This window comes from Amycolatopsis sp. ATCC 39116 (genome assembly GCF_000231075.2).
Lineage (GTDB): Bacteria > Actinomycetota > Actinomycetes > Mycobacteriales > Pseudonocardiaceae > Amycolatopsis_E > Amycolatopsis_E tucumanensis.
Genome location: NZ_AFWY03000042.1, coordinates 1 through 56,025, shown reverse-complemented (window position 1 = coordinate 56,025; position 56,025 = coordinate 1). Strand labels below are relative to the sequence as shown.

The window sequence follows — 56,025 nt, the reverse complement described above, 5'->3', positions numbered from 1 at the left end:
GGATCGCTGCGTGATCGGCCGCTCACGCGACCGGCAATTGGGTCGCGAATTGTTCTATAGGGTTTTCGCATGGTGACGGCGAAGGAGCTGGCCGACGCGGTGCGGGCCGGAACGGTGGACCCGGTGCGGGAGACCGAACGGGTGATCGCGGGCATCGAGGCCGCGGACCGGGTGGTGGGCGCGTTCCGCCGGGTGCGGGCGGACGAGGCGGTGGCGGAGGCCGGAGCGCTGCGCTCGCGCCCGGACCTGGCGGAGCTGCCGCTGGCCGGGGTGCCGGTCGCGGTCAAGGACGTCGCCGGGATCGCGGGCGAGACCGTGACGCGCGGGACCGCCACGGCCCGGCCGGCTGGTTCGGACCACTTGGTGGTGCGGCGGCTGCGGGAGGCCGGCGCGGTGGTCGTCGGGATCACGCGCGTGCCGGAGCTGTGCATCTGGCCGATGACCGACTCGCCCGAGGCCGTGACGCGCAACCCGTGGGCGCCGGAGTACACGGCGGGCGGTTCGTCGGGCGGCAGCGCGGCGGCGGTGGCGGCGGGACTGGTGCCGGTCGCGCACGGCACCGACGGGCTCGGCTCGATCCGGCTGCCCGCGGCGATGTGCGGGCTGGTGGGCATCAAGCCGGGGGCGGACGTGCTGGCCGAGGAGGGCTGGTTCGGGATGTCCGCGCATGGCAGCCTGGCGACGACGGTGGCGGACGCGGCGTTGCTGTTGTCGGTGCTGGCGGGCCGGCCGGAGTTCGCCGAGGTGCGCGAGCCGGGTCGGCTGCGGATCGCGGTGTCGACCGAGGTGCCGCTGACGCGCGCGCCGGTGCCGCGCCCGCTGACGGCGGCGGTCGAGCGGGTGGCGGACCTGCTGGCGGGGTCCGGGCATCGCGTGTCTCGCGCGCGGCCGCGGTACGGGGTGGAGCCGGTGGCCGGGATCCTGGAGCGGTGGTTCGCCGGCCCGGCCGAGCAGGCGTCCGAGGTGGACTTCGACGCGCTGCAGCCGCGGACGCAGCGGCACGTGCGGATCGGCCGCGCCGCGCGGCGGCTGGTGACACCTGGTACGGCCCGCCGCTGGACGGCGCGGGCGGCGGAGTTCTTCGCCGGGCAGGACGTGCTGATCACCCCGACGCTCGCGACGATGCCCCCGAAGGCGGCGGCCTGGCATGGGCGGTCGTGCCTGGCGAACGCGCTGCCGTCGGTGGCCCTGGCGGGCTTCACGGGCCTGTGGAACCTGGCCGGCTACCCGGCGATCTCCGTACCGGCGGGCCGCACGCCGAAGGGCCTGCCGATCGGGGTGCAGCTGGTGACCAGCCCCGGCGGCGAGGCGAGGCTGCTGGCGCTGGCCGCGCAGCTGGAGGAGCTGAACCCCTGGCCCCGGTTGCCCTAGCCGGGTGTTGATCGACCGGCTCCTGCGGCGGCGCCCGTCGATCAACTGGAGTGGTGGGCGCGAGCCGATGACGGAACCGGCGGTCCGTGGAGCCGCCGCCCTGCCCGGTCAGCCGAGGTGCGGCGCCGCCTCCGGTGGGCTGGGGTGCGCGGGGCGGCTTCCCACGGGGGCTGGGACCGCCGCCGGCGGCTTTACTTCGTAGTGGGCTGGGGTCGCCTACTTCTTAGTGGACTGCGGCCGCTTGGCGAGCGGCTTCGGCGGCTGCTGCCCCTCCGCCATGGCGGCCGGGCCGGCGAGAGCCGCGGGCGGCTTGCCCGTCACCGGGCGGGCACCGCCACCGGGCTTCGCGGCCGGTGCTGCCTTCGGCGGGTTGGGCTTGCCGCCTGCCGGAGCTTCACTGGCCGGGCCGCCCTGGCTGTTGGTGTTCGAACCGCCCTGACCGCCCGCGGCCGATCCCGCTGCCGGGCGTCCGGCCGCTGCGCCGCCGGGACCCGGCTTCGCCGCGCTCGCGGCTGCGCCACCAGCGCTCGGTCCACCAGCACTGGACCCACCGGCACTCGCTCCACCGGCGCCGGGGCCACCCGGCGTCGACGCGCCCGCGGCTGCGCCACCGGCAGCCGGCCCACCGGCACTGGATCCACCAGCACTCGCGCCACCGGCACTGGATCCACCAGCACTCGCGCCACCGGCACCCGGCCCACCGGCACTGGACCCGCCAGCACCGGGCCCACCAGCACTCGCGCCACCGGCACTCGCGCCACCGGCACCCGGCCCACCGGCACCCGGCCCACCAGCATTGGACCCGCCAGCACCGGCCCACCAGCACTCGCGCCACCGGCACCCGGGCCACCGGCACTGGACCCACCAGCACCCGGCCCGCCAACCGGCTTTACCACCGCCGTCTGCACTGCCGCGGAGTTCACCGCCGGCTTCACCGTCGGCGGCTTCACCGCCGGCACCGTCTTCATGCCGTCGGCCGCATCATCCACCGGGCGGCTCATGTCCACCACGGACTCCTCCCGCAGCGGCTCCAGCGTCGACTGGCTGCGGGCCAGCACCTCGTCGGTCTTGCGGAGCCGCCCTGCGACCTCCGTGCTGATCCGCGTCAGGCGCTCCACCAGCTGCCGCGCCTCGCGTTCGCGCTTTTCCGCCCTTGCGGTCGCGTCCTCGACCATCGCGCGGGCCCTCGCGCTGGCCTCGTCGACCAGGCGCTTCGCCTCGGCGGTCGCCTCTGCGATGCGCCGCTCGGCCTGCTGCTTGCTCGCCGTCTGCTGGTCGGCGATGTGCTTCTCCAGCGCGGCCCGCTGCGACGCCATCGACTGCTCGAAGTCGTGCTGCACGGTGCGCCGCTTGCGCTCGGCCTCGATGTCCAGCTGCGTCCGCCGCCGCGTCGCCTCCGACGTCAGGCGCTCGACCTCCGCCTTCGTCGCCTCCAGCGCCCGCTTGTGCTCGGCCTGCAGCGCCTGCCCGTGCGTGTCCAGCTCCGCCAGCAGCTTCTGGTACCGCTCACGCAGCTTCCCGGACAGCTCGGTCGTCGCGCTCCAGTGCTCCTCCGCCGCGACCTGCGCGCGCGACGTGATCTCCTCGGCGCGCATCTCCGCCAGCTCCACGGTGCGCTGCATGCGCTCGTCGAGGTCCTCGACCCGCTCCGGCGGCCGCTTCAGCTCCTCGACCCGGTTGCGCAGCCGCGCGATCTCCCCGCGCGCGCCCTCCAGCTCGCGCGACAGGTTGGACACCTTGGCCATCGCGTTGTCGCGATCAGCCATCACCCGGCGCAGGTTCGCCTCGACGTGATCCAGGTACTGCAGCACCTGGCCGCGGTCGAAGCCGTGCCACACCTGGTTGTACTCACGCCGCAACGGGAGCAGGCTGTCGCGCTCAGAGACCATGCGAAAACCGTACCCGCGCACAGCGTGTTAACACGGTCAGGCCACGCCCGGTGTGTCACTCACCAGTGGAAACCCCTGGTCAGCTTGACGAGGGCGTTCGCCGCGCGGGACAGGTGCCGCTCGCCCTTCCCGATCCGCAGCTCACCGCTGCCGCCCGCGGCCGTCGAGTCGGGGAAGACGCGGTAACCCTCGTACGCGATGGCGTCGACCAGCCCCGGCAGCAGCGTGTACGCCGCTTGGATCAGGTACCCCTCCGGGGTGCCGATGTGCTTGGGCCGGTTCTTCAGCGCGCGCACCACCATGTCCGCGGCCTGGTCCGGCGACTTCGTCGGGAACGCGTCGTAGATCTTCGTCGGCCGGATCATCGGCGTGCGGACCAGGGGCATGTGGATGGTGGTGAACGTGATGCCGTCACCGTGGGTCTCGGTCGCCGCGATCTTGCTGAAGTAGTCCAGCGCCGCCTTCGACGCGACGTACGCGGAGAACCGCGGCGCGATGCCCTGCACGCCGATCGACGACACGTTGACCACATGCCCGAACTTCCGCTCGGCCATGTGCGGCAGCACCGCGAGGATCAGCCGCACCGCGCCGAAGTAGTTGATCGCCATCGCGCGCTCGTAGTCGTGGAAGCGGTCGTAGGACAGCTTGATCGACCGGCGGATCGACCGGCCCGCGTTGTTGACCAGCATGTCGATGCGCCCGTGCTCGGCCAGCATCTGGTCGACGATCTTGCGCACGGCCTCCTCGTCGGTCAGGTCGGCCGGGTAGATCGAGGCGTAGCCGCCCGCCGCGACGATCTCGTCGCGCACCTCCGCCAGCTCCGGCTCCCGCCGCGCGACCAGCAGTGGCACCCCGCCCTCGGCCGCCACCTTCAACGCGGTCGCCCGTCCGATGCCCGACGACGCGCCGGTGATGATGACGCGGCGGCCGTCCAGCTCGCCTCGCGGCCCGTGCTTGCGGGCGCGGAACGGGTCGAGGTGCTCGCGCCAGTACCGCCACAGCGCGGGCGCGTAGTCCTCGATCCGGGGCACGTCGACGCCGCTGGCCGCGAGCTCCTTGCGGGTCGCGGCGGAGGAGAAGACCGACGGGAACGACAGCGTGTCCAGCAGCACGGCCGGGATGCCGAGGCGCTCCAGGAACGCGTCACGGGTGATCGTCACACCCGGCACGTGCTCGCTCAGCCGGGCCAGTTTCAGCAGGCCCCGGGACAGCCGCCGGTCCAGCTCGACGTTGATCGTCGGCGCCCCGGCCGCGCGGGCGAAGGCGTTGTAGACGCAGATCACCGACTGCGGCTCCGGACTGACCAGGTGGAACGCCCGCCCGTCCAGTCCCGGCTTGACCACCAGTTCCAGCAGTGCCCTGGCCACGTAGTCGACGGGGACGACGTTCGTGTCGCCCAGGTCCGGGCCGGCGAGCGGCAGGTTCGGCAGCGCGGCGAGCCTGCTGATCGCGGGGAAGAGGTAGTACGGGCCGTCGATCTTGTCCATCTCGCCGGTCTGCGAGTGGCCCACCACGACCGCGGGCCGGTACACCCGCCACGGCACCTCGGACTGCTGCCGCACCAGCCGCTCGGCCTCGAACTTCGTCCGGTGGTACGGCGTGGGCAGGCGCTGGCCGGTGTCGAACATGTCCTCGGTGAAGACGCCCTCGTGGTCGCCGGCCACGGCCACCGACGACACGTGGTGCAGGCAGCAGGCCTGGATGTCGGCGGCCAGTTCCAGCACGTTGCGGGTGCCCTCGACGTTGGCCTTGACGCTCGTCGCGTCGTCGGCGGTCAGGTCGTACAGCGCGGCCAGGTGGACCAGACCGTCGACCCGGCCCCGCAGCCCGGCGCGCACGTCCTCCGCGACGCCGAGGTCCTCGCGGCCGATGTCGCCGTCGACCAGCGTCACCTTCTCCGGGTGCGGCCAGCCGTTGACCAGGTCCGTCAGCCGCTCCCGCGACTTCTCGCGGACCAGCAGGAACACCTGGTCGACCTCCGCCCTGGCCAGCAGCAGCGGGGTGAAGTGGCGCCCGATCAGCCCGGTCGCCCCGGTCACCAGATACCCGGTCATGTGCCTGCCCTCCGCCGTCGTCGCCCGGCTGCATTGTCCGCCGCCGCGGCCGTCGTGACCACAGTCATAGTGCACGGGGTCCCCGGAACGATCACCGGACGCGAGTAAAGTCGCCTTTACTTGAACGGGAACCGGCAGGGCGCTGCCGACGTTGAACCTGATGCAGGTGCCAGTAGATCCAGGAGGATCAGGTGCGTTCCACAAGCAACCCAGCGTTCCGCAACCTGCCCACCGGCAGCGCGGGATACGGCTCTTACGGGCCGAACGTAGGCTTCAACCAGCCCCAGGGCATGCCCGGTTACGGCATGCCGTCGGGGTACGGCGCGCAGCAGGCGCCGGCGACCGAACGCCCCATGACGGTCGACGACGTCGTCATCAAGACCGGGATGAGCCTCGGCGTCGCCCTGATCACCGGTGTCCTCGCCGCGATCTGGGCGCAGAGCCAGGCTGACGCCAACGCGCTCGGCCCGGTGCTCGGGCTGATGCTCGGCGGCATGATCGTCGGCCTGGTGCTGTCGCTGATCATGATCTTCCGGCAGAAGCCGAGCGGCCCGATGACGCTGCTGTACTCGGCGGCCGAGGGTGTGTTCCTCGGTGCGATCACCGGGCTCTTCGAGATGCTCTACCCCGGCATCGCCCTGCAGGCGATCCTGGGCACCGCGGGTGTGTTCATCGGCATGCTGGTCGTCTACAAGACCGGCGCGGTGAAGGTGACGCCGAAGCTGACCAAGTGGGTGATGGGCGCCCTGGCGGGTGTCGTGATCCTGATGCTGGCCAACCTCGTGCTCGGCCTCTTCGGCGTGAACATGGGCCTGCGGGACGGTGGCGCGCTCGCCATCATCTTCAGCCTCGTGGTCATCGGCGTCGCGGCGTTCTGCCTGCTGCTCGACTTCGACGCGGCCGACCAGATGATCCGGGCGGGCATGCCGGCCAAGTGGGCGTGGTTCGCCGCGTTCGGCCTGATGACCACCCTGGTCTGGCTCTACCTGGAGATCCTGCGCCTGCTGTCGTACCTGCAGAACGACTAGCGACTCGGTCTGACAACAGAAGGACACTCGGTTACCAACCGGGTGTCCTTTTGTTATGTGCTCACCCTTTCGGTGGCCCGGTGATCGTCTCCTTGACTACGCAGTGTTGGATACGAGGACTCCTGTCCAGTTCACACTTGTGAGGTTCGCGTGAGCGTCCCCCCACCGCCGGCTGCGCCTGGAGGGCAGCCGACGCCCTTCGGCAACCAGCCGCCCGCCGGTAACCAGGGCGCTCCCGGCGCGTTCGGCCAGCCGGGCCAGCCCGGGCAGCCGGGCCAGTCCGGTCAGTTCGGCCAGCCGGGCCAGCCGGGTCAGCCCGGCCAGTTCGGGCAGCCCGCGGGCGCCCCGCCCGCCTTCCCGCCGCCGGGACAGCCCGGTCAGCCCGGCGCGTTCGGCCCCCCGCCGGGGCAGCCGTTCGGCCCGCCGCCCGGCCAGCCCGCCAAGAAGAGCAAGCTCACCTGGCTGCGGATCGTCCTGCCGATCGTCGTGGTGGTCGGCGTCGGCATCGTCGCGATCATCAACTTCGTCGGGTCCCCTGCCTCGGCCGCGGTCGGTGACTGCCTGCAGATCACCGAGTTCAAGACCAACGGCGACGAGCCGACGAAGAAGGACTGCGGCGACCAGAACGCGAACGTCAAGATCGCGGTCAAGCTGGACAACGCGTCCGACAGCTGCCCGACCGGCGACTACGACGAGTACAGCGTCAGCGGCCGCGGCGACTACAAGCTCTGCCTGATGATCAACGCGCACGACGGCGACTGCTTCGCCAACGTGACGTCCTCGACCGACGGCTACAAGCGGGTCCCCTGCACCGACCCGACGGCCGAGATCGAGTTCCTCAAGGTCGTCACCGGCCAGGCCGACGAGGCCGCCTGCGAGGGCCTGGAGATCGACGGCGCGGTCACCTACTCCGAGCCCGCCACCACCATGTGCGCGGTCGCGAAGAACGGCGCCAGCGCCTGATCCACGCACAACGAAGAAGGGGCCCGGCACGCAGCCAGGCCCCTTTTCGCGTGCGGGGTCAGCTCAGCCGCTCGATGACCATCGCCATGCCCTGGCCGCCGCCGACGCACATCGTCTCCAGGCCCCACTGCTTGTCGTGGTGCTGCAGCGAGTTGATCAGCGTCGAGGTGATACGGGCGCCGGTCATGCCGAACGGGTGGCCGACGGCGATCGCGCCGCCGTTGACGTTCAGCCGCTCGATGTCGATGCCCAGGTCCTTGTAGGACGGGATGACCTGCGCGGCGAACGCCTCGTTGATCTCCACCAGGTCGATGTCGCCGATGGACATCCCGGCGCGGGCCAGCGCGCGCTGCGACGCCTCGACCGGGCCGTAGCCCATGATCTCCGGCGACAGGCCGGACACGCCGGTCGACACGACCCGCGCCAGCGGCGTGATGCCGAGCTGCTTCGCCTTGGTGTCGGACATGATCACCAGCGCGGCGGCGCCGTCGTTGAGCGGGCAGCAGTTGCCCGCGGTGACCCGGCCGTCGGGGCGGAACACCGGCTTCAGGCCGGACACGCCCTCGATCGTCACACCGGCGCGCGGGCCGTCGTCCTTCGACACGACCGTGCCGTCGGGCAGGGTCACCGGCGTGATGTCCTTGGCCCAGAACCCGTCGGCGATGGCCTTCTCCGCCAAGTTCTGCGACCGCACGCCGAACTCGTCCATCTCCTCGCGGGAGACGTTCTTCAGGCGCGCGAGGTTCTCCGCGGTCTGGCCCATCGCGATGTAGACGTCGGGCAGCTGCCCGTTCTCGCGCGGGTCGACCCAGGTGTCGCTGCCCTCGGCCGCGGTCTTCGCGGTGCGGGCCTCGGCGTCGGCGAACAGCGGGTTGTGCGTGTCGGGCCAGGAGTCCGAGCTGCCCTTCGCGAACCGCGACACCGTCTCCACGCCGGCGGAGATGAACACGTCACCCTCGCCCGCCTTGATCGCGTGCAGGGCCATCCGGGTGGTCTGCAGGCTGGAGGAGCAGTAGCGGGTGATGGTGCACCCGGGCAGGTGGTCGTAACCGAGCTGGACCGCGACGGCGCGGCCCATGTTGAAGCCCGACTCGCCGCCGGGCAGGCCGCAGCCGAGCATGAGGTCGTCGATGTCCTTCGGGTCCAGCTGCGGCACCTTGTCCAGCGCGGCGCGGACCATCTGCGCGGCCAGGTCGTCCGGCCGCATGCTCACGAGCGAGCCCTTCCCGGCGCGGCCGATCGGCGAACGCGCCGCGGAGACGATGACGGCTTCAGGCATGGCTTGACACTCCTTCGGGTCGGACTAAGCGCGTGCTTACCCACATCCTGCACCCTGGGAGCGTGCGGTCAAACCCCTACGCGACCAGTACCACGTCTAGGGTGGGGCCGTGGACTACGTCGAGCACATCGTCGACCTCGTGGGCAACACCCCGCTGGTCAAGCTGAACTCCCTCACCGAGGGCCTGGCGCCGCTCGTGCTGGCGAAGGTGGAGTACTTCAACCCGGGCGGCAGCGTGAAGGACCGCATCGCGCTGCGCATGGTCGAAGCCGCCGAGGCCTCCGGCGAGCTCAAGCCCGGCGGCACCATCGTGGAGCCGACCTCCGGCAACACCGGCGTCGGCCTGGCGATGGTCGCCCAGCGCAAGGGCTACCAGTGCGTCTTCGTCTGCCCGGACAAGGTGAGCGAGGACAAGCGCAACGTGCTGAAGGCCTACGGCGCCCGCGTCGTCGTGTGCCCGACCGCCGTCCCGCCCGAGCACCCGGACTCCTACTACTCCGTCTCCGACCGGCTGGTGCGGGAGATCGAGGGCGCCTGGAAGCCCAACCAGTACGCCAACCAGCAGAACCCGGAGAGCCACTACCACTCGACCGGCCCCGAGATCTGGCAGCAGACCGACGGGAAGATCACCCACTTCGTCGCGGGTGTGGGCACCGGCGGCACGATCTCCGGCACCGGCCGCTACCTGAAGGAAGCCTCCCAGGGCCGCGTCAAGGTCGTCGGCGCCGACCCGGAGGGCTCGGTCTACTCCGGCGGCACCGGGCGCCCCTACCTGGTCGAAGGCGTCGGCGAGGACTTCTGGCCGGACACCTACGACCGCGGCATCGCCGACGAGATCATCGCCATCTCCGACGCCGAGTCCTTCGCCGTCACCCGCCGCCTCGCGCTCGAGGAGGGCCTGCTGGTCGGCGGCTCGTGCGGGATGGCCGTCGCGGCCGCGCTCAAGCTCGCCGAGCGGCTCGGCCCGGACGACGTCATCGTGGTGCTCCTGCCCGACGGCGGCCGCGGCTACCTGGGCAAGGTCTTCAACGACCAGTGGATGGCCGGCTACGGCTTCCTGCCCCCGGACTCCTCGGGCGCCACGGTCGGCGACGTCCTGCGCGCCAAGACCGGATCGCTGCCCGACCTGGTCCACACCCACCCGAACGAGACGGTCGCCGAGGCCGTCGCGATCCTGTCCGAGTTCGACGTCAGCCAGATGCCGGTGGTCAGCGCCGAGCCGCCGGTGATGGCCGCCGAGGTGGTCGGCGCCGTCAACGAGCGGGAGCTGCTGGAGGCCCTGTTCACCGGGAAGGCCCAGCTCGCCGACCGGCTGGACAAGCACATGTCGCCGCCGCTGCCGACCATCGGCGCCAGCGAGGGCGTCGGCGCGGCGATGAAGGCCCTGTCCAACGCGGACGGCGCGCTGGTGCTGGTCGACGGCAAGCCGGCCGGCGTGCTCACCAGGCACGACCTGCTGGGGTACCTCGCCGGACGGTGAACCAGACTTCATCGCGCGGAACCGTCGGGGCGTTACGAGCGTCTATGACCGGTATCCGATAGCGTGTGCCCACCCGGATCAACGTGAATACGCACTGTCAGTCCTCTCGAGGGGGTTCAAGACCCACATGAGCGCTCCGCAGCCGCCCAACCAGCCTTGGGGTGGCGGTCAGCCGCCTCAGGGCCCGCCGAGCGGTCCCCAGCAGCAGCAAGACAACCCGTTCGGCTCGTCGGAGCCGACCCAGGTCGTGCAGCCCGGCCAGTCGCAGCAGCCGTCCGAGGGCGGCTCGTTCGGCGAGACCGCGGAGCCGACCCAGGTGGTCCAGCCGGGTGGGGACCCGAACGCCACGCAGAAGGTCAACCCGGGTGACCAGCCGGGCGCGGAATCCACGCAGCTGGTGCCCCCGGGCTCCCAGCCGCCGGCCATCCCGTACTCGCCGCCGCCGAGCGCCGCGGACAACCCCAGTGCAGTGAACCCCCAGCAGGGCTTCGGGCAGCAGGGCTTCGGGCAGCAGCAGCAGCCCGGTTTCGGGCAGCAGCAGCCGGGCCCGTACGGCCAGCCGCCGCAGGGCTACGGCCCGCCGTCGGGTGGCTTCGGCCAGCCGCAGGGCTTCGGCGCGCCGGGTTACCCCCAGCAGGGCGGGGGCGCCGGTGCGGGCAACAACCAGCTCTTCGGCTACATCGCCGGCGGTGTCGCGGCGCTCCTGGGTCTGCTCTCGGCCATCTTCGTCCTGGTCGACTTCGGTGACGCGAGTGACTACTCGGACGCGTACGACGGGATCCGCGAGCAGGCCGAGCAGTTCGGTCTGCCGAGCCCGGGCCTGGTCTGGTTCTACCTGATCATGATCCTGGTCGGTGGCCTCGCGGCCCTGGCCGGTGGCGTGCTGATCGCGCTCGCCGGGCGCCTCAGCGCCTCGCTGAAGAAGATCGCGCCGATCGTCACCGCGGTCGGCGGGTTCCTCCTCCTGCTGTTCGCGATCCTGTTCATGACCGCGTTCCCGAGCGAGGTGGACACGCCCGGCAAGGCGATCATGTACCTGATCTTCGGCATCGTGGTGCTGGCGATCGGTGCGCTCGGCCTGGTCCCGGCCACGAAGCAGTTCGTCGGCCTCGGCGATGGCGGCCAGCAGGGCGGCCCGGGCGGCTTCGGCGGTCCCGGCGGCTTCGGCGGCCCCCAGAGCGGTGGCTTCCCGCAGCCGGGTCAGCCCGGTCAGTTCGGGCAGCCGCACGGCCAGCCCCAGTACGGTCAGCCCGGCGGGCCGAACCCGCAGAGCGGCGGCTTCCCGCAGCCCGGTCAGTACGGCCAGCCGCCGCAGCAGCCCGGTTACGGTCAGCCCGGCCAGTACGGGCAGCAGCCCGGCTACGGCCAGCCCGGCCAGTTCGGCCAGCAGCCGGGTCAGTACGGCCAGCCGCCGCAGCAGCCCGGCCAGTACGGCCAGCCCGGTCAGCCGCCCCAGCAGTGGTGACCAGCTGATCTGACGACGATGCCCCCGGCACGCGCCGGGGGCATCGTCTTTTTCCCAGTTGATGTCCGCGCGCTGGGAACGCGGCTAGGGTGAGCGCCGGAACGGACCGATCCCCCGGGGGCCCTGTGACGAGTCGAAACGGCCACGAGCCGCGTCCCAGCGGGACCACCGCGATCCTCGCCGGCCTGCTCGGGTTGGCGCTGGCCGGCCTGCTGGCTTACCTGCCGCTGAAGTTCTTCGTCGACTACGGCTTCGCCGGCATGGACGGCAAGGTGCGCACCGTCCTCGTCGTCTACTCGGCGGCCGCGCTGGTCCTGCTCGCCGGCGCGCTGACCACGTTCTTCCGCGCGGTCGCCGGCGCGGTGTTGCTGCTGGTCGGCGGGCTGCTCGCGGTCGCAGCGGTGATCTGCGAACCGGTCCTGCTCTACCCCGGCTACTTCGGGGACTTCTTCGTCGCCATGTTCCGCTTCGCCCCCGCCGACGCGTTCGTGCGGGTCGGCGCGGTGGTCGGCGGCCCGCTCGTGTTCGTCCTCGCGGTGCTTCCGTGGACCTTCCGGTACCTGCGGCACCGCCCGGCTGGTAGTTGGTAGTGGTGACCTTTCCGTCCCAATCCGAAGCGGCCGCGGCGTCCCGCGGCGGCGGTGCCGGCATCACGGCGGCTGTCCTGGCCCTGCTCGGCGGCCTGTTCCACCTGGTCGGCGTCGCCGGTGGCGCGGTGCTGCTGGCCGGTGACGGCGACCTCGGGCGCAGCCTGCTGACGTTCGCCACGCACCTGGTGCTCGCCGCGGCGCTCATCACCGGCGGGGTCGGGCTGGTGCTGGCCAAGGAGTTCGGCCGCGTCGCGACGATCATCGGCGCGGCCGCGGCGCTCTTCGTGTACGTGCTGGTGCTGGTGCTCGGCGCGTTCGGGGTGTACTTCCTCGGCCTCCTCGACGGCGACGTGCCGCTCGGCTACGTCGGCGTGCTGTGCGTGCCCGCGATCGGCACGCTGGTGCTGGCGTGCCTGCCGCCCACCGGGCGATGGGTGACCCAGGGCTGGTCGTAGGCTGGGGAAATGACGCACGACCTTTCCCGCTCCGGCTTCGAGACGCGCGCCATCCACGCAGGTCAGGAGCCTGACCCGCGGACAGGTGCGGTCATCGTGCCCATCTACCAGACCTCCACCTACGCGCAGGACGGCGTCGGGGGCACCCGTGAGGGTGACTACGAGTACTCCCGCACCGCGAACCCGACGCGCACCGCGCTGGAGCAGGCCCTGGCCTCGCTCGAGGGCGCGCGGCACGGCCTGGCGTTCGCCTCCGGCATGGCCGCCACCGACGCGGTGCTGCGGACCGTGCTGCGGCCCGGCGACCACCTGGTCCTGGGCAACGACGCCTACGGCGGCACCTTCCGGCTGATCGACAAGGTGCTGAAGCTGTGGGGCGTCGAGTACGGCGTCGCGGACCTGTCGAACCCGGACGAGGTGCGTGCCGCGGTCCGCCCGGAGACGAAGCTGATCTGGTGCGAGACGCCGTCCAACCCGCTGCTCGGCATCGCCGACCTCGCGGTGCTGGCGGAAATCGCCCACGGCGCCGGTGCCCGCCTCGTCGTCGACAACACCTTCGCCACGCCGTACCTGCAGACGCCGCTGGCGCTCGGCGCCGACATCGTCGTGCACTCGACTACCAAGTACCTGGGCGGCCACTCGGACGTCGTCGGCGGCGCCGTGCTGACCGACGAGGACGAGCTGCGCGACCAGCTGTTCTTCCTGCGCAACTCGGCGGGCGCGGTGCCCGGCCCGTTCGACGCCTGGCTCACCCTGCGCGGCCTCAAGACGCTCGCCGTGCGCATGGACCGGCACTGCGACAACGCGGAGCAGATCGCCGAGATGCTGTCGGCGCATCCGAAGGTCGCCGAGGTGTACTACCCGGGCCTGCCCGGGCACGCCGGTCACGAGGTGGCGGCCAAGCAGATGCGCCGCTTCGGCGGCATGATCTCGTTCCGGCACGCTGACGGCAGGCAGGCCGCGCTGGACACCGCGGCGCGCACGGAGCTGTTCATCCTGGCCGAGTCGCTCGGCGGCATCGAATCGCTGATCGAGCACCCCGGCCAGATGACGCACGCGAGCGTGGCCGGCTCGATGCTCCAGGTGCCCGACGACCTGCTGCGGCTGTCCGTCGGCATCGAGGACGTCCGCGACCTGAGCGACGACCTGCGCGCGGCCCTGGGCTGAGAGGCGACGGCGGGGGAGCGTCGCGGCGCTTCCCCGCCAATCAGGGCCGGTAGTTGTTCAGCTCGGCCGTCTTGGCGTCACCGGCCGTGGTGCCGGTGCGGATGCCCTCCAGGTCGGAGCCGTTCACGCACCCGCCGACCAGCTCGACGTAGTTGTCGTGCCGGATGTACTGGGCCGGGTCGCCGCAGTTGGCCCGGTCGACCGTGTAGACCGCCGCGCCGGTGAGGGCCAGGGCGGACGTGACGCCCGCGACCAACGGCAGCAGGCCGGCCGCACGCGTGGCGCGGCGGACCCGTCCGCCCGTTTCACCCCGTGCTGGCATGGCTACTCCCGATTCGCCGTACTGACCGGCTCCCAGGGTACCGAAACCCGTGAGGTGCGAGTGGCATGATCCGGGATATGGATCTGGTGGACGTCGACCGCATCCGCGAGGCGCGGAAGCTGCTCGAAGGGATCATCCGCGTCACGCCGATGGAGCACGCGCGTGATCTGGAGCGGGCGCACGGTGGCGCGGTCCACCTGAAGTGCGAGAACCTGCAGCGCACCGGCTCGTTCAAGATCCGCGGCGCCTACACCCGCCTGCACGGCCTGAGTGCCGAGGAGCGGGCGCGCGGGGTCGTGGCGGCCAGTGCGGGCAACCACGCGCAGGGTGTCGCGCTCGCGGCGTCGCTGCTGGGCATCTCGTCGACCGTGTTCATGCCGACGCGCGCGCCGCTGCCCAAGCTCGCCGCGACCCGCGGCTACGGCGCGGACGTGCACCTGCACGGCGACGTGCTGGAGGAGACCCTGGCCGAGGCGGTCGCGTTCGCGGAGCGGACCGGCGCGGTGTTCATCCACCCCTTCGACCACGCGGACATCATCGCCGGGCAGGGCACCGTCGGGCTGGAGATCCTGGAGCAGGTGCCGGAGGCGGCCACGGTGCTGGTGCCGACCGGCGGTGGCGGGCTCGTCGCCGGGGTGGCCTGCGCGGTGAAGGCGTCGCGGCCGGACGTGCGGGTCGTCGCGGTGCAGGCCGAGGACGCGGCCGCGTTCCCGCCGTCGCTCGCCGCCGGTGGCCCGGTGCGCCTGCGGGAGATGCAGACGATGGCCGACGGGATCGCGGTCGGCCAGCCGGGGCCGGTGAGCTTCGCGCACGTGGCCGCGAAGGTCGACGACGTCCTCACGGTGTCGGAGGAGTCGCTGTCCCGCGCGGTGCTGCTGTGCCTGGAGCGCCGCAAGCTGGTCGTGGAACCGGCGGGCGCGGCGGCCGTGGCAGCGTTGCTGCAGTACCCCGGCGAGTTCGCGGCGCCGGTGGTGGCCGTGGTGTCCGGCGGCAACGTGGACCCGTTGCTGTTGCTGCAGATAATCCAGCACGGCATGACGGCGGGCGGGCGTTACCTGGCGCTGCGGCTGCGTGTGCCGGACCGGCCGGGGTCGCTGGTGTCGGTGCTGTCCCGGGTGCGGGACCTCGGCGCCAACGTTCTCGACGTCGAGCACTCGCGGATCTCCGGCGCGCTGGCCCTCGGCGAGGTCGAGATCGCGCTCAAGCTGGAAACCCGCGGGCCCGACCACTGCGAAGAGGTCCACGCCGAGCTCCAGCGCGCCGGGTTCACGGTCGTCGGCTAGAGGTTGCCACGGCGCTCCTGCTCGCGCTCGATCGCCTCGAACAGGGCTTTGAAGTTGCCCTTGCCGAAGCCGAGCGAGCCGTGCCGTTCGATCAGCTCGTAGAACACGGTGGGCCGGTCGCCGACCGGCTTGGTGAAGATCTGCAGCAGGTAGCCGTCCTCGTCGCGGTCGACCAGGATCCGGTGCTCCTTCAGCGTCTCGATCGGCACCCGCACCTCGCCGATCCGCGCGCGCAGCTCCGGGTCGTCGTAGTAGGAGTCCGGGGTGTCCAGGAACTCCACGCCCGCGGCGCGCATCGCGGTCACCGTGCCGACGATGTCGTTCGTGGCCAGCGCGATGTGCTGGCACCCGGCGCCGCCGTAGAACTCCAGGTACTCGTCGATCTGCGACTTCTTCTTCGCCACCGCGGGCTCGTTGAGCGGGAACTTCACGCGGTGGTTGCCGTTGGCGACGACCTTGCTCATCAGCGCCGAGTACTCGGTGGCGATGTCGTCGCCGACGAACTCGGCCATGTTCGTGAAGCCCATGACGCGGTGGTACCAGTCCACCCAGTGGTCCATCTTGCCGAGCTCCACGTTGCCGACGCAGTGGTCGACGGCCTGGAACAGCCGCTTGCGCTGCGGCGTCTCCCGCGCCTGGAAGCCGGGCAGGTACGGGCCGGTGTAGCGGGAGCGGTCGACGAGGCTGTGCCGGGTCTCGCCGTAGGTCGCGATCGCGGCCCTGCGCACGGTGCCGTGCTCGTCGGAGACGTCGTGCGGCTCCTCCAGGACCGTGGCGCCCTGTGCCCGCGCGTGCGCCACGCACTTGTCCACATCGGACACTTCGAGCGCGAGGTCGACGACGCCGTCGCCGTGGCGGCGGTGGTGGTCGAGCAGCGGGGAGTCCGGCCGGACGCCGCCGGTGATGACGAAGCGCGCGGAACCCGACTTCAGCACGAACGCCTTGTGGTCCGGCTGCCCGGTCTCCGGCCCGGCGTAGGCGACGAGCCGCATGCCGAACGCGTGCTGGTAGTACCACGCGGTCTGGGTGGCGTTGCCGGCGATGAACACGACGGCATCGAGCGATTTCACGGGGAACGGGTCGGCGGTCTCATCGTGCTCGACCAAACCGACGAGCTGGCGCAACTGGTCGTAGTCGACATCGTCGAGAGCGTTGGTCATGTCTGGCAGAATGCGTAGTTCGTCGCATCCTGGGCAACAGTGGCGCATTTCCCTGGACACATTGACCAGTGTTCGCCGAGGATGATCTATCAAATCGGGCAATGTGACCAGGAGGATGCGTGGACGCGCTCGACGCCCGGCTGTTGCTGTTGCTCACCGACTCGCCGCGGCTGAACGTGCTGGACTGCGCGCGACGGCTCGGCGTCGCCAGGGGCACCGTGCAGGCGCGCCTGGACCGGCTCACCGAACAGGGCATCCTCGGCGGCTTCCCGCCGCAGCTGAACCTGGCGGCGATGGGGTACGGGCTGACCGCGTTCGCAGTGATCGAGATCGCGCAGGGTCAGCGCACCTCGGTGTCCGAGGCGCTGGACGCGATCGAGGAGGTCTGCGAGGTGCACGCCACCACCGGGCAGGGCGACCTGTTCGTCCGGATGGTGGCGCGCGACCACGACGACCTGCAGCGGGTCATCGACGCCGTGGTGAGCGTGCCGGGCGTGCGCCGCACGTCGACGTCGCTGGCCCTGTCCACGCCCGTGCCGCCGCGCGTCCGTCCGCTGCTGGAACGGCTCGCCTACGAAACGAACTCCAAGTAGCGCTTGGCCGAGCGCTGCACGACGTCGTAGCCGTCCTGTCGCACCACCGCGTCCCACCACGCGCCGTAGATCGCGTCGAAGCGGTAGCCGGCGAGGATCTCCGCGGCACGCCGCACGACCGCAGGCCGTTCCGGGATCAGGTTCGGGTAGCTGTACATGAACCCGACGTGCTTGCGGTCCGGGATCACCTGCACGATGTCGCCGGACAGCAGCGCGCCCCGGCCCTCCTCGCCGCCGGACCAGTGCAGGACCGTGCCGCCGGTGAAGTGCACACCCAGGTTGACCAGCGTGAGGCCGTCGCCGACCTGCTTGGTCTGGCCGCTCCACAGCTCGATGCGCTCGTCCGGGCGGCCGATCCACTCGCGGTCGCCCTCGTGCAGGTAGACCGGCACGTCGAAGGTGCGGGCCCACTCGACGCAGGTCGTGTAGTAGTGCGGGTGGCTGATCGCGATGCCGGTGATGCCGCCGCGGCTGGTGATGTGCTCGGCGATCGTGTCGTCCAGGTAGGCGGTGAGGTCCCAGAGGAAGTTGCCGCTCGCGGTCTCGACGAAGAGGGCGCGCTGGCCGATGCCGAACTTCGGGGTGCAGGCGATGCCGGTGAGGCCGGTGCCCTCTTGCCTGATGACCGGCTCGTGCTCGGCTTTCAGGGTGGCGAAGTCGGTCCACCGCTGGCCCGATGGGGGGACGTACTGGCGTTCGTCCTCGCAGATGGGGCAGTCCGCGCGGGGGGAGGCGTACTGCATGCCGCAGGTCACGCAGATGGGGTTCATGTCGTGTGACGCTACGCGGTTTTCCGGGCGCCGGGCTTCGCTTTTGCTTCGCTACGCCCGCGCGGGACCGCACACAGCGAAGCGGCTGCTCCGGGCGATGCTCCCGCCCGGAGCAGCCGCTCCGAAAAAGTGTGGGTCTCAGCCGGAGTAGGGCACGGCCTTGACCAGCGTCACCTTCTGCGTGCTCCCGTTGGGCAGCTCGTACTCGCGCGACTCGCCTTCCTTCGCGCCCAGCAGGGCCTTGCCCAGGGGCGACTCGGGGGAGTACACGTCGAGTTCGCCCTCGGCGCCCTCTTCGCGCGTGGCGAGCAGGAACTTCTCGTCCTCGTCGTCACCCTCGTAACGCACGGTGAGGACCTTGCCCGGCTCGGCGACCCCGTCGTTCTTCGGGGCCTCGCCGACCTTCGCCGACCGCAGGAGTTCCTGCAGGTGGCGGATGCGGGCCTCCTGCTGGCCCTGCTCCTCGCGGGCAGCGTGGTAACCGCCGTTCTCGCGGAGGTCGCCTTCTTCGCGGCTGGCGTTGATCTTCGCAGCGATGACCGGACGATTCTCGATCAGCTCGTCGAGCTCGTGCTTGAGCCTGTCGTAGGCTTCCTGGGTCAGCCAGGTCACCTGGGTGTCGCTCACGGCCACCATCTCCTCGTCGTGCCTGCCGGACATGGGTGTTCATGCCGGCAGCCGCACTCGACCGAGTGCGGCTGGATAAAGGAAAAACACGGCCCGTTCGGGCCGTGCCGGTAGATCAGGGTACCACGGCAGGGCAGGTCAGCGCCGGTGTCTTTCTCAGAAACCGGGCATTCGTCGCGTCATTCACCCCGTTGGCCGCTAACTCCTTGACAGATACTCCGGGATGTCGTAGGAGCAGCCGTACACGTCCGCGGTGACCGGGCGGTCGATGCTCCGCACGACCACGTCGACCCGGCTGTCGTTCGCCGGGATGTAGACCTCCCGCCGCCCGCTCTCGGCGCCGCTGATGTCCCGCGTCCGCACGATGCACACGCCCGGCCGGTCCGGCTCGTCCCGCGTCACGTTCAGCGAGATCGTCATCGCGTTGCCGGGAAGCTCCGCGAACGTGACGCGTTCCGCACTGATGGGCGCGGCGCCCAGGTTCACGTACCCGATCCACGCGACGGCGCAGCTCACGACCAGCGCGATCCCGGTGAACACCCACACGCGCCAGCGGCGGCTCGGCCTGCGGGGCCGCCCGTATCGGCCGTCCGGCAGCGACGGCGGGGCGCTGGCGGTGCTCAAGTGCCGGGCCTCCGATCGAACTTGTCGTACCCCCGGGGACAATGGAGGCAACCGCAGTATCTCTCCGGGGCGGAATAGGGATTCAGAAGGGGTCGTTGGACGCATGGTGGGTTCTGACGAGCTGATGTCCGGAACGGGATCGCGCCTGCGTCTCATGGCGGTGCACGCACATCCCGACGACGAGTCGAGCAAGGGTGCGGCCACCATGGCGCGCTACGTCGCCGAGGGTGCCGAGGTCATGGTCGTGACCTGCACCGGAGGCGAGGCCGGGAGCATCCTCAACCCGGCCATGGACCGGCCCGAGGTGCTGGCCAACATGTCCGCCATCCGCCGCGAGGAGATGGCCAAGGCCGCCAAGATCCTCGGCGTCCAGCACCGCTGGCTGGGCTTCGTGGACTCCGGCCTGCCGGAGGGCGACCCGCTGCCCCCGCTGCCGGAGGGTTGCTTCGCGCTCACCCCGATCGAGGAGCCGGTGCGCGAGCTGGTCAAGGTCATGCGCGAGTTCCGCCCGCACGTCGTGCTGACCTACGACGAGAACGGCGGCTACCCGCACCCGGACCACATCCGCACCCACGAGGTCTCCATGGCGGCCTTCGACGCCGCCGCCGAGCCGGACAAGTTCCCCGAAGCCGGCGAGCCGTGGCAGGCGCTCAAGCTGTACTACATGCACGGCTTCTCCCGCGCCCGCATGCAGGCCTTCCACGACGCGCTCGTCGAGGCCGGCCTGGAGTCGCCGTACGCGGAGTGGCTCGGCAAGTGGGACCCGGACCGCGCGGACGTCATGGAGCGCGTCACCACGCGCATCGAGTGCGCCGACTACTTCGAGGTCCGCGACGAGGCGCTGAAGGCGCACGCCACCCAGATCGACCCGAACAGCCGGTGGTTCTTCGTGCCGCTGGACATGCAGCGCCGGGTGTGGCCGACGGAGGAGTACGAGCTGGTCCGCTCGCTCGTGGACAGCACGCTGCCCGAGGACGACCTGTTCGCGGGCGTCCGTGAGAAGGTGAACACATGAGTCTCTTGTTGCCGGTGACGGCGCCGGTCGCCACGACCGCCCTCGTCCTCGCGCAGCAGCCGGGCAACGGCGACAACGGCGGCCAGGGCGAGGACTTCGGCAAGTCCTCGCCGCTGGGGTTCCTGATCCTCCTGCTGTTCCTCATCGCCGTCGCCCTGCTGGTGCGCTCGATGACCAAGCACCTCAAGCGCGTCCCGGCCACCTTCGACCCGGAGGAGAAGGCCGAGGCCGACGCCGCCGAGGCGAAGGACGAAGACCAGGCGGGGAAGCCCGCGCCCGAGCCGGTCAAGCAGCCGGAGAAGAGCGAGAGCAGCTAGCGCGGCGGCTCTCCGGGCGCCGTGACACCCTGGTGGCATGGCCAACCGACTCGCCGCCGCGACGAGCCCCTACCTGCTGCAGCACGCCGAAAACCCGGTCGACTGGTGGCCGTGGAGCGCCGAGGCGCTCGCCGAGGCCAAGCGCCGGGACGTGCCGATCCTGCTCTCGATCGGTTACGCCGCGTGCCACTGGTGCCACGTCATGGCCCACGAGTCCTTCGAGGACGCCGAGACCGCGCGCCTGATGAACGAGCACTTCGTCAACATCAAGGTCGACCGGGAGGAGCGTCCCGACATCGACGCGGTCTACATGACCGCGACCCAGGCGATGACCGGCCAGGGCGGCTGGCCGATGACCTGCTTCCTCACCCCCGACGGCGAGCCGTTCCACTGCGGCACCTACTACCCGCCCGAGCCGCGGCCGGGCATGCCGTCGTTCCAGCACCTCCTCGTCGCCGTCGCCCAGGCCTGGCAGGAACGCCGCGACGAACTGCGCGAGGGCGCGGGCAAGATCGTCGAGCACCTCGCCGGGCAGCTCGGGCCGCTGCCGCCCGCCCCGGTCGACGCGGGGGTGCTCGACGCCGCCCTGCTGAAGCTGACCGGGGAGGCCGACCGCGCACGCGGCGGTTTCGGTGGCGCGCCGAAGTTCCCGCCGTCGATGGTGCTGGAGTTCCTGCTGCGCCACCACGAACGCACCGGCTCCGCCGAGGCGCTGTCCCTTGTGGAATCGTGCGCCGAGGCGATGGCGCGCGGCGGCATCCACGACCAGCTCGCCGGCGGCTTCGCCCGCTACTCCGTCGACGCGTCCTGGGTCGTGCCGCACTTCGAGAAGATGTTGTACGACAACGCTCTGCTGCTGCGGGTCTACGCGCACCTGGCCCGCCGCACCGGCTCCGCCCTGGCCGCCGAAGTCGCGCGCATGACCGGCGAGTTCCTGCTCGCCCGCCTCCGCACGGAACAGGGCGGGTTCGCCGCGTCGCTCGACGCGGACACCCTCGGCGAGGAAGGCCTGACCTACGTGTGGACGCCCGCGCAGCTGCGTGAGGTGCTCGGCGACGACGACGGCGCGTGGGCCGCGGAACTGTTCAGCGTCACCGAATCCGGCACGTTCGAGCACGGCGCCTCGGTGCTGCAGCTCCGCGACCCGGACGACCGGGAGCGCTTCGAGCGGGTCCGCTCCGCGCTGCTGGCCGCCCGCGACGAGCGTCCCCAGCCGGGCCGGGACGACAAGGTGATCGCGGCCTGGAACGGCCTTGCCATCACCGCGCTGTGCGAGGCGGGCGTGGCGCTCGACGAGCCGCACTGGGTGACCGCGGCGCAGGAGGCCGCGTCCGCGGTCCTCGGCATCCACCTCCGCGACAACCGCCTGCGCCGCAGCTCGCGTGACGGCACGGCCGGTGACGCGGCGGGCGTGCTGGAGGACTACGGCTGCCTGGCCGAGGGACTGCTGGCCCTGCACCAGGCGACCGGCGACCCGCGCTGGCTCACCGAAGCGGTGAACCTGCTCGACACCGCGCTCGCCAATTTCGCCGTCGCGGACACCCCGGGCGCGTACCACGACACGGCGGACGACGCCGAGGTCCTCGTGCACCGGCCGTCGGACCCGACTGACAACGCCAGCCCCTCCGGCGCATCCGCGCTGACGAACGCGCTGGTCACGGCCTCGGTGCTGGTCGGGCCGGACCGGTCCGCGCGGTACCGGGCAGCCGCCGAGGAGGCCGTGCACCGGACGGGCCAGCTGATCGCCAAGGCCCCGCGCTTCGCCGGGCACTGGCTCACCGCGGCCGAGGCGCTGCTGGCCGGGCCCGTCCAGGTCGCCATCGCCGGCCCGGACTCGACCGAGCGGGACCTGCTGCGCGCGGTGGCCGCCCGTCGTGCGCACGGCGGCGCGGTCGTGCTGGCCGGGGAGCCCGACGCAGAGGGGGTGCCGCTGCTCGCGGACCGCCCGCTGGTGGCCGGTCAGGCCGCGGCCTACGTGTGCCGCGGTTACGTCTGCGACCGGCCCGTGACCAGCCCTGATGACCTGGTCTCAGCTTTGTCCGCCCGCAGTGAACAGGGGATCTGACGCGCTGGTTCCGGCGTAGCGTGTGTTGCAACGTAATCATGTAATCGCGGAGGCGATGGACATGCGCACACACGCACAGTGGGGACGAGGCTGGAAGGGCCGCGGCCAGGCCGAAGTGCCGCCGGCGGACGACGCGGCGGGCTGGTTCGCCGGGCGGCTCCCCGACGGCTGGTTCACCGGAACCCCGGACATCACGGTGGACCGTGAGGAGATCCTGATCGTCGGCGAACTGCCGGCGCTCACCGACGAGTTCGCCGACGACGCCGCCCGCGCCGCCGCCGAGTCGGGGCGCATCAGCCGGTTCCGCGAGGAGACCCGCGAGCACCGCATCGAGATCGCGCGCCAGGCCGAGCACCGGTACCAGCGCAAGGTGTCCTGGGGCGCGCGCCTCGGCGGCACCGAAGAGTTGTTCACCACACAGTCGGTGCCGGTGATGACGCGCCTGCGCCAGCCCGAGCGGCTGGTGCTCGACACGCTCGTCGACGCCGGGGTCGCGCGGTCCCGGTCGGACGCCCTGGCCTGGGCAGCCCGGCTCGTCGGTCAGCACGCCGAGGAGTGGCTCGGCGAGCTGCGCGAGGCCATGTCGAAGGTCGACGAACTGCGCCGGGAGGGGCCGGATCTGGGCTGAGCTCGCCATGCGGGACCGCGGAAGTTACGCCAGAGTAGGAACATGAACCCCGATGCGTTGACCGCGGTACTGGATGGACAGTGGGCCCAGCTGCGCCGGGAGATTCGCGCGCAGTACGCCGGGTACGACCTCGACGAGCCCTACGACCTGAGCACCGAGGAGTACCGGGCCTGGGTGCTGGAGCGCCTGCGGGAACTGGCCAAGAGCGGCTGGCACCGGCTCGGATTCTCCCGCGAGTACGGCGGCGGGGGAGACATCGGCGGCTCGGTGGTGTCGTTCGAGATGCTCGGCTACGGCGACCTGTCGCTGATGGTGAAGTCCGGTGTGCAGTGGGGCCTGTTCGGCGGCGCGATCCAGCTGCTCGGCACGGCGCCGCACCACCAGCGGTACCTGGCCCGCATCATGGACCTGGACCTGCTCGGCTGCTTCGCCATGACCGAGACCGGGCACGGCTCGGACGTGCAGCACCTGCGCACCACGGCCACCTACGACCCGGCCACCCGCGAGTTCGTCATCGACACCCCGGACGAGCAGGCGCGCAAGGACTACATCGGCAACGCGGCGCGGCACGGCCAGATGGCGGTGGTGTTCGCGCAGCTCGTCACCGGCGGGGAAAGCCGTGGCGTGCACGCCTTCGTGGTGCCGATCCGGGACGAGACGGGCGCGCCGATGCCGGGCGTGGAGATCGGTGACGACGGCCGCAAGGCGGGCCTGAACGGCGTCGACAACGGGCGCCTGACGTTCCACTCCGTGCGCGTGCCGCGGGACGCGCTGCTCAACCGGTACGGCGACGTCACCGAGGACGGCACCTACACGAGCCCGATCGAGAGCGACAACCGCCGGTTCTTCACCATGCTGGGCACGTTGATCCGCGGCCGGATCAGCGTGGCGGGCGGCGCGATCCACGCGACCGAGCGGGCGCTGGCGATCGCGACCCGGTACGCGGAGAAGCGCCGCCAGTTCGGCCGTCCCGGCGCGGACGGCGAGACAGTGCTGCTGGATTACCGGGCGCACCAACGGAAACTGCTGCCGGCGATCGCGCGCACCTACGCGCTGCACTTCGCGCACGAGGAGCTGACCCGGGCGCTGCACGACATCCAGGGCACCGCGGACGCCGAAGAACGGGCGCAACGCGAGCTGGAATCCCGTGCCGCGGGCATCAAGGCGATCGCGACCTGGCACGCGACCCGCAGCATCCAGACGGCGCGGGAAGCGTGTGGTGGCGCGGGATACCTGTCGGAGAACCTGCTGCCCGCGCTGAAGGCCGACACCGACGTGTTCACCACGTTCGAGGGCGACAACACGGTGCTGCTGCAGCTGGTCGCGAAGGGCCTGCTGACCAGCTACCGCGACCACTTCGCCGACCTGAGCCCGCTGGCGACCGCCCGGTTCGTGGCCGAGCAGTTCGTCGGCGCGGTGATCGAGCGGACGGCGGCGCGCAAGGTGATCGAGCGGCTGGTGGACGCGGCGCCCGGCCGGGACGACGACGATGTGCTGTTCGACCGCGGCTGGCAGGTGAAGCTGTTCGAGGACCGCGAGCAGCACGTGCTGGAGGGCTGTGCGCGGCGGCTGCGCCGGGCCGCGGAGGCGGACCCGTTCGAGGTCTTCAACGACGCGCAGGACCACGTGCTGCGTGCGGCGAAGGTGCACGTCGAACGGATCGTGCTGGAGGCGTTCGTCGCCGCCATCGATCGGTGCGCGGACGACGAGGCGCGGGCGCTGTTGGAGCGGGTGTGCGACCTGTACGTGCTGTCGAACGTCGAAGAGGACCGCGCGTGGTTCCTCGAACACGGCCGGCTGACGTCGGCGCGGGCGAAGGCGGTGGTCGCCGCGGTGAACGACCTGTGCGCCGAACTCCGCCCCCACGCGCGACTGCTCGCGGACGGCTTCGCGGTGCCGGAACCGTTCCTGCGCCCCGCGATGCTGCGTTAGGCGCGCGTGCTGCCGTTTTGTTGTTCGGCACGAGCTCCCGGCCGGAGTGGGACCTCGGCGAGGTGCGCCGGGAGATGGCGGTGATTCGGTCGCCACCACCGGTTTGCCGTGCGCGAAGTGCGACCGCAGGTCCTGGCGCAACGTGTTCGCGTTACCTCGACCTGGCCTCCTACGGCGTGGTGAAGCTGACCGATGCCGGCCCGCGGCCGAAGGCCGTGTTCCACGGGCCTACAGCGCCGGCCGGGTCGCGGCCGGCGCCGCGTCAGGTGCGCTTCTTCTCCTTGGCGGTGCCGAGCGCCAGGATCGCGACGACCATCGCGATCGCCACGGCGCTCGGCACCACGTACCGCCACGCGCCGGCCAGGTCCAGCCCGCCGGAAAGCCAACCGAACACCCCACCCTGCCGTGCGCCGAGAATCGCCTGGACCAGCGGGACCGCGCCGAGCTGGATGCCCGCCACCAGGCAGACCAGTTGCGCGGCGTCGTATCCCGGCGTCTTCGTCGCCATGAGCACCCCCACAGTGTTTTCGCAATGCGTCTGCATTGTAAGAACGAGCCGGACGGCAATGCAAGTGCATTGCTAAGCTTGGCGCGTGCCCAGGCAAGTCGATCACGACCAGCGCCGCGCCGAACTGGCCGAAGCCCTGTGGCGGCTGGCAAGCACGCGCGGCATCGAGGCGGTGAGCCTGCGCGAGGTGGCCGCCGAGGCGGGGGTCTCGATGGGCCGGGTGCAGCACTACTTCGCGTCCAAGGACGACATGCTCGCGTTCGCGCTGGAGCTGGCGAACGAGCGCGCGGGGGCGCGGATCCGGGCGCGCCTGGCCGGGGATCCCGGGCCGGAGCGGATCCTGCGCGAGGTGCTGACCGAGATGCTCGGCCTGAACGCGGAGAGCAGGCAGTTCCTCCTGCTCGGCATCGCCTTCCTCAACCGCGCGATCACCAGCGAGGCGATCGCGACCCGGATGTCCGACGGCGACGCCGAGCTGCGCGGCTTCCTGGCGAGCCTGGTCGCCGCGGCAGTCGGTGAGCGGCGCGGTGTCGACCCGGACCGGGAGGCACGCATCCTGATCCAGCTGGCCGCCGGACTGGGCGTCGAGGTGGCACTGGGACAGACCGCCCCGGACGAGGCGGTCGCCACGGTGGACTACTACCTCCGGCGACTGCTCGGCTGACGAACGTCAAGCCCGGACCCGGATTCGGCATGATCACCGGCCGCGGGCTCGCGCGGTGGCAGGGGCTCGCAGCCTCGTCGGCGGAGTTCCGCCGCGCGGAGCGGGTGTTCTCGGTCGTCTGGGGAGCGGCGTTGCCGGACGAGTGCGTGGTCCGCGTCGTCGAGGTCTACACGCTCCCGGTCGCCACGATGGTCAAGCCCGGACCCGGATGTTCGTGCTCGCGGCCGCGATCGTGCTCGCGTTCCGGACCAGCGGGAAGCTCGCGGTCGGCGCGATGGAGCGCCTGACGCGGTTAGCGGGCGAGGTGGGCGCCGATGCCGTCGAGCAGGAAGTCCAGCCCCCTGCGGAACGTGGCGTCCGCGTCCGGCCTGCTGCCGTCGCGGACGAAGTCGGCCAGCGCGGGGTATCGGCCCGTCGCGAAAGCCCGTTCCAGGTACGGCCAGGACGCCGCCTGCCACTGCGTCTTGTCCATCCCGCTGGCCCGCTCGGCGCGCCGCTCGGCGATCTCCCGCCGCACGGCGCCGATGACGTACGAGTCGACGGCCGCGACCACCGGCAGGACGGCGTCCGCGTCGACGCCGCGCAGTCCGGCGACCACCGCCTCCAGCCTGGCCAGCGCGTTCGGGCCGAGCTGGGGTCGTCCGCCGAGCAGGTCGGCGAGCCATTCGTGCCGGTGGACGGCCTGCCGCGTGGCTTCGGCGAGTGACCGCAGCACCTCCCGCCAGCCCTCGCCGGCGGGCCGGATCTCCGCCTGCACCGCGTCGACCATCAGGTCGAGCAGCTCCTCCTTGGTTTCGAGGTAGCCGTACAACCGCATCGGGCCGACGCCCAGCTCGGCGGCGACCTTGCGCAGCGACACGGCATCCAGGCCGTCCGCGTCAGCCAGCCGGATCGCCGCCTCGACGATCCGCTCCCGGCTCAGCGGCGCGGGCGCCGGACGGCTCGGCGGCTCGGGCCTCTCCCACACCAGCATGCGTTGACGATACATCGCATCCCGCAATACGGTGTATCGTAGAAATACACTGTATCGAAGGAGTGCTCGTGAACATCGCCATCGTCGGTGCCGGCCTCGGCGGGCTGGCCCTCGCCCGCGTGCTGCACGTGCACGGCATCGAGTCGGTCGTCTACGAACGCGACTCGTCGCGGCACGCGCGCGGCCAGGGCGGCATGCTCGACATCCACTCCGGGCAGCAGGCGCTGCGCGAGGCCGGGCTGTTCGACGGGTTCCAGGCGATCGCCCGGGGCGCGGGCCAGGACATGCGGCTCCTGGAACCGGACGGCACCCTGCTGCTGCAGGAGGACACGCCCGACGACGCCCCGCTCGACCGGCCCGAGGTGGACCGCGCCGACCTGCGTGACCTGCTCCTCGACTCCCTCCCCGAGCACACCGTGCGCTGGAGGCACGCCTTCCAGTCCGCGGCCGACGGCGTGCTGCGCTTCGCTGACGGCCGCACCGCGGCGTACGACCTGCTGGTCGGCGCCGACGGCGCGGAATCCCGGGTGCGCCCGCTGCTCACCGACGCCCGGCCGGTGCACACCGGCCAGAACACCATCGAACTCGGCATTCCGGACATCGACCGCACCCACCCGGACCTCGCGGCGATGGTCGGGCGCGGCAACTACTGGGTGCTCGGCGACCGCCGGTCCCTGTCCGCGCAGCGCAACGGCGACGGCCGCGTCCGCGTCTACCTCAGCTTCCACACCGGCGCGGACTGGCTGGCGACCAGCGGCATCCCGTTCGACGACCCCGCCGCGGCCAGGGCGCGCCTGCTCGACCTGTTCGCCGACTGGCACCCGCGGATCACCGCGCTGATCGCGGCCTGCGACGACACCATCGTGCCGCGTGCGATCACCACGCTGCCGGTCGGCGTGACCTGGCCCGCGAAACCGGGCGTCACGCTGCTCGGCGACGCCGCGCACCTGATGCCGCCGGTGGGGCAGGGCGCCAACATGGCGCTGCTCGACGGCGCCCGGCTCGGCCAGGCGCTGGCCGCGCACCCGGGCGACCTCGCCGCGGCGGTCGAGGAGTACGAGCGTGAGATGTTCGAACGCACCAGCGCGGCCGCGCGGCACTCCGCCCGGATCCAGGAAATGCTGGCGGCGCCGGACGCGGCCCGGCGCATGCTCGCCTTCTTCCAGCCGTTGGGCCGCTGACCGCCGCTCAGGCGTAGATCGCCAGCCAGACGGCGATGTAGTGCGAGATCGCGGCCAGCACGGTGCACGCGTGGAAGAACTCGTGGTAGCCGAAGGTGTTGGGCCAGTAGTTCGGCCACTTCACCGCGTAGAACACCGCGCCTACGGTGTAGAACAGGCCGCCAACCAGCAGCAACACGAGCGCGGCCACCCCGGCGTGCGTGGCCAGCTCGGGCAGCACGAAGATCGCCACCCAGCCGAGCGCCACGTAGATCGGCACGCCGAGCCAGCGCGGCGCGCCCGGCCACAGCATCTTCAGCGCCACCCCGGCCAGCGCGCCGCCCCAGACCACGCCCAGCACGACGTAGCCGGTCGGCTTCGACATCGCGAGCAGCGTGAACGGCGTGTACGTGCCCGCGATGAACAGGAAGATCATCGAGTGGTCCGCGCGCTTCATCCACTGGTAGGCACGCGGGCTCCACAACCGGCGGTGGTACAGCGCGCTGACGCCGAACACGCCGAGCACGGTCACCCCGTACACCGACGTGGCCAGCGCGGCCAGGCCGGACACCGTCGCGCCGGCGAACGCGACCAGCGTCGCCACGCAGGCGAGCGCGCTGAAGAACGTCCAGAAGTGGATATGGCCGCGGAGCCGGGGGCGGGTGTCGACGAAGGGTTCGGTCTCTACGGTCACACCAACAAGGTTACGGCGACGTAGGTTCCGCGCCAGTCAACCGTGGCCCGGCCCACGTCGCTTTCGGACCCTGCGTACATTGGTTGGACGTGAGTCTTCGCTCCTTCGGGTCCAAGCTTGTCTACGGCATCTACAGCCGCCGTCTGATCCAGCAGGCCGCGGGCAAGCACCCGCGGCACATCGCGATCATGCTGGACGGCAATCGCAGGTGGGCACGGGAAGCCGGCTTCACCGACGTCGCCGACGGGCACCGCGCGGGAGCGCGCAAGATCGCCGACTTCCTCACCTGGTGCCGCGAGGCCGACGTCGAGGTCGTGACGATGTGGCTGCTGTCCACGGACAACCTCAGCCGCGCCACCGAGGAGCTCGAACCGCTCCTGGAGATCATCGCCGACGTCGTCGACGAGCTGGCCCACCCCGGCAACCCGTGGCGCATCCGGGTCGTCGGCGCGCTGGAGCTCCTGCCCGAGCCGATCGCCAAGCGCCTGCAGTCGGCCGCGGCGAGCACCGAGAAGCGCACCGGCATGGAGGTCAACGTCGCCGTCGGCTACGGCGGGCGGCAGGAGATCGCGGACGCGGTCAAGAAGCTGCTGCTCCAGCACGCCGACGAGGGCACGTCCATCCGCGAGCTGGCGAAGATCCTCGACGTCGACCACATCTCCGAGCACCTCTACACCTCGGGCCAGCCCGACCCCGACCTCATCATCCGCACCTCCGGTGAGCAGCGGCTGTCCGGTTTCCTGCTGTGGCAGTCGGCGCACTCCGAGTTCTGGTTCACGGAGGCCTACTGGCCCGCGTTCCGCAGGGTCGATTTCCTCCGCGCGCTCCGTGACTACGCGTGGCGGCACCGCCGTTTCGGTACTTGACAACACGTTCCGTGCCGATCCGTTGATTTCTCCTCTACCGACGGTGAGATGACAACCTGGTGAATCACCTGCCTGGCTGCCTGCACGAAACGGCGAACGCAGGTAACTTCCGAAGTGATGGCTCGTGACCTTGCGGACCATCACGGGAGGCCCTGGTAGTGGCGGTTGTAGAGCAGACGGCGCGTGAGCCGTTCGCGATACCCACGAGGGGGCCGGCACCCGGCCCTCGTGGCCCTGCGCGCTGACGCGTAAGCGGAAGCGAAGAGCGGACCAGCCAGGGTGGTGCCCGGCCCAGCGAGTGTGGGCGTGGTGCCACGTCCACGAGGGAGATGCCGTCGTGACTACGCAGCGTTCGCCCCGTAAGGCCTCCGGCCGCTCACCGAATTCCGCGGAGGGCACCGCAGAACCCCCGAGTTCCGTGCCAGGGCAGCACACCTATGTCCTGGACACCTCGGTTCTGCTGGCCGACCCGTGGGCCATCACGAGATTCGCCGAGCACGCCGTGGTCCTGCCGTTGGTCGTGATCAGTGAACTGGAGGCGAAACGGCATCACCCCGAATTGGGCTGGTTCGCGCGGGAATCCCTGCGTCAGCTCGACGACCTGCGGCTCAAGCACGGCCGGCTGGACGCCCCGATCCCGATCGGTGACTCCGGCGGCACCCTGCACGTCGAGCTGAACCACTCGGATCCGACGGTCCTGCCGCCCGGGTTCCGCACGGACTCCAACGACCACCGGATCCTGGCCTGCGCGCTGAACCTCAAGGTCGAGCGCGAGGCGGTCACCCTGGTCACCAAGGACATCCCGCTGCGCGTCAAGGCGGGCGCCGTCGGCCTGCCCGCCGACGAGTACCGCGCGCTGGAGGTCGCGCCGTCCGGCTGGACCGGGATGGTCGACGTGGAGGTGCCGCAGGAGGCGGTCGACGCGCTGTTCCGCGACGGTGTCGTCGACCTGGCCGAATACGGGCTGCCCGAGGTGGGCGAATCGCCCTGCCACACCGGCCTGCGGCTGGTCGCCGGTTCCGGCAGCTCGTCCGCACTGGGCAGGCTGACCCCGGCCAAGAAGGTCAAGCTGGTCCGCGGTGACAAGGAGGCGTTCGGCCTGCACGGCCGCTCGGCCGAGCAGCGGATCGCGCTGGACCTGCTGCTCGACCCGGACATCGGCATCGTGTCGCTCGGCGGCCGCGCCGGCACCGGCAAGTCCGCGCTCGCGCTGTGCGCCGGGCTGGAGTCGGTGATGGAACGCCGCGAGCACCGCAAGGTGGTCGTGTTCCGGCCGGTGTACGCCGTCGGCGGCCAGGACCTCGGCTACCTGCCGGGGTCGGAGTCGGAGAAGATGCAGCCGTGGGCGCAGGCGGTGTTCGACACCCTCGGCGCCCTGGTCAGCCAGGACGTGCTGGACGAGGTGTTCGACCGCGGCATGCTGGAGGTCCTGCCGCTGACGCACATCCGCGGCCGGTCCCTGCACGACTCGTTCGTGATCGTGGACGAGGCGCAGTCGCTGGAGCGCAACGTGCTGCTCACCGTGCTGTCGAGGCTGGGCACCGCGTCCCGCGTGGTGCTCACGCACGACGTCGCGCAGCGGGACAACCTGCGCGTCGGGCGCCACGACGGCGTGTCGGCGGTGATCGAGAAGCTGAAGGGCCACCCGCTCTTCGCGCACGTCACGCTGACCCGCTCCGAGCGGTCGCCGATCGCCGCGCTGGTCACGGAGATGCTGGAGGACCACGGGTAAGCGTGGGCGGGGCCGCCTCGGGCGAGGCGGCCCCGTTCCTCACCAGCCGGCGGGCAGCGGCCGCCCTTCGGCGAAGCCGGCGGCCGACTGGATGCCCAGCACCGCGCGGCGGTGGAAGTCCTCGATGTCCCGCGCGCCCGCGTAGGTGAACGCGGACCGGACGCCCGAGCAGATCTCGTCGATCAGGTCCTCGACGCCGGGGCGCTGCGGGTCGAGCAGCATCCGCGACGACGAGATGCCCTCCTCGAACAGGGCCTTGCGGGCGCGCTCGAACACGTTGTCGGTGCGCGTGCGGGCGCCGACGGCCCGCTTCGACGCCATGCCGAACGACTCCTTGTACGGACGCCCGTGCTCGTCGTACCGCAGGTCGCCGGGGGATTCGTGGGTGCCGGCGAACCACGAGCCGACCATCGCCGCCGACGCGCCGGCGGCGAGGGCCAGCGCGACGTCGCGGGGGTGGCGGACGCCGCCGTCGGCCCACACGTGCTTGCCCAGCTCGCGGGCGGCCTTCGCGCACTCCAGCACCGCGGAGAACTGCGGGCGGCCGACGCCGGTCATCATCCGCGTGGTGCACATCGCGCCGGGGCCGACGCCGACCTTGACCACGTCCGCGCCCGCGTCGATGAGGTCGCGGGTGCCCTCCGCGGTGACCACGTTGCCCGCCACGACCGGCACCGCGGGCGAGACCGAGCGGACGGCCTTCAGCGCGGCGATCATCTTCTCCTGGTGGCCGTGCGCGGTGTCGACCACGAGCGTGTCGATGCCCGCGGCCAGCAGCGACTCGGCCTTGGCGGCGACGTCGCCGTTGATGCCCACGGCGGCGGCGACCCGCAGGCTGCCCTGGGCGTCCACGGCCGGGGTGTAGATGTCGGCGCGCAGCGCCGCGGTCTGGGTGAGGATCCCGGCGAGCTTGCCGTCGGCGTCCACACCCAGCGCGATCTGGGCGCCCGCGGCGTGCAGGCGCTCGAAGACCTCACGGGAGGGGGTGTCGAGCGGGCAGGTCACGAGCGGCTCGTAGGCGACCTCGGCGACGCGCGCGAAGCGGTCGACGCCCGTGCAGGCGGCCTCGTCGACGATGCCCTGCGGGCGGCCGTCCTCGTCGACCACGACGACGGCGCCGTGCGCGCGCTTGCCGATCAGGTTGAGGGCGTCGGCGACCGCGTCACCGCCGGTGAGGACCAGCGGGGTGTCCCAGGTGGTGTGGCGGCTCTTGATCCAGCCGACGATGTCGGCGACCGCGGCCGGGTCGACGTCCTGCGGCAGGACGACGAGCCCGCCGCGCCGCGCGACGGTCTCGGCCATCCGCCGCCCCGCGACGGCGGTCATGTTGGCGACGACGATCGGGATCGTGGCGCCGGTGCCGTCGACGGTGGACAGGTCGACGTCGAAGCGCGATTCCACGGCCGAGCGGTTGGGCACGAGGAAGACGTCGTCGTAAGTGAGGTCGTGAGCGGGCCCGTGGCCATCGAGAAAACGCACGAGTCCCCAGACTACGGCACAATCGGCGCCATGGCCGATCGGGACCGCGACGCCGAGGGCAAGCCGCGAAACGCCCGCCCGCGCGACGGGCTGGGGCGGCCGCTGCCGTACGGGACGCCGGGGGTGGAGCGCCAGCCGGAGGGCATCGCGCGCACCCCGGCGGAGACGGTGGAGGAGGCCCAGCGCCTGCTGGACGCCGGCAGACCGTTCCACGCGCACGAGGTGTTCGAGGACGCGTGGAAGTCCTCCGACGGCCCGGACCGCGGGTTGTGGAAGGGACTGGCGCAGCTGGCGGTCGGACTGACGCATGCCGCACGCGGCAACGCGAAGGGCGCGGTGTCGCTGCTGAGACGCGGCGCCACGGCGATCGAGCCCTACGCGGCGGAGTCCCCGCACGGGATCGACGTGGCCGGGCTGGTGGCGTGGGCCCGGGAAGGCGCGGAGGCGCCGGAGAACCTCCGCACCCCGCGGCTGAGCTGACGCGCGGCAGCGAACCCACCGCGTCCGGCCGACACGCCGCCACCGGCGGCCAAGGCGGCGCTACCGGCGGCCAAGGCGGCGCCACCGGCGGCCAAGGCACCACCGTGCCCGCTCGACATGCCGCCCCGGCGGCCAGCACGGCGCCACCGGCGGCCAACACGGCGCCACCGGCGGCCAAGGCATCACCGTGCCCGCCCGGCACGCCGCCCCGGCGGCCAGCACAGCGCCACCGGCGGCGGACGCCGCGCGCGCCGTGTTCGCCGCTCCGGGTGCCGTGTTTGCCGTCCCGGTTGCCGTGTCGGCCGACCGTCGGATTCAGACAACCTTGCGGGACGCCTCCAGGTTCGCGGCGAGGTTGTTCAGCGTGCGGGCCTGCGCCACGTAGTCCATCGACGAGAACTCCCACGGGAACACCTGCCCGGCGGCGGCCGCCGGCGTGCGGGCGAACGTGGCCTGCTGCATGAGCGTGTCCTTGTCCATCGCGCGCAGCGAGTACAGCACCACGTCGGCCGGGTACTTGCCGATGTTCTCCCAGCTGACCTGCTCCCAGTAGTACTTCGAGCCGCCCGGGTCGGGGTAGGTCAGGCCGAGCTCGGTGTAGCTGCGCAGCGCCGGGTCGTCGGCTGCCTTGCAGATGTAGACGCCGTCGCCGGGGTAGGCGGCGACCGCCATCACGGTGAGGCCCTTGCCGGTGGCGTTCTTGAACCGGGTGCGGGCGGTCTCGTAGGCCTGCTTGGCGTCCGCGGCCGGCTCGGTGCCCAGCGCCTTGACCAGCTCCACGGTCCGGTCGACGACGTTGGTGGCGGAGCCGGCCATCTTCAGCGCGACGATCGGCGCGATCTCGGCGACGGCCTGCTGCTGGGTGACGTCCTTGAACCCGTACAGCGGCTGGGTCGGGTCGATCTTGCCCGTGCTGTCCACGGGGTAGGCGTGGGTGAGGATCAGGTCCGGCTTGGCGGCGGCGAGTGCCTCGATGTCGATCTCGCCGTAGGTGCGGCCGACCTCCTTGACCTGGCTGAGGTCGCGGCCGGTGAAGTTCACGTCGTCGGCGAGGCCGGTGTAGCCGAACGAGGCGACCGGCGTGATGCCGTAGTTCCACAGGGACGCGATGGCGTCGTTGAGGCCGGCGATGCGCGTCGGGCGGGCGTCGAGGTCGACCTTGGTGCCCAGGTCGTCGGTGAAGGACCAGGCGCCGCCGCCGCTCGCGGCCGAGTCCGATCCGCTCGAACCGCACGCGGCGAGCAGTCCGGTCGCGGCCACGGCCAGGCTGCCGGTGAGGAAGGTCCGGCGGGTCGCTGTCATGGGGTCACCTTTCTTCGGGGTCAACGTCGTCGGAGGAGGAGCCAGATGAGGTAGGGGGCGCCGATCGCGGCCGTGATCAGGCCGACCGGGACCTCCCAGCTGAACGCGGTGCGGCCGAGCAGGTCGGAGGCCTGGACGAGCAGGGCGCCGCCGAGCGCGGACGCGACCAGCGGCGGCCGGGATCCGCCGGTGAGGCGCAGCATGATCTGCGGGGTGACCAGCGCGACGAAGCCGACCGGCCCGGCGGCGGCGACCGCGGCCGCGGTGAGCCCGACGGCCACGCCGATCGTGCCCAGCCGGGACGCCTGGATGCGCACGCCCAGCCCGGCGGCCGCGTCGTCGCCGAGCTGGGTGACGGCGAGGGTGCGGGGCAGCGTGAGCGCGGCCGGGATGAGCAGCGCGGCGAGGATGAGCAGGGGGATCGCCTGGTCCCAGCTGACGGCGCTGATCGAGCCGACGAGCCACACCGTGGCCTGCGCGGCGCTGTTGATGCTGGCGAGGATGAGGAGCCAGCTGGTGAGCGCCGTGAGGACGGCGCCGCAGCCGATGCCGACCAGCACCAGCCGGAAGCCGTCGACGCCGTGGCGCCAGGAGAAGCCGTAGACGGCCGCGGCGGCGACGAGACCCCCGACGAGCGCGGCCACGGGCACGCCGATGGTGGTGATCCCGCTGGCGAGGCTGTAGACGCCGCCCCCGAAGACGATCACTGCGACCGCGGCCGCGGAGGCGCCCCCGGTGACGCCGAGGATGTCCGGGGTGGCGAGCGGGTTGCGGGAGATGGTCTGGGTGAGGGCCCCGGCCATGGCGAGGCACGCGCCGGCCAGGCACCCGGTGACCGCCCGCGGGACGCGGAGGTCGAACAGGATGTGCCGGTCGATGCGGTGCCCGCCGCCGGTGAGCAGCTCGGGCAGCCGGCCGAGCGGGATGGGGTACTCGCCGATGGTCACGCCCACCGCGGTGACCAGTAGGAGAGCCACGAGCACGACGAGGTAGACGGTGGCCGCGCGGGTGTTCCACCGCACGCCGAGGGTGGTGGTCATGCGTGCCCGCCTCCGCGGGTGACGAGGCCCGCCGAACGGGCTGCGTGGGGGCGATCGGAAGCGGACCAGCACGTGGGTGCGGTGCTGTGATGCGGACGGCGTGCGAAGACGCCGCTGCCGAGGATGGGCGGCGTGATGCTGGCTGGGGGTTGCGCCGCTGCGGCCGCGGTCGGGTGGCCGGCGGGCGGTGTGGCACTGGCTGCGACTGGGTGTCGGGCCGCGCCGATGGGTTGGGTGTGTGGCATCAGAGCTTCACCAGCCTGGTGCGGGCGTCGTGCGAAGGCGCGGCTGCCGAGGATGGGTGGCGTGATGGTGGCTGGGGGTTGCGCCGCGGCTGTGCTCGGATGGCCGGCGGGCGCGGTGGCACCGGCCGCGCGGGCGGGGCGTTGGTGTGGCATCAGAGCTTCACCAGCCGGGTGCGGCGGGCGATCAGCACGAATGCGCCGCCGCCGAGGATGGCCAGCGTGATGCCGGCCGGGATTTCCGCTGGGGCGGCTATCAGGCGGCCCGCGACGTCCGCGAGCAGCAGCAGCACCGCGCCGGCCAGGGCGGCACACGGGAGCAGCCACCGGTGGTCCGGGCCGGTCACGGTGCGCACCACGTGCGGGACGATCAGACCGAGCGCGGCGATCGGCCCGGCGGCGGCAGTCGCGGCGCCGGCCAGCAGCGTCACCGCCGCCAGGCCGACCAGGCGGCTCGCCGCGACCGACTGGCCCAGCCCGCGCGCGGTGTCCTCGCCCAGCGAGACCGCGTTCAGCGCCCGCGTGTTCAGCATCGCCAGCACCAGCCCGGCCACCACGAACGGCAGGATCCCGAGGCTGATGCTCGCGTCGCGGCCGCTGATCGAGCCCACCACCCAGCGGCGGTAGACGTCCAGCGTCGGGTTGTCGCTCAAGATCACCAACGACGTGAAGGTCGACAGCAACGCCATCACGGCCGCCCCGGCCAGCGCCATCGGCACCGGGCTCAGCTGCCGCCCGCTCGACCCGATCGCGAACACCGCGGCCGTCGCGATCAGCGCCCCCGCGAAACCGAACCACACCTGGCCGCCTGGATCGACCACCCTGAGGAACTGCGCGGCCAGCGCCACCGCGAGCGCGGCACCGGCGTTGATGCCGAGCAGACCGGGATCGGCCAGCGGGTTGCGGGTGTGCCCCTGCATGAGGACCCCGGCGGCGCCGAGCGCGACACCGACGAGCACCCCCAGCGCGGTGCGTGGCAGGCGCACGTCACGCACGATCGTCGCCGCCTCGCTGCCGTCGTCGTGCAGCAGCACCTGGACGGCGGTGCCGATGCCGAGGTGGTTGCTGCCCAGGACCAGGCTCAACGCGACGGCGACGACCAACGCCACCAGCAGGGACACCAGGAGCAACAGCCGGCGCGGCGTCGTCCTGGTCACCGAGGGTGACATGATCGCGTTCACGCTGTGCAACTTAGCTTAGCCGAACCTAAGCACGGAAGTGTGACGTTCGTTCAGGTTCTGGACACGCGGTGTACGGGCAGCCGGCTCACGAAGGTCATCCGCCGCTGATGACATGGCCGCATGTGCATGGGTTGCGGAGTTTCCCGACGCGGTTTCCTACAGGCGGCGTCGGTGGCCGGCGCGGTGACGCTCGCACCGGTGGCGTTCGCCGAGGCCGCCGAGGGCCAGGCCGAGACCAAGGTGCTGACCGGCCGGTTCGAGCCGGGCACCGCGGACTTCGTCTACCTGCCGGTGGAGGTACCGGCCGGGGTGAGCCAGCTGTCGGTGGTCTACACCTATGACAAGACGACGGTGCCCAGCGGGACGCCCGGCAACTCGTGTGACATCGGCATCTTCGACAACCGCGGCACCGCTCTCGGCGGCGACGGCTTCCGCGGCTGGTCCGGCGGCTTCCGCGACCGCTTCTCGATCAGCCGCACCGAGGCCACGCCCGGCTACCTGCCCGGTGACGTCACGCCCGGCACCTGGCACATCGTCCTCGGCCCGTACACGATCGCGCCGCAGGGGCTGAACTACCGCGTCGAGGTGACGCTCACCCACGGACCGGCCGGCGCGCCGTACCGCCCGAACTACCCGTCCGAGCGCACCCGCACGCGCGGTCGCCAGTGGTACCGCGGCGACTGCCACCTGCACACCGTGCACTCGGACGGCAAGCGCCTGCCTGCCGAGGTGGCCGCCGGCGCGCGGGAAGCCGGGCTGGACTTCATCACCTCGACCGACCACAACACGTCGTCCTCGCACGGGGTGTGGGGCGAGTTCGCCGGCGACGACCTGCTGATCATGCTCGGCGAGGAGGTCACCACCCGCAACGGCCACTGGCTCGCGCTCGGCTTGCGGCCCGGCCAGTTCGTCGACTGGCGGTACCGGTCCCGCGACGGCGAACTGCCCGAGTACCAGCGTGCGGTGCACCGCTCCGGCGGCCTCTGCGTCGCCGCGCACCCGTACTGCCCGTGGGTCGGGTGCAACTTCAAGTTCGGCTACACCGGCTTCGACGCGGTCGAGGTGTGGAACGGCCCGTGGACGTGGGACGACGACGCCGCCGTGTCCGAATGGGACAACACCCTGGTGGAATCCGTGCGCGGCAAGGGAAGCTGGCTGCCCGCGATGGGCAACAGCGACGCGCACAACCCCGGCCAGACGATCGGCCTGCCGCAGACCGTCGTTCTCGCCGATGCGCTCACCAGGGACGCGATCCTCGACGGGATCAAGGCCGGGCGCAGCTGGATCGCCGAGTCGGCCGCGGTCGACCTGTCACTCGCCGCGACCGGACCGCGCGGCCAGGCCGCCGGGATCGGCGACCGTCTCGCCGTGGCGGCCGGGGACAAGGTCGCCGTGCGGCTGGACGTGTCGGGCGTGCCGAACGGGACCGTGCGGCTGATCACCGACGAGGGTCAGGTGTTCCAGCAGAGCCTTCCCGCTTCGGGTACCGGCAGCGTGACGTGGCTGACCACGCCCGCGGTGTCGGCTTATGTGCGTGCTGAGGTGCGTCACCCCCTTGCTGATGGTTCGGCGGGCGCTCCCGCGTTGTCGGCTGGTCTCAACTTCGGCGCCATGGCGGCGATGACGAACCCGATCTTCCTCGGCCGGGTGTGATGGTGGGGTTGGGCTGTCGGCGAGTTGGGGCGTGTGGGCGGTTCGAGGGCAGGGTGGTGGTGTTCCGGTTCGGGTGTTGGGCAGGGAGTGTGGGGTAGCGCGGTGTTCTGGTTGTTGGTGAGGCTGCCCGGTGTTTTGGGTAGCCGGAGGGTGGGCTCGGTGTTTCTTGGCCGGGTGTGATGGTGGGTTGGGCTGTCGGCGAGTTGATGCGTGTCGCCGGGTGGTGGCCATCCGGCCTTGGCACTGGCAGGAAGTGTTGCCGTATCAAGGTTTTCGGCTCTTGGCGAGGCAGCCCAGCGTCTCTTCGAGCATCACCCCCGGAGCGTCGCGCGGACGGCGTCGATGGTGTCCGCCTCGGCTGGGTCCTTGTCAGGGCGGTAGCGCACCACGCGGGCGAAACGCAGTGCGACACCGCCCGGGTAGCGCGTGCTGACCTGGGCGCCGTCCAGTTCGATCTCGACCACCAGCTCCGGCCGGACGTGCACGGTCCACTTGTCCCTGTGGGTCTCGATCTCCTGGAACGTCCTGGTCTGCCATGCCAGGAGCTCGTCGGTGAGGCCCTTGAACGTCTTGCCCACCATGATCGGCGGGCCGCCGTCCGGGTCGCGTGCGCCGAGGTGCAGGTTCGACAGGTACCCGGTGCGGCGGCCGTGGCCCCACTCCGCGGCGAGGACGACGAGGTCGAGCGTGTGCACCGGCTTCACCTTCAGCCACGCCCGGCCCCGCCGCCCCGCCGCGTACGGCGAGTCGAGCGCTTTCACCATCACGCCCTCGTGCCCGGCGTCGAGGGCGGCCGCGAGGATCGCGTCCGGATCGGACGGTTGCGTCCGCCCCGGGATGAGGTGCTCGCCGGCCACCCGGTGCAGCGCCTCGTTGCGCTCCCGCAACGGCTTGTCGAGCAGGTCCGTGCCGTCCAGGTGCAGGCAGTCGAAGAAGTACGGCTGCAGCAGCAACGCGCGCACCTGCTCCTCGCGCGTGCTGCCGAACCGGCTCATCGTCTCCTGGAACGGCCGTGGCCTGCCGTCGTCGGTCAGCGCGAGCGTCTCCCCGTCGAGCACCACCGACCGGCACGGCAGGGCGCGCACCAGGGACACCAGCTCGCCCACGTGCTGGGTGATCTCGCGCAGCGTTCTCGTGTAGACGTGCACCTCGTCGCCGTCGCGGTGCACCTGTATCCGCGCTCCGTCCATTTTGTACTCGATGATGGCGGACGGGTGCTCGCGCACCGCCTCGTCGAGCGATTCGGCCGGGGACGCCAGCATCGGCCGCAGCGGACGCCCCAGCTCCAGCCCGAAGCCGCCGAGCGCGGCCTCGCCACCGGTGACCGCGGCCGCGGCGGTGACCGGCAGCTGCCCGGACAGCATGAACGCGCGCCGCACCGCTTCGGCGGGCACGTCCGCCGCCGCCGCGATCGCGTCGAGCATCACGCCCTCAAGCGCCCCCTGCCGCAGCTCACCCGTGAGCAGGCGGAAGAGGAACTGCTGTTCGGCTTCGGTGGCGCGGGAGAACAACTCCGTCAGCAGGCCGGCCCGGCGCCTGGCCGACCCGCTGCCCGAAGCGGCTCCCACTTCGCCGAGGACCTCGTCGACCCCGGCCACGGTCAGGTTCGGTTCGTCAGCCGGGCGCGCGCCCAGCTCGGCCAGCGTGCGCCACCCCGTGCCGATCCGGCCCTGGGTGGGCCGTCCGGTCAGGAAGGCGACCACGGCGGGCAGCTCCCGCTCGTCCGCGCGGTTGAGCAGGTCCGCCAGCGTCGCGATCTTCGCCTTGCGCGAGCGGGTGGCCGCTAGCGAGGCGGAGGCTGTGACGACGTCGGCGAGCAACATGCGGACATCATCTCCCGCCCCACCGACAATTTCCGGGGACGCAGGACCAGCGCGACCGCGCCGAGGCAGACGACCAGCCCGAGCAGGCCACGCAGCGTGATCGTGTCGTCGAACATGAGCCAGGCGAGGATCATCGTGGTAGGCGGTGTGAGGTACAGCAGGCCGGACACGGTCGTCACCGAGCTACGACGCAGGACCAGCCAGTAGCAGCCATATCCCCCGAACGTGGAAAACACGACGACCCACCCGACCGCGACCCAGAAGTCCGGAGCCGCCGGCGCGACCAGCTGCCCGGTGGCCGCCGCGATGCCGGTGAACAGCACCGCGCTGGTCACGCACTGCACCACCAGCCCGTCCCAGAGCGGCACGGCCGAGGCCGTCTTGCGTTCGATGAGCGTGGCCGCGACCAGTGCGAGCATCGCCAGGAACGGCAGCGCGTAGGCCAGCGGCGGGGTGCCGGGGCGGCCGGACAGGTTGTCGCCGACCACCAGCGCCACCCCGGCCAGCCCGCCGACCAGCCCGGCCCACCGCAGCGCGCCCGCGCGTTCGCCCAGCACGAACTGGCTCAGCACCACCGCGACGATCGGCTGCAGCGCCGCGATCAGCGCGGACGTCCCGGCGGCCACGCCGAGGTCGGCCGCCGCGTAGACGCAGTACAGGTACGCGCCCTGGGAGAGCACACCGAGACCGGCCTGGATCGCGGCGTCGCGCGGCCGCATCGAGCGCCGCCGGACCACCCACCACACGCCGAGCAGCAGCCCCGCGGCCAGGAACCGCCAGGCCAGGAGGGACACCGCGCCGCCGGACCTGGCGCCCAGCGTCGCGCCGACGAACCCGGAGCTCCAGAACAGGACGAAACCGCTTCCGGCGACGACGTTCCCCCGCATGCACCCTCCCGCGCAGGTATACCGGTCTGTATAGTCCACTGTAGCTATACCGGTCGGTGTACTGTCAAGTCGTGGAGACGGACAAGCCGCTGACCCCGGCCGCCGAACGGATCCTCACGGTCGCCGGGAAACTGTTCTACGACAACGGGATCCACGCGGTCGGTGTGGACACGATCGCCGCCGAGGCCGGGGTCACCAAGAAGACCCTGTACGACCGGTTCGGCTCCAAGGCCGACCTGGTCGCGCTCTACCTGCGCCGCCGGGACGAGCGGTGGCGGGAGCGGGTGCGCTCCTTCGCCGGCTCCCGGACGACTCCGGCCCAGAAGCTGCTCAGGGTGTTCGACGCGCTCGCCGACTGGCTTGACACCGAGAACACGCGCGGCTGCGCGTTCGTCAACGCGCACGCCGAACTGCCGTCGGCCGACCACCCCGGCCGGCAGGTGATCGCGGCGTCGAAGCAGTGGTTGCTGGGCTACCTGCGGGATCTGGCCGTGGACGCGGGCGCGCGGAACCCGGCACGGCTGGCGGAGGCGCTGCTCGTCCTGGTCGAGGGCGCGACGGTCGCGGCGTCGCTGGAGGTCGCGCCGACGGCGGTCGCCACGGCCAAACGCGTCGCGAAGTCGCTGGTGGACGAAGCGACGGCGGCGCAGCACAACTCGGCGTCCCGGCGGTAGGGCGCCGGTCACCGGGATGGCTCTTGCCCCGCCGCGAGGCCGAAACGTACCGTGAGCGGGCCGTGGTGCTCGGGAAGTCCGGTGTGAAACCGGCGCGGCCCTCGCCACTGTGAACGGGAAGTCCCGGCCCGGGACAGCCACTGGACGCGAGTCCGGGAAGGCGGGCCGCGGATGTCGATCCGAAGCCAGGAGACCGGCCACGGCACGTTGGACCATCCACGAGGTGCTGGAAGGCGGTCTCCATGGGGACTTCACCCACCATGTCCTGGCGCAGGCAGGACACCTACCGCACGGGTCTGTTGCTGCTGGCGATCGTCGTGTTGCACGCGGTCGCGTTCGGGATTCTCGCGTTGCTCGTGGTGCCCGGGCACTACGCCGTCGGCGCGCAGGTGTTCGGCTTCGGGCTGGGACTCACGGCGTACACGCTCGGCATGCGGCACGCGTTCGACGCCGACCACATCGCCGCGATCGACAACACCACCCGCAAGCTGATGGCCGAGGGGCAGCGCCCGGTCTCGGTCGGGTTCTGGTTCGCGCTCGGGCACTCCACCGTGGTCGTCGTGCTGGCGGTGCTCGTCGCGATCGGCGCGAAGGGCATCCTGAGCTGGACCGAGGACGGCTCCTCCGCGCACAAGGTGCTCGGCGTGATCTCCACCGGAGCGTCCGGCGGGTTCCTGTACCTGATCGGCATCCTGAACCTGGTCGCGTTGATCGGCATCTGGAAGGTGTGGCGCGAGCTGCGCCGCGGCCGCTTCGACGAGGCCGAGCTGGAGGCGCGGCTCGACTCGCGCGGGTTCGTCAACCGCTTCCTCGGCAGGCTCACCCGCTCGATCCGCCGCCCGGGCCAGATGTACCTGGTCGGGCTGCTGTTCGGCGTCGGATTCGACACCGCGACCGAGGTGCTGCTCCTGGCACTGGCCGGGTCCGGCGCGGCGGCGGGCCTGCCCTGGTACGCGATCCTGTGCCTGCCGCTGCTGTTCGCCGCCGGCATGAGCCTGTTCGACACGCTCGACGGCACGTTCATGAACTTCGCCTACGACTGGGCGTTCGCCAACCCGGTCCGCAAGATCTACTACAACCTCACGATCACCGGCCTGTCCGTCGCGGTGGCGCTGGTCATCGGCACGATCGAGCTGGTCGGTGTGGCCAGGGACGACCTGGGCTGGTCGGGCGCGCTGATCGACTGGATCGCGGACATCGACCTCGACAGCGTCGGCTACATCGTCGTCGGGTTGTTCGTGGTGGTGTGGGCGGCCGCGATCGCGTACTGGCGGCTCGCCAGGGTCGAGCACCGGTGGAGCTCAGCCGAGTGAGGCCGCCCGCCCGTTCGAGCTGAGCGCGGCGGTCAGGTCCTCGCGGGCCCGGAACACGCGGGACCGGATGGTGCCGACCGCGCAGTCGCACACCTCCGCCGCGTCGGCGTAGGACAACCCGATCACCTGCGTGAGCACGAACGCCTCGCGGCGCTCCGGCTCCAGCTCGGCGATCAGCTTGCGCAGCACGACGAGCCGGCCGTGGTCCGGCGTCTGGGCGCCGCTCTGCTCCGCGGTGGCCACCCAGTCGTCGACCTGGCTGGTCTGCGGGCGGCGGCGGGTGCCGCGCAGGTGGTCGGCGGCGACGCGCTTGGCGATCGACAGCAGCCACATCCGGGCGGGCGACCGGCCTGCGAACGACGGCAGGGCGGCGAAGGCGCGCAGGTAGGTCTCCTGCACCAGGTCCTCGGCGACGCCGGGGTTGGACAGGTAGGTCAGCAGGCGGTGCAGCTGCCGTTGGGTGGCGGACACGAAGCGCTCGGCGGCCACCCGATCGCCGCGCGCCGCCAGGAAGGCGTCCCGGGTGATCTCGTCGTCGTCCACGTTCGCGTTCCTCCCAGTGCGGCCTGACGGTGCGGGCCCTGACCGATGACCTTATGGCCTCCGCGGCATCCGGCGTCAAGGAAACATCACAGGTCTGTGAAATCCCAACCGGTCCCAGAATCCGGAGCGGTGAGGGGAACCATCCAGTGCGCGCGGACGACAATGCAAATATGGACTGTGCAACCGCGCGCGAGGCGATCTCCGCCAATCTCGACGGCGAGGACCCCGGGGTGGATCCGGTGGCGCTCGACGAGCACGTCTCGCGCTGCGCGGCCTGTCTGACCTGGCAGGACGAGGCGGCGGCGGTGACGCGCCTGGTGCGCCTCGAGCCGGCCGCCGCGTCGCCGGACGTGTCGGCGCGAGTGCTCGCCCACGCGCCCGCGACCGCCCGGCCGGTGCGGCTCGACTGGCCGCGGCTGGCGCTGGTCCTCACCGCGATCGCCCAGTTGTCCATCGTGGTGTCGCTGTTGTTCGTGCCCCAGCGGATGGCCGACGGGATGGCCGTTCAGCCGGGATCGCACCTCGAACACGAGGCCGCGGCGTTCAACTTCGCCATCGCGATCGCCCTGCTGTGGGCGGCCGCGAAGCCGCGGCAGGCACGCAGCCAGCTGCCGGTCCTGCTCAGCTTCGCCGCGGTGCTCGTCGGGTTGTCCGTGCTGGACCTGGTCGCCGGCCGGGTCGGCTGGGAACGGCTGGCCAGCCACCTGCCGCTGCTGTTCGGCCTGTTCTGCGCGGTGCTGGTGGCGCGCCGCGACGGCCGGCGGCCGTGGCCGGGCAACCGGGCCGGTGCCGAACCGGCGAGCCGCACCAGCACCGGCGAGACCGGCCGGGACCTCGCCGAGCCGTCGGCGCAGTCCCGGAAGTATCAGCCGCCCGCCGCGCGGCGCAACGTGGCCTGATCGATGTCGTCGGTGGCGATCCAGCTGGCCAACAGGCCCAGCGCGCGCTCGGACTCCGAGCCTGGTTCGGCGGTGTAGGTGACGATCGCCTGGTCCGGTTCGTCCGGCAGGCGCAGCGTTTCGTACCGCAGGTGCAGCTCGCCGACCAGCGGGTTGTGGATCCGCTTGTGGCCGTGTGCCTTCTCCCGCACGTGGTGCCCGGCCCACAGGTGGCGGAACAGGTCGCTGCCCAGTGACAGCTCGCCGATCAGCTGGGCCAGGCGCGGATCGCCGGGGCACCGGCCGGCCTCGGCACGCAGGTTCGCCACCAGCTCCTCGCAGACCTGGTCGAACTCGGGGTGCAGGGCGCGTGCCTCGTCCTCGCCGAGGAAGAACAGCTTCGGCAGGTTGCGCTCCTGCGGCGGCAGCGAGCCGAAGTCGAACGCGATCGCGCCGCCCATCGGGTTCCACGCCAGCACGTCGAGGTAGCGGCCGAAGACGAAGGCAGGCACCGACATGGCGTCGAGCAGTTGCTGCACCGCCGGCCGCACCTGCTGCACGGGGCACCGCCCGGCTCGCTTGAGCCGCGGCGACGCGAGGTTGTGCAGGTAGGCGCACTCGTCCGGGGTGAGGCGCAACGCCCTGGCGAGTGAATCGAGCACCTCGTCCGACACGTTCCGCGCGCGGCCCTGCTCCAGGCGGGTCAGGTAGTCGACGCTGATCCCGGCCAGCTGCGCCAGTTCCTCGCGGCGCAGCCCGGCGACCCGTCGCCGCGTCACCCCCTGCGGCAGTCCCACGTCGCGCGGGTCCAGCGCAGCGCGGCGGGCCTTGAGGAACGCTCCGAAATCAGCTCCGTCCACGCCTCCAGTATCCGGATCCGCGCACCCGTTGCCTGGTACTGCCAGACCCAGGTCGAGCGTTGCCTGGTCCCCCTCCTCGTCCGCGGCGAACTTGGACACCACACACCAGAGGAGGAACTCGAAATGCGACGACGGATTCTCGGCGGCACCGGTATCGAGGTCAGCGAGTACACGCTGGGCGCGATGATGTTCGGCGCGTGGGGCAACCGCGACCACGACGAGTCGGTCCGCATGATCCACACGGCGCTCGACGCGGGCATCAACTTCGTCGACACCGCCGACATGTACTCCGACGGCGAGAGCGAGGTGATCGTCGGCAAGGCGCTCAAGGGGCGCCGCGACGACGTCGTCCTCGCGACCAAGGGGCACTTCTACGGCCTGAACAGGCCCGGCAGCAGCTCCCGCCGCTGGCTGACCCGGGCGCTGGACGACAGCCTGCGCCGGCTCGGCGTCGACCACGTCGACCTCTACCAGGTGCACCGCCCCGACCCCAACACCGACATCGACGAGACCCTGTCGGCGCTCTCGGACTTCGTGCGGGCGGGCAAGGTGCGCGCGATCGGGTCGTCGGTCTTCCCGCCCGAGCAGATCGTCGAGGCGCAGTGGGTCGCGGAGCGGCGCGGGCACGTGCGGTTCCGCACCGAGCAGCCGCCGTACTCGATCCTCAACCGGGGCATCGAGGCGCACGTCCTGCCGACCGCGCAGCGCTACGGCATGGGGGTGCTGACCTGGGGACCGCTGTCCGCGGGCTGGCTGTCCGGTCGGTACTCCACACCGTCCGATGTGGACTTGCAGGCCGGCCGGGTCGCGTTGCAGAACCACAAGTTCGACCCGGCCCTGCCCGGGAACGCGGCGAAGCTGGCGGCCACCAACGAGCTGAAGAAGGTCGCCGCCGACCTGGGCCGCCCGCTCACGCACCTGGCGCTCGCGTTCGTGCGGTCGCACCCGGCGGTCACCTCGGCGATCATCGGCCCGCGCACGCCGGAGCAGCTCGCCGACCTGCTGGCAGGCGCGGACCTCGTGCTCGACGACGACGTGCTGGACCGGATCGACGAGATCGTCCCGCCGGGCGTCGACCTCAACCCCGTCGACCCGGACTACACGCCGCCCGCGCTCACGGACAAGTCGCTGCGCCGGCGCTGATCCCTGGTGGAGGCCACCCGCGGCGGGGGTGGCCTCCACCCGATCACTTGCCGCCGCGCGCCATCCGGAGCACGTCGAGGGCCTCGTCGAGCTGGGCCTCGGTGAGCTTGCCCTGCTCGATGTAGCCGCGCTCGACGACCACCTCGCGGATCGTCTTCAGCTCCTTGAGCGCCTGCTTCGCGACCGCGGCCGCCTCTTCGTAGCCGATGTACTTGTTCAGCGGCGTCACGATCGACGGCGAGCCCTCGGCGTAGGCCTTGGTGCGCTCCTCGTTGACGGTGATCCCGGCGATCACCTTGTCGGCCAGCAGGCGGGACACCGCGGCCAGCAGGCGCGCCGACTCCAGCACGTTGCGCGCGATCACCGGCAGGTTCACGTTGAGCTGGAAGTTGCCCTGCGAACCGGCGTAGGCCACCGCCGCGTCGTTGCCGATCACCTGCGCGACCACCTGCAGCGTCGCCTCCGGGATCACCGGGTTGACCTTGCCCGGCATGATCGACGAACCCGGCTGCAGGTCCGGCAGCTGCAGCTCGGCCAGGCCGGTGCGCGGACCGGAGCCGAGCCACCGCAGGTCGTTGGCGATCTTGGCCAGTGACACGGCGACCGTGCGCAGGTGCCCGGAGGTCTCGACCACGCTGTCCTGGCTGGCCTGCGCCTCGAAGTGGTTGCGTGCCTCGGTCAGCGGCAGGCCGGTCACCTTCGCCAGCTCCTCCGCCACCGCGGCGCCGAAGCCCTCCGGCGCGTTCAGGCCGGACCCGACCGCGGTGCCGCCGATGGGCAGCTCGCCCAGCCTGCCCAGGCCGGACTCCAGTCGCTCGATGCCGAACCGGACCTGCGCCGCCCACGCCCCGGCCTCCTGGCCCAGCGTGATCGGCACGGCGTCCATCAGGTGGGTGCGGCCGGACTTGACGATGTCCTGCCACTCCGCGGCGCGGCCCTCGATGGTCTCGGCGAGGTGCTGCAACGCCGGGATCACGTCGGTCAGCACCGCTTCGGTGGCGGCGATGTGGATCGTCGTCGGGAACGTGTCGTTCGACGACTGCGAGGCGTTGACGTGGTCGTTCGGGTGCACGTCGCTGCCCAGCGCGCGGCTCGCCAGGGTCGCGATGACCTCGTTGGCGTTCATGTTCGACGAGGTCCCGGACCCGGTCTGGAACACGTCGATGGGGAAGTGCGCGTCGTGCCTGCCCTCGGCCACCTCGTCGGCCGCCGCCGCGATCGCGTTCGCCAGGTCGCCCTCCAGCACGCCGAACCGGGCGTTGACCCGCGCCGCCGCGGCTTTCAGCAGGCCGAGCGCGCGGATCTGGGCGCGCTCGAGGCCCCGGCCGGAGATCGGGAAGTTCTCGACGGCGCGCTGGGTCTGCGCCCGGTACAGCGCGTCGACGGGCACCTTCACCTCGCCCATCGTGTCGTGTTCGATCCGGTATTCAGGTTCAGCCATAACCCGAGTCTGGCCCTTCCGCCGGGCGCTCGCTCCGTGTGTTTGCGCACCCGGAATGGTTAGATCGGTGGTGACTTGGATCACGGCGGAAGGGCGGCGGCCCATGGCTCTGTCAGTGGACGTCCTGATCGTCGGCGCGGGCCCGACCGGCCTGTTCGCCGCGTACTACGCCGGGTTCCGCGGGTTGTCGACGGCGGTCGTCGACTCGCTGCCGGAAGCCGGCGGGCAGGTCACCGCGATGTACCCGGAGAAGCTGATCTACGACGTCGGCGGGTTCCCCGCCGTGCGCGGCCGCGACCTGGTCAAGGGGCTGGTCGAACAGGCCGCGCCGTGGAACCCGGCCTACCTGCTCGGGCGCAAGGCCGAGGAGCTGCGCCGCGGTGACGACGGTCTGGACGTGGTGCTGGACGGCGGAGAGGTCGTGCACGCGAGGGCCGTGCTGATCACCGCGGGCATCGGCGAGTTCACGCCGCGGCCGTTACCTGCCGGGGACGGCTGGCTCGGCCGGGGGATGGTCCACTTCGTGCCCTCGCTGGACGCGCACGCGGGGCAGGACGTCGTGGTCGTCGGCGGCGGCGACTCGGCGTTCGACTGGGTGCTGGCGCTGCACCCGCTCGCGTCGAGCGTCACGCTGGTGCACCGCCGCGCCAGGTTCCGGGCCGCGGAGTCGATCGTCAACCAGGCCCGTGAACTGGGGGTGCGGATCATCACCGACGCCGAGGTCACCGCCCTGCGCGAGGGGCCGGACGGCGCGCTCGCCGAGGTCGAGGTGCAGGTCAAGGGCGAGGAGCCGGTGGTGCTGCCCGCGCAGGCGGTGGTGGCCGCGCTCGGGTTCACCGCCGACCTCGGGCCCATCGAGAACTGGGGGCTGGACATCCACCAGCGCGCCATCCGGGTCGACTCGACCATGGCGACCGGCGTGGAACGGGTCTTCGCGGCGGGTGACGTGGCCGCTTATCCGGGCAAGGTCAAGCTGATCGCCACCGGGTTCGGCGAGGCCGCGACCGCGATCAACAACATCGCCGTCACCCTCGACCCGGACGCGCACCTGTTCCCGGGGCACTCCAGCAACCTGTGAGTCAGGCGGGCGGCGGTGGTGTGGAGGTCGTCGTCGGGCTGGGGGAGGGGGACGGCGTGGGAGTCGGGGTTGGCGTGGGGCTGGGCGCCGGGGTCGGCGTTGGGCTGGGTGCCGGGGGCGGTGGTGGCGCGGTCTGCTCGGTGATCCACTGCGTGTACGCCAGCGCCGAGGTGTAGATCGACGGCGCGGTCGTGCAGGCCGGATCGTTGTTGCCGGAACGGCTGGTCAGGCCCAGCAGCAGCCACCGGTCACCGGCCCGGACCAGCTCCGGGCCACCCGAATCGCCGTAGCAGGCGCCGGCCGTGCCACCGGGCGAATCGGTGCACAGCTCGGTCGCCGGATCGATGGCCGCGCAGCGGGCCGCGTCGACCAGCGTCGTGTCCAGCTGCTGGAGGTCGATCGGCGCGGCGCCGCAACCCGGAGTCGGGCAGAGCTGGCCCCAGCCCAGCAGCCGCACCGACGTGCCCACCGCGGCCGACGTGCCGAGCCCGACCGGCGCGGCCTGCACCGGGGCGGCCAGGTGGACCAGGGCGATGTCCCCGCCCGGCCCGCTCGGGTTGTAGTTCGGGTGGGTGATGACCCGGTCCGGCTTCGCGACCTCACCGCCCTGAGTGCGGTCGTTGCTGCCGATCCGTGCGGTGAAGGTGCCCGCGGGCTGGTCGTGGACGCAGTGCGCCGCGGTCAGCAGCCACTGCGGCGAGATCAGGGACGCGCCGCAGAAGTGTCTCCCCGCGGTCGTCTGCAGCGACGCGACGAAGGAGTAGGTCTGGTCGGCGGACACGCCGCCGACCAGGTCCGGCCGGGCCGCCGCCGACTGCACCACCCCGGTGACGGCGAGCAGGCAGGCGGCGGCGATCAGCAGGAGGCGTTTCACGGCAGCGGTGGCACCACATCGTCGTCGGGGGCATCGGTCAGGACACCGTCGAAGTCGACGGAGGAGTACGCGCGGAGCTTGGTCAGGCGGTGGTAGCCGTCGATCAGCCGCACCGTGCCCGACTTGGAGCGCATCACGATCGACTGGGTCGTCGCGCCGCCGGAGCGGTAGTGCACGCCGCGCAGCAGGTCGCCGTCGGTGACGCCGGTCGCGCAGAAGAACACGTTGTCGCCGCGCACCAGGTCGTCGGTGGTGAGCACGCGGTCGAGGTCGTGCCCGGCGCCGATCGCCTTCTCGCGCTCGGCGTCGTCCTTCGGCCACAACCGGCCCTGCAGCTCGCCGCCGAGGCACTTCATCGCGCAGGCGGTGATGATGCCCTCCGGCGTGCCGCCGATGCCGAACAGCATGTCGACACCGGTGGTCGGGCGGGCCGCGGCGATCGCGCCCGCCACGTCACCGTCGGAGATGAACCGGATCCGGGCGCCCGCCTCGCGGACCTCCTTGACCAGCTGCTCGTGCCGCGGGCGGTCCAGGATGCACACCGTCACGTCGGAGACCTCGGTGTGCTTGGCCTTCGCGACCCGGCGGATGTTCTCCGCGACCGGCGCGGACAGGTCCACCACGCCCGCGGCCTCCGGGCCGACGGCCAGCTTCTCCATGTAGAAGACCGCCGACGGGTCGAACATCGCGCCGCGCTCGGCGACCGCGAGCACCGCTAGCGCGTTCGGCATGCCCTTGGACATCAGGGTCGTGCCGTCGATCGGGTCCACGGCGACGTCGCAGGCCGGGCCGTCCCCGTTGCCCACCTCTTCGCCGTTGTAGAGCATCGGGGCTTCGTCCTTCTCGCCCTCGCCGATGACGACGACACCGCGCATCGACACGGTCGAGATGAGCTGGCGCATCGCGTCGACGGCCGCGCCGTCGCCCGCGTTCTTGTCGCCCTTGCCGACCCAGCGGCCCGCCGCCATGGCGGCTGCCTCGGTGACGCGCACCAGTTCCATCGCGAGGTTGCGATCCGGCGCTTCTTTGCGTCTGGTCGAGCTCGGGGACTGGGTGCCGCTGGTCATTGCTGCCCTCCAGGGTCGTGCTGGCGCGGGTAACGATTCTCTCAGACTCGCGCGGGCTCGCAGGGCAGCGTCGTGATGGCGAATGTCACCCTTCGTCGCTGGTTTCGTCCTCGACGGACTTGAGCGCGTCCTCGATCCGCTCGCGCGCGCCTTCCAGGTGACGCTCGCACAGCTTGGCGAGGTGCTCGCCCTTCTCCCACAGCGCCAGCGACTGCTCCAGGGACAAACCGCCCGCCTCCAGCTCGCGGACGACCTCGATCAGCTGGTCGCGGGCCTGTTCATAGCCGAGTTCTTCGGTCACCGGGTTGTGCTCCTCGCGGGTCGACGAGCGCACACTACCGCGCTCGCCATCGCGTGGTCGTAACCGGCGAAGGCCGTGGCGAACTCCTGGCCGTCACCCTCGGTGATCGCCAGTTCGATCGACCCCTGCGCCTGCGCGACCCGCCTGCGGTGCGGCGCGCCCTCGTTGAACCACCACTTCACGCCCACGAAGGCCGAGGTCGCTTCCGACAGCTGACGCAGGCGCGCGTCCAGGTCCCAGCGGCCCGGCACGGCGCACCCGGCCAGCAGCGACGCCCAGCAGGCGCCTGCCGCGGCCTCGGCGGCGCCCGCCCGGTCGAGAACGGCCTGCGCCCCGGCCCGGGCCGCGGCGTCCGTGGTGAGCGGGAGGAACGTCGCCCGAGCGGAACGCAGCACTTCCTACTCCCCTGGTTCGGTGGATTTCGCGACCGCGTGCACCGCTCCGTCGACGACGCGCACGCGCAGCGGAGTTCCGTCCGCTACTTCAGAGATGTGCCGGAGCACCTGGAGGTTGCCTGCGTCGTCCCGGTATTGCACGACCGCGTACCCGCGTTCGAGGGTCGCGGCCGGTCCGAGCGCGGTCAGCTTGCCGCGCGCGCCGGAGATGGCGGCCTGCTCGTGCGAGACCAGGTTGAGCACCGCGCGGCGGCCGCGTTCCCGGTGCAGGTCCACCTCGTCGGCGCGCCGGTTGATCGGGCCGAGCGGATCGGCCAGTACGGGGCGGCTGCGCAGCTGGTCGAGCAGGCGGCACTGGGTGTCCACCCAGCCGTGCAGCGCGCGGCGGGCCCGGTCGCGCATCTGCCGGACCCGCTCGGTCTCCTCCTTGACGTCCGGCACGACGCGCTTGCCCGCGTCGGTCGGGGTCGAGCAGCGCACGTCGGCGACGTGGTCGAGCAGCGGCGTGTCCGGCTCGTGGCCGATCGCGCTGACCACCGGGGTCCGCGCGGCGGCGACCGCTCGGCACAGGGTTTCGTCGGAGAACGGCAGCAGGTCCTCGACGCTGCCGCCACCCCGCGCGATGACGATGACCTCGACGGACGGGTCGGCGTCGAGCATCTTCAGCGCCTTGACGATCTGCGGCACCGCCTGCACGCCCTGCACGGCGGTGTTGACCACCTGGAACGGCGCGGCCGGCCACCGGGCGTGCGCGTTGACCAGCACGTCCCGTTCGGCGGCCGACGCGCGGCCGGTGATCAGGCCGATGCCCTTGGGCAGGAACGGGAGGCGGCGCTTGCGTTCTTTGGCGAACAGGCCCTCGGCGGCGAGGAGGCGGCGCAGCCGTTCGATGCGGGCGAGCAGCTCACCGATGCCGACCGCGCGGATCTCGGTCGCGCGCAGCGAGATCGTGCCGCGGCCCAGGTAGAAGGTCGGTTTGGCGTAGACGACGACGCTGGCGCCGTCCCGCAGCGGCGGTTCGATGCCGCGCAGCAAGCCGGTCGGGCAGGTGACGGTCATGGAGACGTCGGCGGCCGGGTCGCGCAGGGTGAGGAACGCGGTCTGGGTGCCGGGGCGGGCGTTGATCTGGGTGACCTGGCCCTCGACCCAGACCGAGCCGAGCCGGTTGATCCACTCGGCGATCTTGCGCGCGACGGTGCGGACCGGCCACGGGTTCTCCGCGGAGGTGGGTTCGGCGCTCACTCCGCCTCGGTGTCCCCGGTGGCGTTGGCGCGCTGCACGTTGGTGATGCGGCGGGCCAGCATGCCGACGAACTGCGCGCGGTTCTCGTGGGCGCGCTCGTACTCCAGCAGCTCTTCGAGCTCTTCGAGGGAGAAGCGGCGCAGGCGGGCGCGCAGCTGCGGCAGGGTGAGCTCGTCGTAGTTGGACAGGCCGAGCGGACCTTCGCCGGTGCCGGCCGGGCTGTCGAACTCGCCCTCGACGTGCTCCTCGCCCAGCGCGCGTTCCTCCTGTTCCCAGGGGCTGTCGCCGACGTCGGCGAGCACCGCGTCCGGGCGGTGGCCGTTGCGGTCGGCGCGCGGCTGTTCGGTCGGCTGGTCGGCGGGCAGGTCCTCGTCGAAGGTGGCCCAGCTCGGGGCGTCCTCGACGGGGCGCAGCGAGGCGAGGGCGTCGTCGCCGCGGATGGCCAGCTCGGTGACGTGCTGCTGCATCCGCATGGAGAACTGGAGCACGCCGGAGATCACCGTGACGGGCAGGCCGAGCAGGGTCTTCGGCAGGTCGCGGGCGCGTTCGGCGGCGGTGACGGCCAGGCCCGCCGCGACGCGGAGGGGAAGCGGGAGTGGCTTCATGGGTACAGCGTGCCGCACCTTGACGGTTCAGCCCAACCGGCGCGGCGTGGCGACGTGACGGGATGCACACAATTCGGGCGAGGGGTGCCCGGTGGGGGCGGGGTTCGCCTGCCGGGCGGCCCGTACCCTGGACGTATGACTGCTGTCTCCGAGCCCGTCAAGCGTGTGTTGCTGGCCAAGCCGCGTGGCTACTGCGCCGGCGTCGACCGCGCCGTGGTCGCCGTGGAGAAGGCCCTGGAGCTGTACGGGCCGCCGGTGTACGTGCGCAAGGAGATCGTGCACAACCGGCACGTGGTCGAGTCGCTGCGGGAGCGCGGGGTCATCTTCGTCGAGGAGACGTCGGAGGTGCCCGAGGGCGAGCTCGTCGTGTTCTCGGCGCACGGGGTGTCGCCGGCCGTGCGCGCGGAGGCGGAGGAGCGCAACCTGCGCACCATCGACGCGACGTGCCCGCTGGTGACGAAGGTGCACAAAGAGGTCAACCGGTTCGCGCGTGAGGACTACGACATCCTGCTGATCGGCCACGAGGGCCACGAGGAGGTCGAGGGCACCGCCGGCGAGGCGCCGACGCACGTGCAGCTGGTGGACACGGCCGAGGACGCGGCGAAGGTCGAGGTGCGGGACCCGTCGAAGGTCGTGTGGCTGTCGCAGACCACGCTGAGCGTCGACGAGACGATGGAGCGCGTCGACCAGCTGAAGGGCCGCTTCCCGAACCTGGCGGACCCGCCCAGCGACGACATTTGTTATGCGACGTCCAACCGGCAGACCGCGGTGAAGGCGATGGCGGCGGAGTGCGACCTCGTGCTGGTGGTCGGGTCGAAGAACTCGTCGAACTCCCAGCGGCTCGTGGAGGTCGCGAAGCAGGCCGGCGCCAGGGACGCGCACCTGATCGACTTCGCCCGCGAGGTCGACGAGAAGTGGCTGGAAGGCGTGACGACGGTCGGCGTGACGAGTGGCGCGTCGGTGCCGGACGTGCTGGTGATGGACCTGCTGGCGTGGCTGTCCGAGCGCGGCTGGGGCGAGGTGCAGGAAGTGACGACCGCGAACGAGAAGATCGCCTTCGCGCTCCCCCGAGAGCTGCGAAGCGTCTGACCACGCCGGCCGGTGGTGTCGGTCGGATTCGGCGGGCGGCGGTTGGTCGGTTCCGGGACAAGCCCTGTCCTGGAACTGCCTCTTGCCCTGCGCCCGCAACCCTGAACCGCCGAGGTTGTTGAAGGCGGCTAGGTCCCTGCCCAGCTCGGCGCGCTGCGTCTGGCCGAACTGTGCGCACCTTTTGCTCGGGTACTGACTTCTCAGCGCTGCGGCACCGATTCCACAGCCCCGACGCCAATCCCGCTGAAGTCCGCCCTAGTCCCGCTGCAGCCCACGCTTGTCCCCGCTGCAGCCTCGACGTCCGTCGGCTCCATGGCCCAGGCGCTCGTCTCACCGGAGCCCGGCGCGGTCGCCTCAACGTCAGCACGCCGTGATCTGGCGCTTCGCAGGAGCCCGGCCCCCGTTACCTTTTTCGTGGTTCCTGATCAAGGAGCTGTGGTCGCCAGGTTCGGTATGACTGATGCCCCCAGTCGAGGTCATGATCCGGGGGGTGGTGTCGCCGGGCCTGGTGGCATCGAGGGACCGCTGAATAGGGACACGGCCACCGCTGGGTAGGTCTCGTCGTAACGTGGGTGCCGGCCATCGATGCCCTGACCGGTGACCACCCGCGACGGACGAAAGACACTGTGCATGACCAGCAGTTATGGCGTGTTCCTCGGTCTGGATGTCGGCAAAGGCAACCATCACGCCGTGGGGCTGGACCCGACCGGCAAGCGGCTGCACGACGGGCCGCTGCCCAACACCGAAGCCAAGTTGCAGGC

The 56,025-nt window shown here is 71.7% G+C and carries 54 protein-coding genes and 1 riboswitch; of the genes, 28 read left to right on the top strand and 26 right to left on the bottom strand.

Annotation, left to right across the window (positions count from 1 at the left end; genetic code table 11):
- Positions 1-69 precede the first annotated feature (69 nt).
- Entirely contained in the window at positions 70-1,371 is a 1,302-nt protein-coding gene (locus AMY39116_RS0331030) for an amidase family protein (RefSeq protein ID WP_020421502.1), read from the top strand.
- 317 nt (positions 1,372-1,688) lie between these two features.
- Here the strand turns inward: AMY39116_RS0331030 and AMY39116_RS47660 are convergent, their stop codons facing one another.
- Both AMY39116_RS47660 and AMY39116_RS0331020 read right to left on the bottom strand, forming a co-directional pair.
- Positions 1,689-3,260, bottom strand: a complete 1,572-nt coding sequence (locus AMY39116_RS47660; protein ID WP_020421501.1) for a hypothetical protein — start codon at positions 3,258-3,260, stop codon at positions 1,689-1,691.
- A 59-nt stretch (positions 3,261-3,319) separates the two neighbouring features.
- A complete protein-coding gene (locus AMY39116_RS0331020; protein WP_020421500.1) occupies positions 3,320-5,314 on the bottom strand; it encodes an SDR family oxidoreductase in 1,995 nt (664 codons plus the stop codon).
- Between the two features lie 191 nt (positions 5,315-5,505).
- Between AMY39116_RS0331020 and AMY39116_RS0331015 the strand changes: the two genes are divergently transcribed.
- Both AMY39116_RS0331015 and AMY39116_RS0331010 read left to right on the top strand, forming a co-directional pair.
- Positions 5,506-6,342, top strand: a complete 837-nt coding sequence (locus AMY39116_RS0331015) for a Bax inhibitor-1/YccA family protein (RefSeq protein WP_027936367.1) — start codon at positions 5,506-5,508, stop codon at positions 6,340-6,342.
- A 150-nt stretch (positions 6,343-6,492) separates the two neighbouring features.
- Positions 6,493-7,305: a hypothetical protein gene (locus AMY39116_RS0331010; RefSeq protein WP_020421498.1), complete on the top strand. Its 813-nt coding sequence runs from the start codon at positions 6,493-6,495 to the stop codon at positions 7,303-7,305.
- 58 nt (positions 7,306-7,363) lie between these two features.
- On the opposite strand, the gene AMY39116_RS0331005 is transcribed toward AMY39116_RS0331010, so the two are convergent.
- A complete protein-coding gene (locus AMY39116_RS0331005; RefSeq protein ID WP_020421497.1) occupies positions 7,364-8,584 on the bottom strand; it encodes an acetyl-CoA C-acetyltransferase in 1,221 nt (406 codons plus the stop codon).
- Between the two features lie 109 nt (positions 8,585-8,693).
- Here AMY39116_RS0331005 and AMY39116_RS0331000 point away from each other — a divergent pair, with 109 nt between their 5' ends.
- The 5 genes from AMY39116_RS0331000 (at position 8,694) to AMY39116_RS0330980 (ending at position 13,741) form a co-directional block, all read left to right on the top strand.
- Positions 8,694-10,064 (top strand): cystathionine beta-synthase, encoded by a 1,371-nt coding sequence (locus tag AMY39116_RS0331000; protein WP_020421496.1) that lies wholly within the window; start codon positions 8,694-8,696, stop codon positions 10,062-10,064.
- 127 nt (positions 10,065-10,191) lie between these two features.
- Positions 10,192-11,529: a hypothetical protein gene (locus AMY39116_RS0330995; RefSeq protein ID WP_235716253.1), complete on the top strand. Its 1,338-nt coding sequence runs from the start codon at positions 10,192-10,194 to the stop codon at positions 11,527-11,529.
- 125 nt (positions 11,530-11,654) lie between these two features.
- Positions 11,655-12,119, top strand: coding sequence for a hypothetical protein (locus AMY39116_RS0330990; protein ID WP_020421494.1), 465 nt, complete (start codon positions 11,655-11,657; stop codon positions 12,117-12,119).
- Between the two features lie 2 nt (positions 12,120-12,121).
- The gene (locus tag AMY39116_RS0330985) at positions 12,122-12,574 is read left to right on the top strand and encodes a hypothetical protein (protein ID WP_235716252.1); all 453 of its coding nucleotides are present in this window, start codon (positions 12,122-12,124) and stop codon (positions 12,572-12,574) included.
- Between the two features lie 9 nt (positions 12,575-12,583).
- Complete coding sequence (locus tag AMY39116_RS0330980; protein ID WP_020421492.1) at positions 12,584-13,741, top strand: cystathionine gamma-synthase; 1,158 nt, start codon at positions 12,584-12,586, stop codon at positions 13,739-13,741.
- A gap of 40 nt (positions 13,742-13,781) precedes the next feature.
- Here the strand turns inward: AMY39116_RS0330980 and AMY39116_RS0330975 are convergent, their stop codons facing one another.
- Positions 13,782-14,063: a hypothetical protein gene (locus AMY39116_RS0330975; protein WP_020421491.1), complete on the bottom strand. Its 282-nt coding sequence runs from the start codon at positions 14,061-14,063 to the stop codon at positions 13,782-13,784.
- Between the two features lie 77 nt (positions 14,064-14,140).
- Here AMY39116_RS0330975 and ilvA point away from each other — a divergent pair, with 77 nt between their 5' ends.
- Entirely contained in the window at positions 14,141-15,346 is a 1,206-nt protein-coding gene (gene ilvA, locus AMY39116_RS0330970; protein ID WP_020421490.1) for a threonine ammonia-lyase, read from the top strand.
- On the opposite strand, the gene hppD is transcribed toward ilvA, so the two are convergent.
- Entirely contained in the window at positions 15,343-16,506 is a 1,164-nt protein-coding gene (gene hppD / locus AMY39116_RS0330965) for a 4-hydroxyphenylpyruvate dioxygenase (RefSeq protein WP_020421489.1), read from the bottom strand. The two genes, ilvA and hppD, sit on opposite strands and share 4 nt — an antisense overlap.
- A 119-nt stretch (positions 16,507-16,625) precedes the next feature.
- Here hppD and AMY39116_RS0330960 point away from each other — a divergent pair, with 119 nt between their 5' ends.
- On the top strand, positions 16,626-17,099 hold the full coding sequence (locus AMY39116_RS0330960; protein ID WP_020421488.1) for an Lrp/AsnC family transcriptional regulator: 474 nt from the start codon (positions 16,626-16,628) through the stop codon (positions 17,097-17,099).
- On the opposite strand, the gene AMY39116_RS0330955 is transcribed toward AMY39116_RS0330960, so the two are convergent.
- From AMY39116_RS0330955 to AMY39116_RS0330945, 3 genes are all read right to left on the bottom strand, one after another.
- Positions 17,078-17,869, bottom strand: a complete 792-nt coding sequence (locus AMY39116_RS0330955) for a hypothetical protein (protein ID WP_020421487.1) — start codon at positions 17,867-17,869, stop codon at positions 17,078-17,080. The two genes, AMY39116_RS0330960 and AMY39116_RS0330955, sit on opposite strands and share 22 nt — an antisense overlap.
- A gap of 138 nt (positions 17,870-18,007) precedes the next feature.
- Positions 18,008-18,505, bottom strand: coding sequence for a transcription elongation factor GreA (gene greA, locus AMY39116_RS0330950; protein WP_027936366.1), 498 nt, complete (start codon positions 18,503-18,505; stop codon positions 18,008-18,010).
- A gap of 189 nt (positions 18,506-18,694) precedes the next feature.
- Positions 18,695-19,120 (bottom strand): DUF4307 domain-containing protein, encoded by a 426-nt coding sequence (locus AMY39116_RS0330945; protein ID WP_027936365.1) that lies wholly within the window; start codon positions 19,118-19,120, stop codon positions 18,695-18,697.
- A 103-nt stretch (positions 19,121-19,223) separates the two neighbouring features.
- On the opposite strand from AMY39116_RS0330945, the gene mca reads away from it, so the two are divergent.
- From mca to AMY39116_RS0330920, 5 genes are read left to right on the top strand one after another with little or no spacing between them, the layout of a single operon-like run.
- Positions 19,224-20,135 (top strand): mycothiol conjugate amidase Mca, encoded by a 912-nt coding sequence (gene mca, locus AMY39116_RS0330940; RefSeq protein WP_027936364.1) that lies wholly within the window; start codon positions 19,224-19,226, stop codon positions 20,133-20,135.
- Positions 20,132-20,452: a hypothetical protein gene (locus AMY39116_RS0330935; protein ID WP_027936363.1), complete on the top strand. Its 321-nt coding sequence runs from the start codon at positions 20,132-20,134 to the stop codon at positions 20,450-20,452. Before mca ends, AMY39116_RS0330935 begins: the two co-directional genes overlap by 4 nt.
- Positions 20,453-20,489: 37 nt before the next feature.
- Complete coding sequence (locus tag AMY39116_RS0330930) at positions 20,490-22,517, top strand: thioredoxin domain-containing protein (RefSeq protein WP_020421482.1); 2,028 nt, start codon at positions 20,490-20,492, stop codon at positions 22,515-22,517.
- Positions 22,518-22,572: 55 nt separating this feature from the next.
- Complete coding sequence (locus AMY39116_RS0330925) at positions 22,573-23,145, top strand: hypothetical protein (protein WP_027936362.1); 573 nt, start codon at positions 22,573-22,575, stop codon at positions 23,143-23,145.
- 42 nt (positions 23,146-23,187) lie between these two features.
- On the top strand, positions 23,188-25,077 hold the full coding sequence (locus AMY39116_RS0330920) for an acyl-CoA dehydrogenase (RefSeq protein WP_020421480.1): 1,890 nt from the start codon (positions 23,188-23,190) through the stop codon (positions 25,075-25,077).
- Between the two features lie 262 nt (positions 25,078-25,339).
- On the opposite strand, the gene AMY39116_RS0330915 is transcribed toward AMY39116_RS0330920, so the two are convergent.
- Positions 25,340-25,585, bottom strand: a complete 246-nt coding sequence (locus tag AMY39116_RS0330915) for a hypothetical protein (RefSeq protein ID WP_027936361.1) — start codon at positions 25,583-25,585, stop codon at positions 25,340-25,342.
- Positions 25,586-25,670: 85 nt separating this feature from the next.
- Between AMY39116_RS0330915 and AMY39116_RS0330910 the strand changes: the two genes are divergently transcribed.
- Positions 25,671-26,249, top strand: coding sequence for a TetR/AcrR family transcriptional regulator (locus tag AMY39116_RS0330910; protein WP_020421478.1), 579 nt, complete (start codon positions 25,671-25,673; stop codon positions 26,247-26,249).
- A gap of 292 nt (positions 26,250-26,541) precedes the next feature.
- Here the strand turns inward: AMY39116_RS0330910 and AMY39116_RS0330900 are convergent, their stop codons facing one another.
- Positions 26,542-27,222, bottom strand: a complete 681-nt coding sequence (locus AMY39116_RS0330900) for a TetR/AcrR family transcriptional regulator (RefSeq protein ID WP_020421477.1) — start codon at positions 27,220-27,222, stop codon at positions 26,542-26,544.
- A 68-nt stretch (positions 27,223-27,290) separates the two neighbouring features.
- Between AMY39116_RS0330900 and AMY39116_RS0330895 the strand changes: the two genes are divergently transcribed.
- Positions 27,291-28,403: an NAD(P)/FAD-dependent oxidoreductase gene (locus AMY39116_RS0330895; protein ID WP_020421476.1), complete on the top strand. Its 1,113-nt coding sequence runs from the start codon at positions 27,291-27,293 to the stop codon at positions 28,401-28,403.
- 7 nt (positions 28,404-28,410) lie between these two features.
- Here AMY39116_RS0330895 and AMY39116_RS0330890 read toward each other — a convergent pair whose 3' ends face one another.
- Complete coding sequence (locus AMY39116_RS0330890) at positions 28,411-29,076, bottom strand: hemolysin III family protein (protein ID WP_020421475.1); 666 nt, start codon at positions 29,074-29,076, stop codon at positions 28,411-28,413.
- An 89-nt stretch (positions 29,077-29,165) separates the two neighbouring features.
- Between AMY39116_RS0330890 and AMY39116_RS0330885 the strand changes: the two genes are divergently transcribed.
- Together AMY39116_RS0330885 and AMY39116_RS0330880 are read left to right on the top strand one after the other, a co-directional pair.
- Positions 29,166-29,942, top strand: a complete 777-nt coding sequence (locus AMY39116_RS0330885) for an isoprenyl transferase (RefSeq protein ID WP_020421474.1) — start codon at positions 29,166-29,168, stop codon at positions 29,940-29,942.
- A gap of 418 nt (positions 29,943-30,360) precedes the next feature.
- Positions 30,361-31,674 (top strand): PhoH family protein, encoded by a 1,314-nt coding sequence (locus AMY39116_RS0330880; protein WP_020421473.1) that lies wholly within the window; start codon positions 30,361-30,363, stop codon positions 31,672-31,674.
- A 39-nt stretch (positions 31,675-31,713) separates the two neighbouring features.
- On the opposite strand, the gene AMY39116_RS0330875 is transcribed toward AMY39116_RS0330880, so the two are convergent.
- Positions 31,714-33,153, bottom strand: coding sequence for a GuaB1 family IMP dehydrogenase-related protein (locus AMY39116_RS0330875; protein WP_027936359.1), 1,440 nt, complete (start codon positions 33,151-33,153; stop codon positions 31,714-31,716).
- A 30-nt stretch (positions 33,154-33,183) separates the two neighbouring features.
- Between AMY39116_RS0330875 and AMY39116_RS0330870 the strand changes: the two genes are divergently transcribed.
- On the top strand, positions 33,184-33,633 hold the full coding sequence (locus tag AMY39116_RS0330870; RefSeq protein WP_027936358.1) for a DUF309 domain-containing protein: 450 nt from the start codon (positions 33,184-33,186) through the stop codon (positions 33,631-33,633).
- 315 nt (positions 33,634-33,948) lie between these two features.
- On the opposite strand, the gene AMY39116_RS0330865 is transcribed toward AMY39116_RS0330870, so the two are convergent.
- The 3 genes from AMY39116_RS0330865 to AMY39116_RS0330855 all read right to left on the bottom strand — a co-directional run bounded on the left by AMY39116_RS0330865 (position 33,949) and on the right by AMY39116_RS0330855 (position 37,398).
- Positions 33,949-34,935, bottom strand: coding sequence for an ABC transporter substrate-binding protein (locus AMY39116_RS0330865; protein ID WP_020421470.1), 987 nt, complete (start codon positions 34,933-34,935; stop codon positions 33,949-33,951).
- A 20-nt stretch (positions 34,936-34,955) separates the two neighbouring features.
- Complete coding sequence (locus tag AMY39116_RS0330860) at positions 34,956-35,975, bottom strand: iron chelate uptake ABC transporter family permease subunit (RefSeq protein WP_020421469.1); 1,020 nt, start codon at positions 35,973-35,975, stop codon at positions 34,956-34,958.
- A 397-nt stretch (positions 35,976-36,372) separates the two neighbouring features.
- Positions 36,373-37,398, bottom strand: a complete 1,026-nt coding sequence (locus AMY39116_RS0330855; protein WP_020421468.1) for an iron ABC transporter permease — start codon at positions 37,396-37,398, stop codon at positions 36,373-36,375.
- A 126-nt stretch (positions 37,399-37,524) separates the two neighbouring features.
- On the opposite strand from AMY39116_RS0330855, the gene AMY39116_RS0330850 reads away from it, so the two are divergent.
- Positions 37,525-39,051, top strand: a complete 1,527-nt coding sequence (locus tag AMY39116_RS0330850) for a CehA/McbA family metallohydrolase (RefSeq protein ID WP_039791854.1) — start codon at positions 37,525-37,527, stop codon at positions 39,049-39,051.
- A 311-nt stretch (positions 39,052-39,362) separates the two neighbouring features.
- On the opposite strand, the gene AMY39116_RS0330845 is transcribed toward AMY39116_RS0330850, so the two are convergent.
- Positions 39,363-40,874, bottom strand: coding sequence for an ATP-dependent DNA ligase (locus tag AMY39116_RS0330845; protein WP_020421466.1), 1,512 nt, complete (start codon positions 40,872-40,874; stop codon positions 39,363-39,365).
- The gene (locus AMY39116_RS0330840) at positions 40,835-41,761 is read right to left on the bottom strand and encodes a DMT family transporter (RefSeq protein WP_020421465.1); all 927 of its coding nucleotides are present in this window, start codon (positions 41,759-41,761) and stop codon (positions 40,835-40,837) included. Before AMY39116_RS0330840 ends, AMY39116_RS0330845 begins: the two co-directional genes overlap by 40 nt.
- A gap of 71 nt (positions 41,762-41,832) precedes the next feature.
- Between AMY39116_RS0330840 and AMY39116_RS0330835 the strand changes: the two genes are divergently transcribed.
- Positions 41,833-42,435 carry a TetR/AcrR family transcriptional regulator gene (locus tag AMY39116_RS0330835; protein WP_020421464.1) on the top strand — a complete coding sequence of 201 codons (603 nt, stop codon included), beginning with the start codon at positions 41,833-41,835 and terminating at the stop codon, positions 42,433-42,435.
- 46 nt (positions 42,436-42,481) lie between these two features.
- Positions 42,482-42,652, top strand: a riboswitch (cobalamin riboswitch).
- Between the two features lie 43 nt (positions 42,653-42,695).
- A complete protein-coding gene (locus AMY39116_RS0330830) occupies positions 42,696-43,748 on the top strand; it encodes a HoxN/HupN/NixA family nickel/cobalt transporter (RefSeq protein WP_020421463.1) in 1,053 nt (350 codons plus the stop codon).
- Here the strand turns inward: AMY39116_RS0330830 and AMY39116_RS0330825 are convergent.
- Positions 43,737-44,291 carry a sigma-70 family RNA polymerase sigma factor gene (locus AMY39116_RS0330825; RefSeq protein ID WP_020421462.1) on the bottom strand — a complete coding sequence of 185 codons (555 nt, stop codon included), beginning with the start codon at positions 44,289-44,291 and terminating at the stop codon, positions 43,737-43,739. The two genes, AMY39116_RS0330830 and AMY39116_RS0330825, sit on opposite strands and share 12 nt — an antisense overlap.
- A gap of 170 nt (positions 44,292-44,461) precedes the next feature.
- Between AMY39116_RS0330825 and AMY39116_RS0330820 the strand changes: the two genes are divergently transcribed.
- Complete coding sequence (locus tag AMY39116_RS0330820; protein ID WP_020421461.1) at positions 44,462-45,190, top strand: zf-HC2 domain-containing protein; 729 nt, start codon at positions 44,462-44,464, stop codon at positions 45,188-45,190.
- Here AMY39116_RS0330820 and AMY39116_RS0330815 read toward each other — a convergent pair.
- Complete coding sequence (locus AMY39116_RS0330815) at positions 45,157-46,029, bottom strand: helix-turn-helix domain-containing protein (protein WP_020421460.1); 873 nt, start codon at positions 46,027-46,029, stop codon at positions 45,157-45,159. The two genes, AMY39116_RS0330820 and AMY39116_RS0330815, sit on opposite strands and share 34 nt — an antisense overlap.
- A 123-nt stretch (positions 46,030-46,152) precedes the next feature.
- Between AMY39116_RS0330815 and AMY39116_RS0330810 the strand changes: the two genes are divergently transcribed.
- Positions 46,153-47,172: an aldo/keto reductase gene (locus AMY39116_RS0330810; protein WP_020421459.1), complete on the top strand. Its 1,020-nt coding sequence runs from the start codon at positions 46,153-46,155 to the stop codon at positions 47,170-47,172.
- A gap of 43 nt (positions 47,173-47,215) precedes the next feature.
- On the opposite strand, the gene AMY39116_RS0330805 is transcribed toward AMY39116_RS0330810, so the two are convergent.
- Positions 47,216-48,613: a class II fumarate hydratase gene (locus AMY39116_RS0330805; RefSeq protein WP_020421458.1), complete on the bottom strand. Its 1,398-nt coding sequence runs from the start codon at positions 48,611-48,613 to the stop codon at positions 47,216-47,218.
- A 103-nt stretch (positions 48,614-48,716) separates the two neighbouring features.
- Between AMY39116_RS0330805 and AMY39116_RS0330800 the strand changes: the two genes are divergently transcribed.
- Positions 48,717-49,691, top strand: coding sequence for an NAD(P)/FAD-dependent oxidoreductase (locus AMY39116_RS0330800; protein ID WP_039791853.1), 975 nt, complete (start codon positions 48,717-48,719; stop codon positions 49,689-49,691).
- Position 49,692: 1 nt separating this feature from the next.
- Here AMY39116_RS0330800 and AMY39116_RS43905 read toward each other — a convergent pair whose 3' ends face one another.
- The 6 genes from AMY39116_RS43905 to AMY39116_RS0330770 all read right to left on the bottom strand — a co-directional run bounded on the left by AMY39116_RS43905 (position 49,693) and on the right by AMY39116_RS0330770 (position 54,175).
- Positions 49,693-50,565, bottom strand: a complete 873-nt coding sequence (locus AMY39116_RS43905; protein ID WP_020421456.1) for a trypsin-like serine protease — start codon at positions 50,563-50,565, stop codon at positions 49,693-49,695.
- Positions 50,562-51,632 carry a class II fructose-bisphosphatase gene (gene glpX, locus AMY39116_RS0330790; protein ID WP_027934110.1) on the bottom strand — a complete coding sequence of 357 codons (1,071 nt, stop codon included), beginning with the start codon at positions 51,630-51,632 and terminating at the stop codon, positions 50,562-50,564. Before glpX ends, AMY39116_RS43905 begins: the two co-directional genes overlap by 4 nt.
- An 85-nt stretch (positions 51,633-51,717) precedes the next feature.
- The gene (locus AMY39116_RS0330785) at positions 51,718-51,933 is read right to left on the bottom strand and encodes an exodeoxyribonuclease VII small subunit (RefSeq protein WP_020421454.1); all 216 of its coding nucleotides are present in this window, start codon (positions 51,931-51,933) and stop codon (positions 51,718-51,720) included.
- Positions 51,930-52,328: a hypothetical protein gene (locus AMY39116_RS0330780; RefSeq protein WP_020421453.1), complete on the bottom strand. Its 399-nt coding sequence runs from the start codon at positions 52,326-52,328 to the stop codon at positions 51,930-51,932. Before AMY39116_RS0330780 ends, AMY39116_RS0330785 begins: the two co-directional genes overlap by 4 nt.
- 3 nt (positions 52,329-52,331) lie before the next feature.
- Positions 52,332-53,570 (bottom strand): exodeoxyribonuclease VII large subunit, encoded by a 1,239-nt coding sequence (gene xseA, locus AMY39116_RS0330775; protein ID WP_020421452.1) that lies wholly within the window; start codon positions 53,568-53,570, stop codon positions 52,332-52,334.
- Positions 53,567-54,175, bottom strand: a complete 609-nt coding sequence (locus AMY39116_RS0330770; RefSeq protein ID WP_020421451.1) for a lipid droplet-associated protein — start codon at positions 54,173-54,175, stop codon at positions 53,567-53,569. Before AMY39116_RS0330770 ends, xseA begins: the two co-directional genes overlap by 4 nt.
- Before the next feature lie 135 nt (positions 54,176-54,310).
- On the opposite strand from AMY39116_RS0330770, the gene AMY39116_RS0330765 reads away from it, so the two are divergent.
- A complete protein-coding gene (locus AMY39116_RS0330765; protein WP_039791852.1) occupies positions 54,311-55,264 on the top strand; it encodes a 4-hydroxy-3-methylbut-2-enyl diphosphate reductase in 954 nt (317 codons plus the stop codon).
- A 630-nt stretch (positions 55,265-55,894) separates the two neighbouring features.
- On the top strand, positions 55,895-56,025 hold a 131-nt coding region (locus AMY39116_RS46390), incomplete at its 3' end, for a transposase (protein WP_157358752.1).

Excerpts from the sequence above, each read along its gene's own strand:
- AMY39116_RS0330935 (WP_027936363.1), top strand. The coding sequence starts at position 20,132 with ATGAGTCTCTTGTTGCCGGTGACGGCGCCGGTCGCCACGACCGCCCTC.
- AMY39116_RS0330915 (WP_027936361.1), bottom strand. The coding sequence starts at position 25,585 with ATGGCGACGAAGACGCCGGGATACGACGCCGCGCAACTGGTCTGCCTG.
- AMY39116_RS0330845 (WP_020421466.1), bottom strand. The coding sequence starts at position 40,874 with ATGTTGCTCGCCGACGTCGTCACAGCCTCCGCCTCGCTAGCGGCCACC.
- AMY39116_RS0330840 (WP_020421465.1), bottom strand. The coding sequence starts at position 41,761 with ATGCGGGGGAACGTCGTCGCCGGAAGCGGTTTCGTCCTGTTCTGGAGC.
- AMY39116_RS0331030 (WP_020421502.1), top strand. The coding sequence starts at position 70 with ATGGTGACGGCGAAGGAGCTGGCCGACGCGGTGCGGGCCGGAACGGTG.
- AMY39116_RS0330765 (WP_039791852.1), top strand. The coding sequence starts at position 54,311 with ATGACTGCTGTCTCCGAGCCCGTCAAGCGTGTGTTGCTGGCCAAGCCG.
- greA (WP_027936366.1), bottom strand. The coding sequence starts at position 18,505 with ATGGTGGCCGTGAGCGACACCCAGGTGACCTGGCTGACCCAGGAAGCC.
- AMY39116_RS0330850 (WP_039791854.1), top strand. The coding sequence starts at position 37,525 with ATGGGTTGCGGAGTTTCCCGACGCGGTTTCCTACAGGCGGCGTCGGTG.
- AMY39116_RS0330805 (WP_020421458.1), bottom strand. The coding sequence starts at position 48,613 with ATGGCTGAACCTGAATACCGGATCGAACACGACACGATGGGCGAGGTG.
- AMY39116_RS0330820 (WP_020421461.1), top strand. The coding sequence starts at position 44,462 with ATGGACTGTGCAACCGCGCGCGAGGCGATCTCCGCCAATCTCGACGGC.
- AMY39116_RS0330870 (WP_027936358.1), top strand. The coding sequence starts at position 33,184 with ATGGCCGATCGGGACCGCGACGCCGAGGGCAAGCCGCGAAACGCCCGC.
- AMY39116_RS0330900 (WP_020421477.1), bottom strand. The coding sequence starts at position 27,222 with ATGCTGGTGTGGGAGAGGCCCGAGCCGCCGAGCCGTCCGGCGCCCGCG.
- glpX (WP_027934110.1), bottom strand. The coding sequence starts at position 51,632 with ATGACCAGCGGCACCCAGTCCCCGAGCTCGACCAGACGCAAAGAAGCG.
- AMY39116_RS0330770 (WP_020421451.1), bottom strand. The coding sequence starts at position 54,175 with ATGAAGCCACTCCCGCTTCCCCTCCGCGTCGCGGCGGGCCTGGCCGTC.
- AMY39116_RS0331020 (WP_020421500.1), bottom strand. The coding sequence starts at position 5,314 with ATGACCGGGTATCTGGTGACCGGGGCGACCGGGCTGATCGGGCGCCAC.
- AMY39116_RS0330995 (WP_235716253.1), top strand. The coding sequence starts at position 10,192 with ATGAGCGCTCCGCAGCCGCCCAACCAGCCTTGGGGTGGCGGTCAGCCG.
- AMY39116_RS0330810 (WP_020421459.1), top strand. The coding sequence starts at position 46,153 with ATGCGACGACGGATTCTCGGCGGCACCGGTATCGAGGTCAGCGAGTAC.
- AMY39116_RS0330930 (WP_020421482.1), top strand. The coding sequence starts at position 20,490 with ATGGCCAACCGACTCGCCGCCGCGACGAGCCCCTACCTGCTGCAGCAC.
- AMY39116_RS0330800 (WP_039791853.1), top strand. The coding sequence starts at position 48,717 with ATGGCTCTGTCAGTGGACGTCCTGATCGTCGGCGCGGGCCCGACCGGC.
- AMY39116_RS0330860 (WP_020421469.1), bottom strand. The coding sequence starts at position 35,975 with ATGACCACCACCCTCGGCGTGCGGTGGAACACCCGCGCGGCCACCGTC.
- AMY39116_RS0330830 (WP_020421463.1), top strand. The coding sequence starts at position 42,696 with ATGTCCTGGCGCAGGCAGGACACCTACCGCACGGGTCTGTTGCTGCTG.
- ilvA (WP_020421490.1), top strand. The coding sequence starts at position 14,141 with ATGGATCTGGTGGACGTCGACCGCATCCGCGAGGCGCGGAAGCTGCTC.
- AMY39116_RS0330955 (WP_020421487.1), bottom strand. The coding sequence starts at position 17,869 with ATGAACCCCATCTGCGTGACCTGCGGCATGCAGTACGCCTCCCCCCGC.
- AMY39116_RS0330980 (WP_020421492.1), top strand. The coding sequence starts at position 12,584 with ATGACGCACGACCTTTCCCGCTCCGGCTTCGAGACGCGCGCCATCCAC.
- AMY39116_RS47660 (WP_020421501.1), bottom strand. The coding sequence starts at position 3,260 with ATGGTCTCTGAGCGCGACAGCCTGCTCCCGTTGCGGCGTGAGTACAAC.
- AMY39116_RS0330975 (WP_020421491.1), bottom strand. The coding sequence starts at position 14,063 with ATGCCAGCACGGGGTGAAACGGGCGGACGGGTCCGCCGCGCCACGCGT.
- AMY39116_RS0330865 (WP_020421470.1), bottom strand. The coding sequence starts at position 34,935 with ATGACAGCGACCCGCCGGACCTTCCTCACCGGCAGCCTGGCCGTGGCC.
- AMY39116_RS0331005 (WP_020421497.1), bottom strand. The coding sequence starts at position 8,584 with ATGCCTGAAGCCGTCATCGTCTCCGCGGCGCGTTCGCCGATCGGCCGC.
- hppD (WP_020421489.1), bottom strand. The coding sequence starts at position 16,506 with ATGACCAACGCTCTCGACGATGTCGACTACGACCAGTTGCGCCAGCTC.
- mca (WP_027936364.1), top strand. The coding sequence starts at position 19,224 with ATGGTGGGTTCTGACGAGCTGATGTCCGGAACGGGATCGCGCCTGCGT.
- AMY39116_RS0330925 (WP_027936362.1), top strand. The coding sequence starts at position 22,573 with ATGGACATGCGCACACACGCACAGTGGGGACGAGGCTGGAAGGGCCGC.
- AMY39116_RS0330920 (WP_020421480.1), top strand. The coding sequence starts at position 23,188 with ATGAACCCCGATGCGTTGACCGCGGTACTGGATGGACAGTGGGCCCAG.